Annotated in this window: 38 protein-coding genes, 1 tRNA gene and 1 other RNA gene; 26 read left to right on the top strand and 14 right to left on the bottom strand. The window is 67.2% G+C overall.

Features of this window, described 5'->3' with window-relative positions; genetic code table 11:
- The 3 genes from APM_RS03615 to APM_RS03605 all read left to right on the top strand — a co-directional run.
- The coding region (locus tag APM_RS03615) for a DUF58 domain-containing protein (protein ID WP_007421998.1) at window positions 1–704 on the top strand (704 nt) is incomplete at its 5' end.
- Window positions 701–3379, top strand: coding sequence for a DUF4159 domain-containing protein (locus APM_RS03610; RefSeq protein ID WP_007421997.1), 2679 nt, complete (start codon window positions 701–703; stop codon window positions 3377–3379). The genes APM_RS03615 and APM_RS03610, both read left to right, overlap by 4 nt.
- The gene (locus tag APM_RS03605; protein ID WP_007421996.1) at window positions 3376–5388 is read left to right on the top strand and encodes a hypothetical protein; all 2013 of its coding nucleotides are present in this window, start codon (window positions 3376–3378) and stop codon (window positions 5386–5388) included. The genes APM_RS03610 and APM_RS03605 overlap by 4 nt, the downstream gene beginning before the upstream one ends.
- Before the next feature lie 18 nt (window positions 5389–5406).
- Here the strand turns inward: APM_RS03605 and APM_RS03600 are convergent, their stop codons facing one another.
- From APM_RS03600 to nudC, 3 genes are all read right to left on the bottom strand, one after another.
- The gene (locus APM_RS03600) at window positions 5407–6336 is read right to left on the bottom strand and encodes a tartrate-resistant acid phosphatase type 5 family protein (protein WP_007421995.1); all 930 of its coding nucleotides are present in this window, start codon (window positions 6334–6336) and stop codon (window positions 5407–5409) included.
- Window positions 6337–6446: 110 nt separating this feature from the next.
- Window positions 6447–7046, bottom strand: coding sequence for an NAD(P)H:quinone oxidoreductase (gene wrbA, locus APM_RS03595; protein ID WP_007421994.1), 600 nt, complete (start codon window positions 7044–7046; stop codon window positions 6447–6449).
- A gap of 89 nt (window positions 7047–7135) precedes the next feature.
- Window positions 7136–8047 carry an NAD(+) diphosphatase gene (gene nudC, locus APM_RS03590; RefSeq protein WP_007421993.1) on the bottom strand — a complete coding sequence of 304 codons (912 nt, stop codon included), beginning with the start codon at window positions 8045–8047 and terminating at the stop codon, window positions 7136–7138.
- A 78-nt stretch (window positions 8048–8125) separates the two neighbouring features.
- Here nudC and ffs point away from each other — a divergent pair.
- From ffs to APM_RS03565, 6 genes are all read left to right on the top strand, one after another.
- Window positions 8126–8223: signal recognition particle sRNA small type (gene ffs / locus APM_RS20200), an RNA gene on the top strand.
- A 31-nt stretch (window positions 8224–8254) separates the two neighbouring features.
- Entirely contained in the window at window positions 8255–10099 is a 1845-nt protein-coding gene (locus APM_RS03585; protein ID WP_007421992.1) for a DNA polymerase III subunit gamma/tau, read from the top strand.
- Complete coding sequence (locus APM_RS03580) at window positions 10099–10422, top strand: YbaB/EbfC family nucleoid-associated protein (RefSeq protein ID WP_007421991.1); 324 nt, start codon at window positions 10099–10101, stop codon at window positions 10420–10422. Before APM_RS03585 ends, APM_RS03580 begins: the two co-directional genes overlap by 1 nt.
- Window positions 10423–10447: 25 nt before the next feature.
- Entirely contained in the window at window positions 10448–11038 is a 591-nt protein-coding gene (gene recR / locus APM_RS03575; RefSeq protein WP_007421990.1) for a recombination mediator RecR, read from the top strand.
- Complete coding sequence (locus tag APM_RS03570; protein ID WP_013640480.1) at window positions 11035–12141, top strand: OpgC domain-containing protein; 1107 nt, start codon at window positions 11035–11037, stop codon at window positions 12139–12141. Before recR ends, APM_RS03570 begins: the two co-directional genes overlap by 4 nt.
- A complete protein-coding gene (locus tag APM_RS03565; RefSeq protein ID WP_012039739.1) occupies window positions 12119–12835 on the top strand; it encodes an SGNH/GDSL hydrolase family protein in 717 nt (238 codons plus the stop codon). Before APM_RS03570 ends, APM_RS03565 begins: the two co-directional genes overlap by 23 nt.
- 3 nt (window positions 12836–12838) lie before the next feature.
- Here the strand turns inward: APM_RS03565 and APM_RS03560 are convergent, their stop codons facing one another.
- From APM_RS03560 to secD, 3 genes are all read right to left on the bottom strand, one after another.
- Window positions 12839–13309 carry a DUF3775 domain-containing protein gene (locus APM_RS03560; protein WP_007421987.1) on the bottom strand — a complete coding sequence of 157 codons (471 nt, stop codon included), beginning with the start codon at window positions 13307–13309 and terminating at the stop codon, window positions 12839–12841.
- 79 nt (window positions 13310–13388) lie between these two features.
- Window positions 13389–14369, bottom strand: coding sequence for a protein translocase subunit SecF (gene secF, locus APM_RS03555; RefSeq protein WP_007421986.1), 981 nt, complete (start codon window positions 14367–14369; stop codon window positions 13389–13391).
- 10 nt (window positions 14370–14379) lie between these two features.
- The gene (gene secD / locus APM_RS03550; RefSeq protein ID WP_007421985.1) at window positions 14380–15960 is read right to left on the bottom strand and encodes a protein translocase subunit SecD; all 1581 of its coding nucleotides are present in this window, start codon (window positions 15958–15960) and stop codon (window positions 14380–14382) included.
- Window positions 15961–16051: 91 nt separating this feature from the next.
- Between secD and APM_RS03545 the strand changes: the two genes are divergently transcribed.
- The 8 genes from APM_RS03545 (at window position 16052) to APM_RS03510 (ending at window position 22367) form a co-directional block, all read left to right on the top strand.
- Entirely contained in the window at window positions 16052–17032 is a 981-nt protein-coding gene (locus tag APM_RS03545) for a Gfo/Idh/MocA family protein (RefSeq protein WP_007421984.1), read from the top strand.
- A gap of 54 nt (window positions 17033–17086) precedes the next feature.
- Window positions 17087–17935: a septum site-determining protein MinC gene (gene minC / locus APM_RS03540; RefSeq protein ID WP_138919154.1), complete on the top strand. Its 849-nt coding sequence runs from the start codon at window positions 17087–17089 to the stop codon at window positions 17933–17935.
- A gap of 10 nt (window positions 17936–17945) precedes the next feature.
- Complete coding sequence (gene minD / locus APM_RS03535) at window positions 17946–18761, top strand: septum site-determining protein MinD (protein ID WP_007421982.1); 816 nt, start codon at window positions 17946–17948, stop codon at window positions 18759–18761.
- The gene (minE, locus tag APM_RS03530) at window positions 18758–19021 is read left to right on the top strand and encodes a cell division topological specificity factor MinE (RefSeq protein WP_007421981.1); all 264 of its coding nucleotides are present in this window, start codon (window positions 18758–18760) and stop codon (window positions 19019–19021) included. Before minD ends, minE begins: the two co-directional genes overlap by 4 nt.
- 93 nt (window positions 19022–19114) lie before the next feature.
- Window positions 19115–19190: transfer RNA gene (locus APM_RS03525), tRNA-Phe, on the top strand.
- A 59-nt stretch (window positions 19191–19249) separates the two neighbouring features.
- Window positions 19250–19828 carry a DUF4337 domain-containing protein gene (locus APM_RS03520; RefSeq protein ID WP_231295250.1) on the top strand — a complete coding sequence of 193 codons (579 nt, stop codon included), beginning with the start codon at window positions 19250–19252 and terminating at the stop codon, window positions 19826–19828.
- 443 nt (window positions 19829–20271) lie between these two features.
- The gene (locus APM_RS03515; protein WP_007421979.1) at window positions 20272–20541 is read left to right on the top strand and encodes an HU family DNA-binding protein; all 270 of its coding nucleotides are present in this window, start codon (window positions 20272–20274) and stop codon (window positions 20539–20541) included.
- 335 nt (window positions 20542–20876) lie between these two features.
- Window positions 20877–22367, top strand: a complete 1491-nt coding sequence (locus APM_RS03510) for a Hint domain-containing protein (RefSeq protein ID WP_007421978.1) — start codon at window positions 20877–20879, stop codon at window positions 22365–22367.
- Here APM_RS03510 and APM_RS03505 read toward each other — a convergent pair whose 3' ends face one another.
- Window positions 22368–24032 carry an NAD+ synthase gene (locus tag APM_RS03505; RefSeq protein ID WP_192826783.1) on the bottom strand — a complete coding sequence of 555 codons (1665 nt, stop codon included), beginning with the start codon at window positions 24030–24032 and terminating at the stop codon, window positions 22368–22370.
- A gap of 171 nt (window positions 24033–24203) precedes the next feature.
- Here APM_RS03505 and APM_RS03500 point away from each other — a divergent pair, with 171 nt between their 5' ends.
- Window positions 24204–24530, top strand: a complete 327-nt coding sequence (locus tag APM_RS03500; protein WP_007421976.1) for a hypothetical protein — start codon at window positions 24204–24206, stop codon at window positions 24528–24530.
- 90 nt (window positions 24531–24620) lie between these two features.
- Window positions 24621–24968: a YidB family protein gene (locus APM_RS03495; protein WP_007421975.1), complete on the top strand. Its 348-nt coding sequence runs from the start codon at window positions 24621–24623 to the stop codon at window positions 24966–24968.
- Between the two features lie 21 nt (window positions 24969–24989).
- Here APM_RS03495 and APM_RS03490 read toward each other — a convergent pair whose 3' ends face one another.
- Genes APM_RS03490 through gorA form a run of 3 tightly spaced genes read right to left on the bottom strand, consistent with a single transcriptional unit; the run spans window position 24990 to window position 28982 of the window.
- Window positions 24990–26141 (bottom strand): nicotinate phosphoribosyltransferase, encoded by a 1152-nt coding sequence (locus APM_RS03490; protein ID WP_007421974.1) that lies wholly within the window; start codon window positions 26139–26141, stop codon window positions 24990–24992.
- A complete protein-coding gene (locus APM_RS03485; protein ID WP_007421973.1) occupies window positions 26142–27548 on the bottom strand; it encodes a class II 3-deoxy-7-phosphoheptulonate synthase in 1407 nt (468 codons plus the stop codon).
- 48 nt (window positions 27549–27596) lie between these two features.
- The gene (gene gorA, locus APM_RS03480) at window positions 27597–28982 is read right to left on the bottom strand and encodes a glutathione-disulfide reductase (RefSeq protein WP_007421972.1); all 1386 of its coding nucleotides are present in this window, start codon (window positions 28980–28982) and stop codon (window positions 27597–27599) included.
- A 216-nt stretch (window positions 28983–29198) separates the two neighbouring features.
- Here gorA and APM_RS03475 point away from each other — a divergent pair, with 216 nt between their 5' ends.
- Window positions 29199–31010: a cation:proton antiporter gene (locus tag APM_RS03475; protein WP_007421971.1), complete on the top strand. Its 1812-nt coding sequence runs from the start codon at window positions 29199–29201 to the stop codon at window positions 31008–31010.
- 6 nt (window positions 31011–31016) lie between these two features.
- Here the strand turns inward: APM_RS03475 and APM_RS03470 are convergent, their stop codons facing one another.
- A complete protein-coding gene (locus APM_RS03470) occupies window positions 31017–31367 on the bottom strand; it encodes a hypothetical protein (RefSeq protein WP_007421970.1) in 351 nt (116 codons plus the stop codon).
- A 16-nt stretch (window positions 31368–31383) separates the two neighbouring features.
- Window positions 31384–32634: a molybdopterin-dependent oxidoreductase gene (locus tag APM_RS03465; RefSeq protein ID WP_007421969.1), complete on the bottom strand. Its 1251-nt coding sequence runs from the start codon at window positions 32632–32634 to the stop codon at window positions 31384–31386.
- A gap of 181 nt (window positions 32635–32815) precedes the next feature.
- Between APM_RS03465 and APM_RS03460 the strand changes: the two genes are divergently transcribed.
- Window positions 32816–33484 carry a glutathione S-transferase family protein gene (locus APM_RS03460; protein ID WP_007421968.1) on the top strand — a complete coding sequence of 223 codons (669 nt, stop codon included), beginning with the start codon at window positions 32816–32818 and terminating at the stop codon, window positions 33482–33484.
- Between the two features lie 21 nt (window positions 33485–33505).
- On the opposite strand, the gene APM_RS03455 is transcribed toward APM_RS03460, so the two are convergent.
- Window positions 33506–34363, bottom strand: a complete 858-nt coding sequence (locus tag APM_RS03455; RefSeq protein WP_007421967.1) for an NUDIX hydrolase family protein — start codon at window positions 34361–34363, stop codon at window positions 33506–33508.
- A 34-nt stretch (window positions 34364–34397) separates the two neighbouring features.
- On the opposite strand from APM_RS03455, the gene APM_RS03450 reads away from it, so the two are divergent.
- The 5 genes from APM_RS03450 to APM_RS03430 all read left to right on the top strand — a co-directional run bounded on the left by APM_RS03450 (window position 34398) and on the right by APM_RS03430 (window position 39910).
- A complete protein-coding gene (locus tag APM_RS03450) occupies window positions 34398–36269 on the top strand; it encodes an ABC transporter ATP-binding protein/permease (RefSeq protein WP_007421966.1) in 1872 nt (623 codons plus the stop codon).
- 48 nt (window positions 36270–36317) lie between these two features.
- A complete protein-coding gene (locus APM_RS03445) occupies window positions 36318–36557 on the top strand; it encodes a hypothetical protein (protein ID WP_007421965.1) in 240 nt (79 codons plus the stop codon).
- Between the two features lie 164 nt (window positions 36558–36721).
- Window positions 36722–37831, top strand: coding sequence for a sugar ABC transporter substrate-binding protein (locus APM_RS03440; protein WP_007421964.1), 1110 nt, complete (start codon window positions 36722–36724; stop codon window positions 37829–37831).
- A 64-nt stretch (window positions 37832–37895) separates the two neighbouring features.
- Window positions 37896–38705, top strand: coding sequence for an ATP-binding cassette domain-containing protein (locus tag APM_RS03435; RefSeq protein WP_007421963.1), 810 nt, complete (start codon window positions 37896–37898; stop codon window positions 38703–38705).
- Complete coding sequence (locus APM_RS03430) at window positions 38702–39910, top strand: sugar ABC transporter permease (protein WP_007421962.1); 1209 nt, start codon at window positions 38702–38704, stop codon at window positions 39908–39910. The genes APM_RS03435 and APM_RS03430 overlap by 4 nt, the downstream gene beginning before the upstream one ends.
- Here APM_RS03430 and APM_RS03425 read toward each other — a convergent pair.
- Window positions 39907–40854 (bottom strand): FAD-dependent oxidoreductase (locus APM_RS03425; RefSeq protein ID WP_007421961.1); only part of this gene is annotated, 948 nt, incomplete at its 5' end. The genes APM_RS03430 and APM_RS03425 overlap by 4 nt on opposite strands.

Below are 40854 nucleotides of genomic sequence, written 5' to 3'. Positions count from 1 at the left end.
AGTTCTGGCAATATCGCGAACTCCACGAGGCCGACTCCGCCCGCAGCATCGACTGGCGGCGCAGCGCACGCGGCGAACGGCTGTATGTCCGCGAGCGGGAGTGGGAAACCATCGAAACGCTGATGCTGGATATCGCCGATCATCCCGGCATGGCGTTCCACTCCGCCGGCGCGAGCGAACCGAAATTCGACCGCGCGCTGGTGCTCGGTCTCGCCCTGGCCGCGCTCGCGCTCGATGGCGGCGAACGCGTCGCTGCCTGGCGCCGCACGGCACCGCTTGGCGGACCCGGGGCGCTTGAACGCCTCGCTGCCGGCTTTCTGCTGCCGAAGACAGTCGCGCCCGGCCCCGGCCGCCTTGCGCTGATCGGAGACTTCCTCGACCCTCCGGAGGAGGTCGCGGCCGCGCTGTCGGCCATGGGGGCCAGTCTGCGGGGTGGCGTCCTGCTTCAGGTGCTTGATCCCGCCGAATGCGATTTTCCGTTCCGCGGTCGTGTGCTGTTCGAGGATCCGGCGGGAGGGCGTCCGGAAGATGTCGCTTCTGCCGAGGATGTTGCCGTCGCCTATCGCGCGCGCCTGGCCGCGCAACGTGCCGCCGTCGTCCGTGCCGCCGAAACGGCGCGGCTGCGCCCGTTGTTCCACCGCACCGACACTCCTGCCGGCCCGGCGCTCGCCGCCCTGCGGTCTGCGCTTGAACCGGCGCGATGATCGGCCCGGTCAGTTTCGCTGCTCCTGCCGTCCTCGCCGGGTTACTGCTGCTCCCGGGACTATATTTCATCCTTCGTGCGACCCCGCCGGCGCCGCGCCGGCAGCTGTTTCCGGCGATCCGACTGCTGCGCGACATCCCGCCCACCGCCCGGAGCCCGGCGCGCATGCCGCTCTGGCTGCTGCTTCTGCGACTGGTTGCGGCTGCCGCAATCATCATCGGCTTCGCCGGCCCGCAGATCGTACCGCCTCCAATCCTTGGCGGCGCAGGCCCGGTTCTGCTGGCGATCGACAATGGCTGGGCCAGCGCGGCCGACTTTCCGGCGCGGCAGGAGGCGGCGCGGCGCATCGTCGATCAATCGGGCCGGCGCGGCGTGATCGTGCTGCCGACGGCACGAGATGCCGCGGGGCATCTGCCTCGCGCCAGCGCCCTGCTGGACCGCTCCGCCGCGCTGGCCGCGATCGGCGGGCTTCGTCCCGAGGCCTGGCCGACGGACCGTGCCGCCGCTGCGGCCGCTGTCCGCGCGGTGCGGCGCGCGCATCCTGATCTTACCGCCGTATACGTCGCCGACGGTCTGGCCGCGCAAGGCCTTCGCGGTTTTGTTGCCGCACTCCGCCCGGCGCGAATCGTTGCCGCATCGCCCGCGCGGCTTCGACTGCTGGAGCCGCCGGGCCTCTTGCCGGACGGATCTCTCCTTGCCCGGGTCGGCGTCGTGCCGCAGGCGGCAGCGGTCTCGGTTCCCGTCCTCGCCGAAGACGGCGCAGGGAGCGCGCTCGCCCGCGTGGACATAAAGGTGCAACCTGGAACGTCTGAAGGTGCAGCCCGGATCGACCTGCCGGTTGCACTTCAGGCGCGGGTGAGGCGCCTCGTCATTCCCGGCATTGCCGGGCCAGCGGCGGTCGCCCTGCTGGACGGCGCGTCGAAGGGGCTGCTGGTCGGGCTTGTGGCGGGCGGCGCGGCCGATGCCGAGCAGCGCTTCACCGGCGCACTCTATTACGTGCGCCGGGCTCTCCCCAATGGAACGAAAGTGGTCGCCGGATCGTTCAGCAGTGTGGAGGGGGCTGATCCCGGCGCGCTCATCCTGGCGGATGTGAACCTGCATCCGCGCGAGATCGCGTGGCTGCGGCGCTTCATGTCGGCGGGCGGGGTCGTCATCCGCTTTGCCGGGCCGCTCACCGCATCAAGGCCCGATTCGCTGAATCCAGATGCGCTTCTGCCCGGCGTTCGCGACCTGGCGGGTGCCCTGGCCGGCGGACACCCGGAGGCCATCGCGTCCTTCGCGCCGGATTCGCCGCTGGCAGGAATGGCCTTGCCGCGCGATGCGCGCGTCCGCCGCCAGAGCCTCGCGGACCCGGCGCGGCTCGATCCGGCAACCGTCTGGGCCAGTCTGGCCGATGGCACGCCGATCATACTCGGCAGGCGCGAAGGGCGCGGTGCCTTGGTCGATGTGTTGACGGCCGCCAATCCGGGCTGGTCGGACCTGCCGCTTGCTGCCGATTTTCCCGCGCTGATTCGCCGCCTGGTCCGTCTCGGGGCGGGTCGTGTGCCGAAATCCGGTCAACTCACGCCGGTTCGCGTGCTTGACGGCGAAGGCCGGCTGGTGCCGCCCGGCGCAGCCGCGCGGCCGCTGGATGCGGCGAAACTGGGCAACATCATGGTTTCGCCCGCTCATCCGCCAGGATTGTGGGGCAATGCCCGCGGTTCGGCGGCGCTCGATCTCGGCGGTCATGTGCCGGCACTCGCCGCGGCCTCGTGGCCTGCACTGGTGCCGGTGACCGGGCTCGATGCCTTGCCGCGAGCGCGCCGCTTCGGCCCCGACCTGCTGGCCGCCGCGATGGCCCTGCTGCTCGTCGACATGGTGGCGACGCTGCTGCTCCGTGGCGCCCTTCAGCTGCGTGTTCTGGCGGGCGCGGCCGGGCTTTGCATGCTTGTCCCGGCGCCGCATGCGCGCGCGGCGCCACCGGCGGCGGCGCTGACCGCATCGCTCGCCTATGTCCGCACCGGCGATCCGGCAACCGACGCCATCGTGCGTGCCGGACTGACGGCGCTCTCCACCCAGGTGAACGAGGAGACCGCCGCCGTGCTCGGCACACCGCAGGGCGTGGTGCCGGGGCAGGGCAATCTCAATCTCTATCCGCTGCTCTATTGGATGGTGACGTCTGCGACCCGTCCGCCCGATCCGGCTGCCTGTGCGGCGCTCGACGCGTTCATGCGCGGCGGTGGCCTGCTGGTGATCGACACCGATGGCGGCAACCCCGGAAGCGCCGGTTCGGGTGCCGGGTTCGACCCGGGCGCCGGCGCCGCACTGCGCCGGGCGACGGCCTGTCTCTCCCTGCCGCCCCTCAGGCCGCTGACCGACCGTGACACCCTGGCGCACACCTTCTTTCTCACGCGCAGTTTTCCCGGCCGTTTCGACGGAGCGCCGGTCTACATTGCCGCGCCAGGCGGCCGCGACGCCGACGGCGTGAGCCCGGTGGTGATCGGCGCGAATGACTGGGCCGGTGCCTGGGCACTCGACCAGGCCGGCAATCCCTTGCAGGCTCTTCTGCCCGGAACCCCCGGCCAGCGCGACAAGGCCGGCAGGTTCGGCGTCAATCTGGTGATGTATGCGCTGACCGGCACCTATAAGGCGGATCAGTTGCAGATCCCCGCCATTCTCCGAAGACTCGGCGAATGACGATACCCGTCGTCTTTGCGCCGCTGGTGCCTTGGCCTCTGATTGCGGGACTGGCCGCGATTGCGCTCGCGTTCGGCGGCATCGGCCTGCTTCGCCGGGCGCGCGGCGCCTGGCTGCGACTCGCCGGCCTTCTCTTCCTGCTTGCCGTGCTGGCCGGACCGCGCTGGCAGGTGCGCACGACCGCGCCCTTGCCGGACACGATCGTGGTCATTCGCGACCGCTCACCCTCGATGGCGATCGGGCGGCGCGCGGCGCTTGCCGCTGCCGCCTATCGGCATCTTGCTGCCACGGTGCCGAAAGGTGTCACCCTCCGCACCGTTGCCGTCGCCGGCGACGGGCATGATGGAACGCCGCTTTTCTCCGCGCTGAAGGCGGCGCTCTCCGGAATTCCGCCCGGGGAACTCGCGGGCATCGTCGCCATCACCGATGGCGAAGCCACCGACGCACCGCCGAGCCGACTGCCCGACGGCGTGCCTGTCTCGGCATTGATCCCCGCCGCGCCGGGCCAGACGGATCGGGCGCTGCGCCTGATTTCAGCACCGCGCTACGGGCTGGTCGGCCACAAGGTGACGCTGCGTTTCGTCGTCCGGGACCATGGCGTCGAGGATCGCGGCACCGCGGTTCCGGTCGGCATCTCGGTCGATGGGCACACGGTCCATGTGGTCAGCGCACGGGTGGGACAGACGGAGACAGTGCCGCTCGATGTCTCGCATGCCGGGCGCGCGGTCGTTGCGGTGTCGGCGGCGCCGCTGGCGGGTGAGGTGTCCCGCACCAATGACCAGGCGGTGTTCCATCTCGATGGCGTGCGGCGGCGGCTGACGGTGCTGCTGATCGCCGGCCGGCCCAATCCGGGGCTGCGGGCCTGGCGGCTGCTGCTGAAATCCGATCCCGCCGTGCGGCTGGTGAATTTCACCATCCTCCGCCTGCCCGACGAGCCGATGCCGGCGCCGCTGCGGGACATGGCGCTGATTCCCTTTCCGGTGGACCAGTTGTTCGACCGGGATATCGGAAAGTTCGACCTGATCATTCTCGACCAGTTCGCGAATGATGATCTGTTGCTGCCGCCCTATCTCGCGAATATCGCGCGCCATGTCCGCGCCGGCGGCGCGCTGCTGGTCGAGGCCGGGCCGGAATTCGAAGGGAACCGGTCGATCGCCGATTCGCCGCTCGGGCCGATCCTCCCGGTGCGCCCCTATGGTGCCGGCACGGTGACTGGCGCCTTCACGCCCCAGCTCACGCGTGCAGGGCTGCGCGACCCGGTGACCGCCCGTTTCGCGCGTGATTCACTCGGTCCCTGGTATCGCTATGAAACGGTGCAGCGGCGCCGCGGCGTGACGCTGCTTCGCGTGCCGGGCGTGGCGGCGCCGCTGCTCGTTCTTGCGCATGAGGGCAAGGGGCGGGTCGCAATGCTGCTTTCCGATCAATTCTGGCTTTGGGCACGCGGCGCGCTGGCGGGCGATGCGGCGATGCGCGGGCCGGCGGCGGCGCTGCTTGGTCGCACGGTCCACTGGCTGCTCGGCGATCCGTCACTTGCGGCGCGTCAGTTGCATGCGTCCATTGCGGCGGGGCGGCTGAGCATACGCCGGATCGGGCCGGATGGCCCCCCAGGTTCGGTGACGGTGACGGCGCCGGACGGCCGGACCATGACCATCGCGCTGCACCGCACTGCGCCCGGGAGGTTTGCGGCCTCCCTGTCGGCCGGCGGGCCCGGTGTGTGGCGGGTTGCCGGCGGCGGCCGCACCGCCTATGCCGCCGCCGCAGACGAGGATCCGGCAGAGCAGCGGGATCTGGCCGCGAGCAGCCGGATTTTCGCGCCGCTCGCGCGCCGCAGCGGCGGGCGGATCGTCTGGCTCGCACATGACCCGGCGCCAGGCTGGCAGGGGCTCTACCGGCGACGCCATGCCAGCATCGTGACCGGTGAGCGTGATGTGAAACTGCCACCGGCAATTCCGGGCGTGCTTCTTGGACTTCTGCTGATTGTCGCCGGCTGGTGGCGCGAGCGCGCGTGAGCCGGCGGCGCGACGACCTCAGGCCGAGATGGACTTCGCGAAACGCGTCTTGCCGTCCATGTCGATGAAGGCGAACGCAATCGCCTCGCGTGTGACTGACGTCGTCAGGAAGCCATGTGCGCCAAGGCAGAATCCCGCGCGGCTCGGCGTGCCGGGATCGTAGATTTCCGATCCGACGCCGTTGGTCACGTAGGAAACTCCGCCCATCTCGACATATTGCATCGAGTGGTCATGGCCGTTGATGTAGAGCTTCACGCCATGGCGGCGCAGGACCGGTTCGAGTGCCGCGATCAGGTCGGGCTGGTCGTGGCCGGGTCCGCCAAGGGCGGTGTAGAGCGGATGATGCCCCACCACGATCTTCCAGCGGGCGGCCGATCGACCGAGCGCATCATCGAGCCAGGCGCGCTGGGCGTGCGGGTCCTGCCCGGAAATATCGGTGACTGTGCCAACATATTTCCGGATGAAGGGCGAGGTATCGAGGAAGAAGATCTCCGCCTCGCCGCCGCCGGGCAGCGTTTCGGTGTGGGTGTAGTAGCGGGCCGGCAACTGCCAGCGCTTCGAGCGTTTCGAATATTCGATCTGCGCGGGCACGTTGCCGCGATAATCATGGTTGCCGAGGATTACTTTCCACGGGCGCTGCAGCGAGGCCTGATCGTAGACGTCCTCGAAGCTGGTTTTCCACTGCGGATCGTTGACGGATTTCACACCGGATTCATAAAAATTGTCGCCAAGCGAAAGGATGAAGCGCGGCGAATCGGCGGCGGCCCGATCAGCCATGGCCTGGGCGACGTTGCGCTGATGATGCGCGCCGTCGCGGCCCCAGTCACCGATCGAGAGGAAGCGAAATGCATCGGCCGTTCCGGCATGCGCGGCCGGCGCGGCGGCAAGCAGGGAGGCGGCCGTGAGTTCGGCGCCGGTGCCCAGAAAACCGCGGCGGGATATTGTCATGCGGGACCTCCATCGATCAATTCGGCCCCCGTCTACCCCGCTGTCTCGGTGAAGTCATATGACAAGACGGGGACAAAGGGCGGCCCTTGCGGCGCCGCCCGTTCGTCCGTTTAGCCGGCGAGCTTTGCGGCGATCCCGGCGACATGCTTGCCCTGCGCGCGGGCAATGGCGAGTTCGTTGGCGCTCGGCTGGCGGGAACCGTCGGCGCCGGCCAGTGTGGTTGCGCCATACGGCGTGCCGCCGGTGATCTCGTTCATGTTGGTCAGCTCCGGGTTGGAATACGGAACGCCGACCACGATCATGCCGTGATGGAACAGCGTGGTATGGAACGAGGTGATGGTGGTTTCCTGGCCGCCATGCTGCGTGCCGGTCGAGGCGAAGACCGAGCCGACCTTGCCGATCAGCGCGCCCTTGGCCCAGAGGCCGCCGGTCTGGTCGAGGAAATTGCGCATCTGGCCGCACATGTTGCCAAAGCGCGTGGGCGTGCCGAAAATGATCGCGTCGTAGTCGGCGAGTTCCGCCGGCGTTGCGACCGCCGCGTCCTGGTCGGTCTTTGCGTGGATCGCCTTCGCGGTGTCTTCCGGCATGGTCTCCGGCACGCGCTTCAGCGTCACCTCCGCTCCGGCGGCCTTCGCCCCTTCCGCCACGGCCTTGGCCATCGTCTCAACATGGCCCCAGGTGCTGTAGTAGAGCACAAGAACTTTCGCCATTTCGACTCTCCGTCAGGTTGTGATGCGCCCGCTATACGACGCAATTCGTTCGATATCAAACGTTATCTGATGACAATTCGGTGTCTGGTTCAATGCTCCTCGGCAATCCAGTCCTCGATCAGCTTGCGCGCGATCGAATCCCGTGGTGGCAGGTTGAAGCCCGCTTCGCGGCGGTTCGCGAGATCCGCGCGGGTGAACCACGCGGCGGCGCGCATTTCCTCGGCGTCGAGCGTGATCGCCTCGCTCACCGCTTCGGCACGGAAACCCAGCATCAGTGAGGCCGGAAACGGCCAGGGCTGGCTGCCGGTATAGGAAACCGTTCCCACGTGAACGCCGACCTCTTCAAGGGTTTCGCGGCGCACCGCATCTTCGAGACTTTCGCCCGGTTCGACGAAGCCGGCGAGGGTCGAGAACATGTTCCGCTCGGGCGGAAATTTCTGTGACTGGCCGAGCAGCACGCGGTCGCCTTTCGCAACCAGCATGATCACCGCGGGGTCGGTGCGCGGGAAATGCTCGGTGCCGCATTGCGCGCAGCGCATGGTGTGGCCGCCGCGTTCGGGAGCGCAGGCGCCGCCGCAGACGCCGCAGAATTTGTGGCGGGATTGCCAGTAGAGCAGGCCGCGCGCTGTGGCGAGCAGCCCGGCCTCCTCGGCCGGCAGCGTCGCGGTCAGCCCGCGCAGTTCGAGAAACGCGCCGCGCGGACGGTGCAAAGCATCGAGCGGCGCGTCATGTGCCGAAAGATCGACGGCGAAGACCGGGCTGCCGTTCATCAGCCCGAGAAAGACGCCTTCCCCCGCGTCCTCGCGCGGCGGGGCATCGAGCACGGCGCGGGGTTCCGGTTCGGGAGCGATCAGCAGCTTGCCGCGCCAGTAGGCGACGAAGCCGGCGCCCGTATCGGCGCGGGCCGCGGCCAGCCAGTCGGCATCGGTGCGGCGGTGGCTGGCGCGGTCGAGCCGGGCGGAGCTGTAGAGCAGGGCGGAAGGGAGCGGAATATCGTGCATGGCGGGAAGGTGGCACCGGTCCACGGTGCCGGCAAGCCGGCCTTGCAAAGAGGCTTCAAAGGATAGATATGGAAAGCGGGAGGCCGGTCGCGGACGGGCGCCTCGCCAACCCGGTCAGGGCCGGAAGGCAGCAGCCGCAACGAGTTTCCGCACGGGTCGCGGTTCCGGTCTCCCACCTCTCAATCCAGCCCAGCTCATCGGAGGCGCATGGCCGGTCTGTTCGACGACGACGAGACGGACGATCAGCCCAGGTCCGAGCCGCCGCCGCCGGGACCGTCGCTGTTCGGCGACGACGAATTGCCCGAGGCCGCCGCCCCGGTCCATGCCGAGTCCTACCGCGTCCTCGCCCGCAAATACCGCCCGACCACCTTCGACGACCTGATCGGCCAGGACGGGCTGGTCCGCACCCTGCGCAACGCCTTCGCGATGAACCGCATCGCCCACGCCTTCATGCTCACCGGCGTGCGCGGTGTGGGCAAGACGACGACGGCGCGGATTCTCGCCCGCGCGCTGAACTGCACCGGGGTGGACGGGCAGGGCGGTCCCACGCCCGATCCCTGCGGCGTGTGCGACAACTGCGTCGCGATCCTCGCCGACCGCCACCCCGACGTGGTGGAGATGGACGCGGCCTCGAACACCGGGGTCGACGACGTGCGCGAGATCATCGAGGCGACGCGCTTCCGCCCGATGATCGCCCGCACCAAGGTGTTCATCGTCGACGAGGTCCACATGCTCTCGCGCAACGCGTTCAACGCGCTGCTCAAGACGCTGGAGGAACCGCCGCCGCACGTGAAATTCGTGTTCGCCACCACGGAAATCCGCAAGGTGCCGATCACCGTGCTCTCGCGCTGCCAGCGTTTCGACCTCAAGCGGGTGCCGGTCGATGTGCTGGCCGCGCATTTTGCCCGCATCGCGGAGAAGGAGGCGGTCGCGGTCGAAGGTGGCGCGCTCGACGCCGTCGCGCGCGCCGCCGACGGGTCGGTGCGCGACGGGCTCTCCCTGCTCGACCAGGCGATCGCCCGGGCCGATGAGGGGGCACCGGTCACGGCCGAACTGGTGGCCGATATGCTCGGCCTGGCCGATCGCGGCATGGTCTTCGATCTGCTGGAGGCCGTCGCCGCCGGCGATCCGGCCGGTGCGCTCGGCGTGATGGACCGCGCGCATGAAGCCGGCGCCGATCCGGTATTGGTGATGCAGGATCTGCTCGGCCTCGCCCATACGCTCTCGCGCCTGAAGGCGATCCCGGCCCTGGCCGAGGGCAGCGAATTGCCCGAGCTCGACCGCGCCCGCGGCGCGCCGCTGGCCGCGCGGCTTTCGGTGCCGTTTCTCGGCCGCCTCTGGCAGATGCTGCTCAAGGGCGTCGCCGAGGTGGAGCAGGCGACCGACCGGCGCGCCGCCGCCGACATGATCCTGATCCGCCTCTGCTACGTGTCCGACCTGCCGCCACCCGGCGAACTGGTTCGGCGCCTGTCTGGCGAGGGGACGGTGGCCCGCGGCAATGCCGCGCCCGCGTCCGCGCCCGGCCCGGCCCCAAGGGCGGTGGTGAACGGCGCCCCGGTCGCGCCGGCCGAGACCGCCCCGGCAACGGCCCCGCGCCTTGCCCGGTTCGAGGACGTGATTGCCCTGGCCGGCGAGAAACGGGACGCCTTGCTCTATGCCCATCTCCGCCACGATGCCCGGCTGGTGCGGTTCGCGCCGCCGGTGATCGAACTGAACCTTACCCCCGAGGCGCCTCGCGATCTTTCGTCCCGCCTCGCCAGGTTTCTCGAGGCGGAAACCGGACGGCGATGGACCATCGCCCTGTCCCGCGCCGCCGGCGCACCGAGCATGGTCGAGGCCGAAACCACGGCACGCGAGACGGCGCGCAACGAGGCACTCGACCATCCGCTGGTCAGGGCCATCTTCGAGACGTTTCCTGGGGCGAAGATCGCGAGCGTCGAGGTCGACGCGCCGCCCGCCCTTGCGGAGCCGCCCGTGATGGATGATGACCGCTTCGACGATGTCCCGCCGATTTCCGACGACGATATCGCCGATGCCATGGAGATCGACTGATGAAGAACCTCGCCGGCCTGATGAAGCAGGCCCAGCAGATGCAGCAGAACATGCAGGAGATGCAGGCGCGTCTCGAAGCCATGGAGATCCGGGGCGAGGCCGGCGCCGGCCTGGTGAAGGTCACGCTGTCCGGCAAGGGGGAGATGAAGGGGATCGAGATCGATCCCAAGCTGATCGACCCGAACGATGCCGAGATGCTTCAGGACCTGATCGTCGCCGCCCATCGCGACGCCAAGTCGCGGCTGGAAACCCTCGCTGCCGAGGAAATGCAGAAAGTGACGGGCGGGATTTCGCTGCCGCCCGGCATGAAGCTGCCGTTCTGAGGCTGCATAGGCGGATATTCCTGCGATGATGGGCCCGGAGATCGAGCGGCTGGTCGGGCTGATGGCGCGGCTGCCGGGTCTCGGGCCGCGTTCGGCGCGGCGCATCGTGCTGCGGCTGATGGCCGAGCGCGAGCAGCGCCTGCTGCCGCTGATCGCGGCCCTTGATGCCGCTTGCCAGCGCGTCGCCGTCTGCCCGACCTGCGGCGGACTGGATTCCCAACAACCCTGCATGATCTGCGCCGATGCCGCCCGCGAACCGCTGATCTGCGTGGTCGAGACGGTGGCCGATCAATGGGCGCTGGAACGCGCGGCAGTCTATCGCGGCCGCTATCATGTCCTCGGCGGCCTGTTGTCGGCCATTGCCGGCCATGGCCCCGAAGATCTCGGCATCGACCGACTCGTCGCCCGGCTCGACGGATCGGTGCGCGAGGTGATTCTCGCCCTGCCGGCCACCGTCGATGGCCAGGCCACCGCGCATTATCTCACCGAACGGCTCGCGACCTGTGGCGTGAGCGTTACCCGGCTTGCCCAGGGCGTTCCCGTCGGCGGCAGTATCGAGATCCTCGACGAGGGCACACTCGCCCTCGCGCTTTCCGCCCGCCGCGCTGCCGGATGATGCAACTCGTCCGCGACGGGCGCGACCTCAGGGTCGATTTCTTCCGCGGCATCGCGCTGTTCTGCATCTTTCTCGACCATATCCCGCACGACACGCTGGCCCGCTTCACCGTGCGCAACCTCGCACTGAACGACGCGACGGAAATCTTCATCCTGCTTGCCGGCTTTGCCGCCGCCCTTGTCTATGGCCGCAAGATGGATCGCGCGGGGCCACTTTCCGCCTCGGCCGACATGCTCAAGCGCGCCTGGACGCTCTATATCGCGCATATTTTCCTCTTCGTGCTGTTCGCAGCGCAGGTTGCGCTTGCGGCCATCTGGTTCGCGCGGCCGCAATACATTTCCGGGGTGGGAATCGATCATCTGGTTGCGAAGCCGCTTTCGGCGATCATCGAGGCCGTGCCGCTGCTCTACCAGCCGGCCTATCTGAATGTCCTGCCGCTCTATGTCGCCATCATGGGCGGCATCGCGCCGTTGCTCTTCATGCTGCGCTTTCCGCGCGCACTGCTCGTGCTCAGTTTCGCGCTCTATGCCGGCGCACGGATCTATGGCTGGAACCTGCCGACCCACAGTGGCCACGGCTGGTACTTCAACCCGTTCACCTGGCAGTTGCTCTTCGTCCTCGGCATGCTGTTCTCGCGCTATGGCAAGCCGGATTTGCCCGTTCTCGCGACCGATGCGGTTGCGGTCGTGCTGCTGCTGATCGGCTTCGCGATCCTGCTGACCACATGGATCGAGCCGTCCCTCGCGAAGCACATCCCGCCACTGCTCAAGCCATTCGTGAGCAATATCGACAAGACCGGCCTGCATCCGTACCGGCTGGCCTCCATTCTCTCGCTTGCCTGGCTCGCCTCCCGCCATGTCCGCGCCGAAGGACGGTTTCTGAGCAGTCGCCTCGCCCGCGTCTTCGTCCTGATCGGCCAGTACGGCCTGCCAACCTATTGCGCGAGTATCCTGCTCTCCTATGCCGGGCGCATCGTGATGGACACCGATGACGGCTGGGCGATGCAGATCGTCGTCAATCTCGCCGGTCTCGCCGCGCTGCTCGGCGTCGCCGCGATCGCCGCCTGGTACAGGGTGAAAGATGCCAAACCGTCTGTTTCCTAGTCTCCTGCTGCTTTTCGCATTGGCCGGGACGGCGGCGGCCGCGCCGTCCTGCCCGACCGTGCCGGTGCAATATCTGCGTCTGCCGCATCTGCGGGCCGCGATCCACCAGGGCCAGCCGGTCGTGATCGCGGCGATCGGTTCGTCATCCACCTGGGGTGCGATGGCGCACGACATCGGCGATTCCTATCCCGCGATGTTGCAGGACGACCTTGGCGACCGGTTGCCGGACGCGGAGATCAGCGTGATCAATCGCGGCATCAGCGGCGAGGACGCGCTGCGCGAGGACCGCCGGATGGAGCGCGATGTGCTTGCCCTGAGGCCCGTGCTGGTCATCTGGCAGGTCGGCGCCAATGCGGCGATGCGCGGCGAATCGCCGGACCGGTTCACCGCTCTGGTGGAGCAGGGATTGCGCAGACTTCGCGCAGCCAATCTCGATGTGGTGCTGATGGATAACCAGCGGTCGCGCCGCCTGTTGCACTCGCCCGACAATGCGCGGATCAACGCCGCCCTTGCTCATCTGGCCCGGCGCTACCGGGTGGGCCTGTTCTCGCGCGATGTGCTCATGCGCGCTTGGGCGCGCGCCGGCGCCGATCCCTCCGGTTTCCTCGCCGCCGATGGCATGCACATGAACGATCGGGGCTATGCCTGCACCGCGGCGGCGCTGGCCGATTCGATCGTCGCTGCGGTGAAATAGCGTTCAGGCGTCCGGTTCGAGAGCCTCGGGCGCATAGCCGAGCGCGTTCAGCCCTTCCTCAAGCATGTCGCCGAGGCCGGTTTCGCCGAGCAGGTCATCAGCAAGGTTGCCGTTGATCTGCTCCGCCGCCTGGGCGCGGGCGTCGGCCCACTCCTCCCTGCCGAAATCACCGCGGCCGACAAGAAAGAGAGCCAGCAGGTCGGTCGCGGCCTCGTCGGACAGAAGGTCGATGGCCTCCCGCAACTCCGTCTCGCTTTCATCGCCGGCCTGCTCGTCGAGCATGTCGGTCTCCTCCTCGGGCGGAGGCGTGCCCGCTTCGGGCTCTTCCTCCGGCTCGACCGGCGGCAAATGGGCCTCGACGGCGCGTGCCTTGAGGATAATGAAGGCGACATGCTCGGGCGGGATTTCGAGCGGAACCGGCTCGGGTTCCTCGGTGTCGATCACGCGTTTCCTGTCACGATCCGGATCGGCCATGGCGGGGTCTCCTCATCGGTGCGACTCCGGATCTGTGCATTGCGCCTTCGGGTTTGAAGTCCTCCGGAAGGCGAGTCTCTCAGCGCGAGGCGCGGGCCGTGTCCTTCGCGACGGTCGGATCGTCGGCGACTTTCGGGTTGCCCCGGCGCAACCGGTGCTCGCCGAGCAGCAGCAGGATCGGCGCCGCGATATAGATCGACGACGAGGTGCCGACGACGATGCCGAACAGCATCACCCAGGCGAAGCCGGAGAGCGAGGCGCCGCCGAACAGGGCAAGCGGCAGGGCGGCGAGGAACACCGTGCTGGATGTGCCGAGCGTGCGGTTGAGGGTTTCGTTGATCGACAGGTCGATCAGCTCGCGCAGCGGCATGGTCTTGTATTTGCGCAGGTTTTCCCGCATCCGGTCATACACAACCACCTTGTCGTTAGTCGAATAGCCGATCACGGTCAGGATCGCGGCGATGGTGACCAGGTCGAAGGGCAGGCGGGTGATGACCATGAAGCCGATCGTCTTGGTCACGTCGAGGATCAGCGTCGCCACCGCGCCGACGGCGAACTGCCACTCGAAGCGGAACCAGATGTAGACCAGGATCATCAGGAAGCTGATCCCGAGCGCGATCAGCCCCTGTTGGAACAGCGTCGCCGAGACCGAGGCGCCGATCGCCTGGGTCGAGAGGATCTTCGCACCGGGCAGGTTCTGCTTCACCACTCCTTCCGCGGCGGCGAGGGATTTCTGCGTATCCTTTGCATTGTCCTGGGATTCGAGGCTGATCAGCACGCCCTTGTCGCCGCCGAAGCTCTGCAGGGAGGCGCCGGGCAGATGCACCGCCGCGAGTTCCGCCCGCAGCCTGGTGAAATCCGGCTTCTGCGGCGTTGCCACCTGAATGACGACGCCGCCGCGGAAATCGAGGCCAAGATTGAGGCCGGGATGAAAGAACAGGATCACCGACGCGGTCGAGAGAATGGCCGAGACCGCGAGGCCGATGAACCGTCCCTTCATGAACTGGATGCGCGTGCCGTCCGGCACCAGGCGGAAGGCGGGGCGGGTGAGGAATTTCATGGCGCGGGCCTCAGAGAACCGGCAGTGCGGCGGGACGGCGCGCGACATACCAGCGCGCCGTGATCAGCCGGACCAGCACGGTCGACGTGAACAGGGTTGTGATGATGCCGACACAGATGGTCACCGCGAAGCCGCGCACCGGCGGCGATCCGAAGATGAACAGCATGATGTGGGCCAGCAGCGTCGTCACGTTACTGTCGATGATGGTACCGTAGGCGCGCTTGTAGCCGGCCTCCAGCGCCGCGAGCGGCTTGCGGCCGAGCTTGACCTCCTCGCGCACGCGCTCGTTGATCAGCACGTTCGAGTCCACCGCCATGCCGAGCGTCAGCAGGATGCCCGCCATGCCCGGCAGCGTCAGCGTCGCCCCCATGAGCGACAGCACGGCGATCAACAGCAGCAGATTGACCACGAGGGCGATGTTCGCGAACCAGCCGAACAGGCCATAGAAACTCGCCATGAAGGTGATGACCAGCACGAAGCCCACCGCCAGCGAGACGATGCCGGCGCGGATCGCGTCGGCGCCGAGTTCCGGCCCGACGCTCTGCTGCTCGACCACCTTGAGCGGGGCGGGCAGGGCCCCGGCGCGCAGCAACAGCGCGAGGTCGGATGCGCTCTTGGCCGTGAAGCTGCCCGAAATCTGTCCCCGCCCGCCGACGATCGGCGTGCGGATCACCGGCGCCTCGATGATCTTGCGATCGAGCTCGATGGCGAACAGCTTGCCGACGTTATGGGTCGTGATGTCGGCGAATTTGCGGGCGCCGACACTGTTGAAGGTGAAGTTCACCACCCATTGCCCGCTCTGCGGGTCCTGCCCGGCCTGGGCGTTGGTCAGGTCCGCGCCGTCGACCGCGACGCGCGAGCGGATCGCGAGCTTCCGGCCGCTGCCATCGCTCATCGGCAGGATCTCGACGCCAGGCGGCGGTGTCTTGGTCTCCGGGTTCACGTCCTCCGCGACCATGTGGAAGGTCATGTGAGCGGTCTTGCCGAGCAGTTTCTTGATCTGGTTCGGGTCGGACACGCCGGGCAACTGGATGACGATCTGGTCTGCGCCCTGCCGCGCGATCTGCGGGTCCACCACGCCGCTGCCGTCGATGCGGCGGCCGATGATGGTGATCGACTGGGCGATGGCCTGCGTCTGCTTGGCGATCAGTGCCGGGCGCGAGAGGGTCAGCGTTGCGGCTCCGGCATCCGACACCTTCACGTCCAGATCCGGCGCGCCGCCGGCCGCCGCCACCGGCGAGACCAGCTTCGCGAGGATCTGCCGCACCTTCGGCGCCTCGCCCGGCTTGACGAGATTGAACTGGACCCGCCGCGCTGCAACGTCCCCGCCGAGATCGGTATAGCCGATATCGGCCTGGAGCAGGGCGTGGCGCACCTCGTCGGTCAGGTTCGCAAGCTGCTCCTTCACGACGGCGTTCATGTCGATCTGCATCAGCAGGTAGGATCCGCCGCGCAGGTCGAGGCCGAGATGGATCTGTGGCCAGGGAATGCCCGGCACCGGCCGCTTGATCAGGTTCGGCAGCGTGAGCAGCACGCCGATCGCGCAGAACAGCACGATCAGGGTGGTTTTCAGGCGCGTGAAATAAAGCATGACAGGCGAAGGGCTCCCAACGGCAAGGCATGGGTGGTATGGCGGCCTCGGCTTGCGGGTGCAAGCCCGCTGCGGTCGGGAACGGAAAGTGATGCAGAAACTCGGGGTTGGTGTGATCGGGGTCGGCCATTTCGGCCGCTACCATGCGTTGAAGACGGCCGCTTCCGAGCGGGCCGATCTGGTCGGCGTGTCCGATCCCGATGCGGGCCGTGCCGCGGCGGTGGCGGCGGAAGCCGGTTGTGTCGTCCGCCCGCTCGACGAACTGATCGCGACGTCCGACGCGGTGATCGTCGCCGCTCCGGCCGACTCCCATTTCGCCCTGGCCCGGCGCGCGCTCGAGGCCGGGCGTCATGTTCTCGTCGAAAAGCCGATTGCCGCGACGGTGGAAGAAGCGGAAATCCTCGGGCGCCTCGCGTGTGAGCGCGGCCTCGTGCTCCAGGTCGGGCATCTCGAGCGGTTTTCCGCCGCCCACGGCGCGGTCGCCGCGCGGATGGGCAAGCCTCTTTATATCGAGGCCGTGCGCATCGCCCCGTTCAAGCCGCGCGGCACCGACGTATCGGTGATCCTCGACCTGATGATCCACGATCTTGACCTCATTCTCGCCCTGGTAGCCCAGCCGATCGAAAGCATCGATGCGGTCGGCGCGGCAGTCGCCAGCGCGCATGAGGATATCGCCAATGCACGGGTGCGCTTTGTGAACGGCTGTGTCGCCACCGTCACCGCGAGCCGAATTTCCCTCAAGACCGAGCGGCGGATGAGAATATTTTCCGAGGCGGGCTATCTCGCGGTGGATTTCGCGGCGCGCCGGCTGAGCCTTGTCGGGCGAGGGCAGGGCGGAGGTCCGCGGATGCCCGGTTTCGAGGAATTCGGCATCGAGCAGGCCGGCTGGGAAGACCATGATGCGCTGGCCGCCGAGCACGCCGCGTTCCATGCCGCGTGCCTGGACGGCGCACCGGTGCTGGTCGACGCCGAAGCCGGGCGTCGCGCGCTGGAGGCGGCGATCGGCGTTGGACGATCGATCGCGGAAAGCCGTGCGAGGGCCGAGGCATCGGGTCTGATCGGCGGGCACTGAAAAGAGGGGGGCAGCCACGCCGAGTCGCGGCCTGCCGGGCCATCTATCGGGCGCATGCGGGCCAACCGGAAAAATCCAGTCCTGTCCTTGATCGTTTCGCTGGCTTCTGGACTTTTCCAAAATCCCTTGTTGACGCGCCAAGCCGCGGCCCGCTACGTCGGTCACGTGTCTGAAACAGCCATTCCGCTTCCTGCGATTCGAATCCGTGGCCGTACCTTCATGGCCATGGTCGTCATGCCGGAATCGCCTTTCGGCGCCTGGCTCGATGCGCTCGACCGGCAGATCCAGCGCTCTGTCGGCTTTTTCGAGGGCCGCCCCGTTGTGGTCAATCTCGCCCTTCTTGCGACGACCGGCGATGATCTTCCCGCCGTTCTCAAGGCGCTCGAGGCGCGTGACCTGCGCATCATCGGCGTCGAGGGGGTGGAGATGGAGCGGCTGGCCGGAACGCCCTGGTTTGGCGTCAATCTCGCTCCGCCGGGTCGGGAAGGTCGTAGCGACCGTGCGATCGAGATTCCGGAACCCGAAGCCGCCATGGCGGTCGAGGCACCAGCCGCACCCCTTGTTCCTTCGGCCCGCCCGTCGCTGCTGATCGACCGCCCGGTCCGTTCCGGCCAGTCGATCGTCTTCGAGGATGGCGACATCACGGTGATCGGCCCTGTTGCCTCGGGCGCCGAACTTATTGCCGGCGGGTCGATCCATGTTTACGGCACGCTCCGCGGCCGTGCCGTCGCCGGTCTCGCGAACGGTCACGAGGCGCGGATCTTCTGCTCCCGCCTCGCAGCCGAACTGCTCGCGATCGACGGTCTCTACCGCACGGCGGATCACTGGGGCACCGGCCTGCAGGGGCGGGCGGTGCAGGTCTGGCTGGATGACAAGGAGCTGCGCCTCGCAGCATTGGGATAGGAATTCATTCATGGCGAAGGTTCTCGTAGTCACATCGGGCAAGGGCGGCGTCGGCAAGACGACCTCTTCGGCCTCGCTGGGCGCAGCTCTCGCCCAGGCTGGGCAGAATGTCGTGGTGGTCGATTTCGATGTCGGCTTGCGCAATCTGGATCTGGTCATGGGTGCCGAGCGTCGTGTCGTGTTCGACCTGGTCAACGTCGTGCAGGGCGATGCGAAACTCGCGCAGGCGCTGATCCGCGACAAGCGGGTCGACACGCTGTCGCTCCTGCCCGCGTCGCAGACCCGCGACAAGGATGCGCTGACGCCTGAAGGCGTCGAACGGGTGATTGGCGAGCTGCGCGAGAAGTTCGACTGGATCATCTGCGACAGCCCCGCCGGCATCGAGCGTGGCGCCACGCTCGCGATGCGCCACGCCGACGTCGCCGTGGTGGTGACCAACCCCGAGGTGTCCTCGGTGCGCGACTCCGACCGGATCATCGGCCTGCTGGATTCGAAAACCGTGCGGGCCGAGGCGGGCGAAACGATCGAGAAGCACCTCCTGCTCACCCGCTACGACGCCGGCCGCGCCGCCCGTGGCGAGATGCTGAAGGTCGAGGATATCCTGGAAATCCTCGCGATCCCTCTGATCGGCATCATCCCTGACAGCGAGGACGTGCTGCGCGCCTCGAATGTCGGCTGTCCCGTCACGTTGCACAGTCCAACATCCGCGCCCGCCCGCGCCTATATCGATTCGGCCCGGCGGCTGATGGGCGAGACGATCGAAATTACCGCACCGGTCGAAAAGAAGACCTTGATGAGCCGTCTGTTCGGCAGGAAGGTCGCATGAACCTGTTCAATTTTTTCACCCGCTCGCGCAGCACCGCTCCGGTTGCGCGCGAGCGGCTGCAACTCCTGCTCGCCCATGAACGCGCGCTCTCCGGCCAATCCGATCTCGCCGTGGTGCTGCAGGAAGAAATTCTTGCCGTGATCGCCAAGCACGTATCGATCGACCGCGAGAAGGTGAACGTCAAGCTGGGCCGCGATGGCACGGTGTCCACGCTCGAGATCGACATCGAGATGCCGGAGGCGGCCCTCGTAAAGAACTGAGCGCGCGCGGCAGCCATCGCCGGTTATTGCAGGGTGATGACTTGATGCGCGCGCCGGCTTCGGCTAAACCCCGCGTCGCGCTGATTGCGCCGTGCCCAGGTAGCTCAGTTGGTAGAGCATGCGACTGAAAATCGCAGTGTCGGTGGTTCGATTCCGCCCCTGGGCACCACTGCCCCCAATGTCCCAGACCGATGATTGGCGCTTTACCCTGACACCGATGGCGGCGTGATGGACGGTATTGAAACGGCGACGGACAGTCTCGAACGCCACAAGCATTTGCGCGAACACCCCGAAAACCGTCACGCCCGGCGCATGGCGCTGCTGATCGGCATTCTCGCCGCCGCTCTCGCTATTTGCGAGATGGGCGAGAAATCGGCGCAGAACGACTATATCTCGAAGCAGATTGCCGTGAACGACACTTGGTCCTTTTACCAGGCCAAGGCGATCAAGGCCGATATCGCACGTTCGCAGGCGCAGTTGCTCAAGGCGTTTGCCACCCAGGACAACGACCCTGCAACAGCCCGCGCGGCGCAGGCGGCCGAAGCAAGGGCAGACAAGGAAGCCTCCGATCCGCAAGGCCGCGAAGGAAAGGCACAACTGCGCGCGCAGGCGCTGCGCCAGACCGAGGCGCGCGACCATCAGCTTGAGCGTTACCACCTTCTTGAAATCGTCGTGGGTCTGCTGCAGATCGCGATCGTCCTGGCATCGGTTTCCGTCGTTACCGACGTCCTCACGTTCGGTCTTGCCTCTGCTGCGTTGGGAAGCCTGTCGTTTTTAGCCGGTTTGGTGGTGATGGCGTTCGTCTAGGCCTCATCATCCGGCGTAATGGGGTTGACCGGCCAGGGGATACATGCCGTTCCTATCAGGCCAGCATCGCCATCCATCCGATCCAGTAGGGTCTGAAGATGCCAAGCGGACCTGGCCTGTGAATTCGTAGGCGAATATCAAGGATCAGCGACCGGCAATGCATCGATATCCCGATGCCCTCGCCACTTGGATTGGCCAATCTCGCTCGATTGAACGGATTTTCTTGCCGATTGATGAACAATCGGCTGCGGTGTCGTCGCAACTTCGCCACGAGCGCGCAAATTGGCAGTCAACGCATTTTCGTATGTTGAATAATACGGCGAATCGCTACAAGATTCGCCGCCGATCGATTCGTTGTTGGTCGATTCGTCAATTTATCCAACCTGCCGGAAACGCCGGCATCGGCCCGAAAGCCGATCTTAGACAGGAAAGAGGCTTCGACCATGTCGAAAGCGTTTATCGCCGAGGTCATTCAGGGCTCCGCCGAAATCACGGGCGTGGCCGCCAACCGCGCCGCGACGGACCTGATGGAAGCAATCGTCAAGGAACTGAAAAAGAACGGGAAGTTCACGCTGCCGAGCTTCGGCACGTTTACCGTCCGCAAGACCAAGGCGCGCAAGGGTGTGAACCCCCGCACCGGCGAGGAAATCAAGGTCAAAGCAGGTAAGACTGTGCGATTCAAGGCATCGCCGTCGCTCAAGAAGATGGTCTGACCCTTCAACTCCGGGGTCCGGTTTCTGCGTATTGTGACCGGAGCAATCCGCCGAGCGGGTCGCTCCGGTTGTGTTTCATGCTTTCACCCTGCGGCATTTGTCTCGCTACCCGGGAGATCGAAATAAGAAAGAAAGTTTTGTAACGAAAATGTTTTGCGTTGCCATCTTCAAATAACCGATAATAAATTTGATCAAATTTCAGAAATCATATACGATACTATCAAGTATAAAAAAAAAGATAAAACTGAAAATTTTTCAAATTTTGAACTTACCCGGATTTTTATGCCTGTTATGGGCCAGGCACGACGTTCCGGTGGGAGAAGAAGATGAGCAGGATGACGAAGCCGGGCGGAAAGGCTCCGGAACCGGCACGGTCCGCGGCAGTGCGCAATCGCGATCCCGAAGCCAGGACGTTTGGTATCCTGGATCTCCAGTTCACATCCGTTGATCCGATCACGATCAGCGGCACTATCGGCGGAACCGCCGATGTCGAATATGCCGATGAACTCCTTCTGTCGGTCCTGACGCCCATTGCCATGCCGCGCATCGATTCCGATCCGCCCGATGATCCGGACGAGTCGTTCGATATCGAGCAAAATGACCTTCACGATCACGCGGAAGACCAGGTCAGCACGGTTGCACCGTTGCAGCAGACGGACATGCACGGCACGACCGGCCTTGTCGATCTGACGCGTTTCGCCGCGGAGGCTGCCTCACCGCAAGCCGCGATGTCCCCCTTCGATCTGGCGCCCAGAGGCGTTGCGGACCAGACGGCCGCTTCCGCCGGGTCTGCGGATCTCGCGCCGCAGCCGGCCAGTGACAGGAATGCCGGCGTCACCACCTCGGTTTGTTTCCTCGAAGGAACCAGGATCTTCGGCCTGAATGGCGACATCCCGGTTGAAACCATGAACCGTGGCGATCGGCTGATCACCAAATCCGGAGCCATGCGGCCGGTGCGCTGGGTCGGACGCCGGACGATCGACAGCCAGCGCCATCCCCGGCCCGAAACAGTCTGGCCCGTGCGGATCGAGCGCGGCGCAATCGACGATGGTCTGCCCGAGCGGACACTCTATCTCTCACCCGATCATGCGATCTATCTCGATGGTTGCCTCGTGCCTGCCAAGGCGCTGGTGAACGGCCGCTCGATCGTCCAGGAGCAGCGCCGCAACTTCACCTATTATCACATCGAACTCGAGACCCACGACATCCTGCTCGCGGAAGGACTGCCCACCGAGTCCTATCTCGACACGGGCAATCGCCGCTTCTTCGAAAGCGACGATGATGCGATGACCCTTCATCCCGATTTCGCACAGACGATGCGCGAAACCCGCAGTTGTGCGCCCTTTGTCGAATCGGGGCCGATGCTGGCCGCGATCCGGGCGCGCATCGATGCGCGGCTGCCCGCTGCCGAGATAACGACCGATCCCGGCCTGCGCGTGCTCGCGAACGGGCGTTTCCTGCCCGTCTCGTCACTCGATCCGACGACCTATGCCGTGCAACTGCCTGCGTCGCCGACCGATCTGCGGCTGATGTCGAATGTCGTCGTCCCCGCCGAACTCCATCCGGACGCCGAGGATCGCCGTCGCCTCGGTCTCGACGTCGTCCAGCTGCTGATAATGAACGAGGGGCGGATGGTTCATGTGCCGCTCGAGAGCGAAATGCTGGGGGAAGGCTGGTACGCGCTGGAGTCCGGGCATCGCTGGACCAATGGCGATGCCGTCATCCCGGCTTCACTGACGGCCGGCGCCAAGACGCTGCTGGTGCGCCTCGCCGGGCAGACGAGCTACCCGGTTGCCGGCGCCATTGCCGCCGGGGTCGGATCCTGATCAGCCGACCAGGCGGGTGAATCCGTTGGTGATCGGATAGCGACGGTCGCGGCCGAAGGCGCGCGCGGTAATCTTCACGCCGGGTGGCGCCTGGCGCCGCTTGTATTCAGCACGGTCGAGCAGCTTCCACACGCGTGCCACGGTCGCCCGATCATGCCCGGCCGCGACCAGTTCCTCGATCGATTTCTCGCCCTCAACCAGTCCTTCCAGCACGGCGTCGAGCACGTCGTAGGGCGGCAGGCTATCCTGGTCGGTCTGGTTCTCCCGCAGCTCTGCCGAGGGCGGTTTGGTGATCACGCGTTCGGGCATCACTGCTCCGGCCGGCCCCAGCGCGTCCGCCGGGCGATTGGCGTTGCGCCAGTGCGACAGCGCGAAGACCGTCGTCTTGTAGACATCCTTCAACACCGAATAGCCGCCGCACATGTCGCCGTAGAGAGTCGCGTAACCCACCGACATTTCCGACTTGTTGCCGGTGGTCAGCACCATGTGGCCAAGCTTGTTGGACAGCGCCATCAGGATCAGTCCGCGCGCGCGGGACTGGATGTTCTCCTCGGTGATATCCGGTGTCCGGCCCTCGTAGAGCGGTTCCAGCACGGCGGCGAAAGCCTCGGTGGCGCCGCCGATCGGCACCGTGTCGCAGCGGATGCCGAGCAGATCCGCGCAGGCGGCGGCATCCTCGAGGCTGTGCGCGCTGGTATAGCGGCTCGGCATCATCACCGCGCGCACCCGCGCCGGCCCGAGCGCATCCACCGCGACCGCCGCCGAAAGCGCGCTGTCGATCCCGCCCGAGAGGCCGAGAATGACGCCGGGAAACCCGTTCTTGTTCACATAATCGGCCAGTCCCATCACCATTGCCCGGTAGACCAGGTCGAGCCGCTCAGGCTCGGGCGGCAGAACGTGCGGTTCCGCGACCAGGCCCGTGGTTGTCCGCTTCCAGACGAGCGTCTCGATCGCCGCACGGAAATGCGGCATCCGCAGCGCCAGCGAGCGGTCGGCATTCAGCGCGAAGGATGCGCCGTCGAAAACGATCTCGTCCTGCCCGCCCGTCATCGCCGCGAAGACGAAGGGCAGGCCGGTCTCCACCACGCGATTGAGCGCGAGTTGCAACCGCACGCCCAGCTTGCCGTCCTCGAACGGCGAGCCGTTGATCGAGACGAGCAGTTCCGCGCCGGTCTCCGCCAGGGTTTCCGACACGGCCGGCAGCCACCAATCCTCGCAGATCATCACCCCGAGGCGAAACCCGCGGAACATCACCGGGCCGGGGGCCGGGCCGGGCGCGAAGACCCGCTTTTCGTCGAATACGCCGTAATTCGGCAACTCGTGCTTGGCCCGCCGGGCGATGATCCGTCCGCCATCAAGCACGAAAGCCGCATTATGCAGCGCGCCTTCCGCCCTCCAGGGCAGCCCGACGATGACGCCCGGCCCGCCATCCGCGGTATCGGCGGCGAGTTCGGCGGCAGCCGCTTCACAGGCGGCAACGAAGGCTGGCTTCAGCACGAGATCTTCCGGCGGATAGCCGGCGATGCCGAGTTCCGGCGTGACCAGCAGGTCGGCGCCACGGCGCGCGGCTTCGGCGCGGGCCGCGCGGATCGCCGCGAGATTGCGGTCGATCGCGCCGACATGAAGGTCGAGCTGGGCGATGGCGAGCGTGAGTGTGTCGGTCATGCCGGCTAGATAGGCGGTTTTGGTGCCGTCGTCACCGCGTGCCGGATTATGACGGATTGTTACGAACCTGCCATCATTTGGCCTCAACGTCTGGTTACCGCCCTCTCACGGCCTGGCGGACCGAATCGCCAGGCCGCAAGACAAGCCAACCTCTTATTGGAGAGATCTCCCATGACCATCGGCACGATCCTGCGCGCGACAATTCCCGCGCTCGCGCTCGCCTTCACCATGAGCGCCGCCGGCACCGCCCAGGCCGCCACCAAGAAGGCGCCGGACAGCAAGGCGAAGACGCATCATGTCGCCCACGCCGCCGCCCTGCCGGGCTACAAGACGCTCGGCGCGGCGAAGGCCGCCTGCCACGGGACGGTGGTTTGGCACGCGACGGGCAGCAAGGTCTTCCATGGCGAAAAGTCGAAGTATTTCGGCAAGACCAAGCGCGGTGCCTATGTGTGCGAGAAGGTGGCTCTCGAACATCATCTGCACGCCAGCAAATACTGAGTCCCTGACCACGATCCCGACAGGGATTGCTTGATTCGCGGCCGGAACGTGTGCAACGTTTCCGGCCGTATTTGGTTAGGGAGATTTCAAATGGGTCTGTTCAACGGAATTTCCGGTCTGATCAGCGGCCTTGCCGAGGGGCAGCCGGCCGGCTCCCTGGCGGAGGCGCTGGAGGGCAGTGGCATCAGTCTGTCCGATCTCACGCAAACACTCCGGCAAAGCGATCTCGGCCCGCATGTCGCTTCCTGGCTCGGTGCGGGAGAGAACCTGCCGGTCAGCGTCGAAGATGTGCGGCAGGCACTCGGTGACCCGCTGGTGGAAAGGATCGCGGCGCAATTCGGGATCGATACGTCGGCGGCGGCTCAACTTCTCGCGCAGCACCTTCCCGCCGCGGTCAGCCAGGCTGCGCCCGGTGACGAAACGACAGACGACGAGTGAGAGACGTCCGAGCTCGCCGCGTCAGGCCCGCTCGCGCAGCAGGAATTCGCGGCCGAGCTTGACCCGCGGCTCGCCGTCATAGGCGACGACATCCGCCGTTGCGTAAGTCTCGCTCCATGTCTCGGGAATGAAGCTCCCTGTCCCGACGACGTCGACGGGCACATGCGCATCCGCCATCACGCTGCACTTCTCGACACCGAAGCCGGACGAGGCGACGATTTTCACCCGCACGAAACCCGCATCGTCCAGCACCTCGCGCAGCCGCCAGATCGCGGCGGCGGACACCCCGGTGCCGATCAGGTAGCGCAATTCGCTATGGCTGCGGTAACGGCGGATCGCGCCGGGCGCGTGCCGCTCCATCACCGCGTAGCTCTCCTGCGGGTCAAGCCCTTCGAGAAAGCGGCCGCCATGGGTGTCGAGCCGGATCGACAGCCGGCCCGCATCGGCCAGCTCGGGAAACCGCCGGCAGACGGCAAGCGCATCGGTCACTTCCCGGCCGAAATAATCGGTCAGCACCGTGAGGTCGGATTCGGGAAAGGTCTCGTGGAACATCTCGGCCGCGCGCACGGTGCTGCCGGCATACCCGATCAGCGCATGCGGCATGGTCCCATAGCCATGCGGCGCACCGAAATAATGCGCGGTCTCGTCAGTGGCGTTGCCGATGAAGCCGCGCGCGCCCTCGGCCCGCGCCGCCCGCGAACCGACCGACGCCGCATAGGCCATCATCTCTTCCATCTCGGCGCCCGCGCAGTGGCGGGATTCCATCGCGAGAAAGGCGGCTTTCGGCAGGGCGGCGCACATCTGATAGGCATTGTGCGCGGCCACACAGGCCGGGCCGAGCTTCTGCAGCAGGATCGTCTCGAGATCCACCAGGGCCACGAAACTGCCGGTCACATAGGCAATCGGCTCGCCTGCGCCTACCCAGGATCCCTCGGGCCGGGCGAGTTCGACCTCGACATGCTCGCCGCGCGCCTCCATCACCTCGTCGAGCCAGCGCAGCATCAGCATCGGCGCGGAGACAACGGGGCGGCGCATGAACAGGGCGTAGGTGACCCGCGCATCGCCGAACCGGGCGACGATCGCCCTGGTCCGGTTGAAATAGGCATCGGTCCGCGCCGCGATCCCGGCGTCGAGATCGGGGCGCGGGACCGCCCGGCGTGCGGCGCGGGTCATTTACTCGGCGGCGATCGCGGTGCCGCGGGGCGCGCGACGGGTCTTCAGTTCCGCCGCGATCAGGAAGGCGAGTTCGAGCGACTGCTCGGCATTCAGCCGCGGGTCGCAGAACGTCTCGTAGCGGGCCCCGAGATCGGCCTCGGAAAGCTGCCGCGCGCCGCCGACGCACTCGGTCACGTCCTGCCCGGTCATCTCGACATGCACGCCGCTCGGCGTGGTTCCCTCGGCCTCGTGAATGTCGAAGAAGCCGCGCACTTCCGACAGGATCGCATCGAACCGGCGGGTCTTCACCTTGCCGGATGTCGTGATCGTGTTGCCGTGCATCGGGTCGCACAGCCAGGCCACATTGCGGCCCTCCCGCTTTGTCGCCCGCACCAGTTTCGGCAGCTTGGCGGCGATCTGCTCCGCGCCCATCCGCGCGATCAGCGTCAGCCGCCCGGCCTCGTTCGCCGGATCGAGGCGCTCGATCAGGCGCAGCATGTCGTCCTCGTCCATGCTCGGGCCGACCTTCATGCCGATGGGGTTCTTCACGCCGCGCATGAACTCGACATGCGCGCCGTCGAGCTGGCGGGTGCGGTCGCCGATCCAGAGGAAATGCGCCGAGCAGGCGTAATGATCGCCTGTCGTCGAATCGACGCGCGTCAGCGCCTGCTCGTAGGGCAGCAGCAGCGCTTCGTGGCTCGTGTAGAACTCGGTCTCGTGGATCTGCGGGGTCGACTGGCTGGTCATGCCGCAGGCGGCCATGAACTGCAGCGTCTCGTCGATCCGTGCCGCGAGGTCGCGGTAGCGCTCGGCGAGCGGCGAGCGGCGCACGAAATCCAGGTTCCAACGATGCACCTGGTGCAGGTCGGCGTAGCCGCCCGAGGCGAAGGCGCGCAGCAGGTTGAGCGTGCCGGCCGACTGGAAATAGCCGAACTCCATCCGCGCCGGATCGGGAATGCGGGCTTCGGCGGTGAAATCCGGCCCGTTGATGATGTCGCCGCGGTAGGAGGGCAGGGTGACGCCGTCGATCGTCTCGCTGTCCGAACTGCGCGGCTTGGCAAACTGGCCGGCCATGCGGCCGAGCTTTACCACCGGCACCGACCCGCCGAAGGTCAGCACCACCGCCATCTGCAGCAGCACGCGGAACGTGTCGCGGATGACGTTGGCGGTGAAGTCGCCGAAGCTCTCGGCGCAGTCGCCGCCCTGCAGGATGAACGCCTTGCCTTCCGTCGCCAGCGCGAGCGAGGCCTTCAGGCGCCGCGCCTCGCCGGCGAAGACGAGCGGCGGATAGCCATGCAGGCGGGCCTCCATCGCAGCGAGCTTCGCCGCGTCGGGATAGGTCGGCACCTGCTTGATCGGCTTCGCCCGCCAGGATTCCGGGCTCCAGCCCGCCGGATCATGCATCGTCGTGTCAGCGTCGTTCATGGCGATCTCCTTGGAGAAGGGCCTATAAGCCAAAACCGGGCGGGCGCGCTACTCCGCCGCCCGCGGCTTCGCCGATTCGCCGCCGCGGTTCACCCGTCGTGTCTCCGTCCGCAGGGTTACGAATTCCTCCGCCGCAGTCGGGTGGATGCCGATCGTGCGGTCGAAATCCGCCTTGGTCGCCCCGGCAGTGATGGCCACGGCAAGCCCCTGCATGATCTCGGCGGCGTCCTCGCCCAGCATATGCGCGCCGATGACCTGGTCGGTCTCCGCGTCGACGATCAGCTTCATCATCGTTTTCCGCGCGCGTCCGCTGAGCGTGTGACGCATGGGCGTGAACCGCGCGACGAACACTTTCGCGCCGTCGGGTGCCGCGTCCTCCGTCACGCCGACGGTGGCGAGCGGCGGGATCGAGAAGACCGCACTCGCCACATTGGCGAGGGAGATGCGGCGCGGCCGGTTGCCGAACAGCGTGTCCGCCAGGGCGTGGCCCTCGGCGGTGGCGACCGGGGTGAGGTTCAGCCGGTCGGTCACGTCGCCGAGCGCGAAGATGTGCGGGACATTGGTGCGATAATCCTCGTCGATCGGGATCGCGCCGCCGGGCCCGGCCGTCACGCCGGCCTTGTCCAGCCCGAGGCCCGCCACGTTCGGTGCCCTTCCGGTGGCGAAAAACACGCAATCCGCCTCGATCATGTGCCCGTTCGACAGATGCAGGCGCCGCCGCGCGCCCGCCGCCTCGATCCGCACGGGCTCGACGCCGTGATGCACGCCAATCCCGTTCGCCGCCAGCGCCTCCGCCAGCCCCGCCCGCAGGTCGGGGTCAAACCCGCGCAGCGGCAGCGGCTGGCGGTAGACGATGTCCACCTTCGAGCCGAGGCCGGCAAGGATTCCGGCGAATTCCACAGCAATATAGCCGCCGCCGACCATCACGACATGCTCCGGCCGCGCCGGCAGGTGGAAGGCGTCGTCCGAGACGATCGCGAGGTCCGCGCCGGGAATGGCGGGCCGGAGCGGCTGGCCGCCGGTCGCGATCGCGATCCGGTCGGCGGTGACGTGCTGCTCGCCCACCATCAGCGTATGCGGGCCGAGAAACCGCGCCCGCGCATTGAAGATCGTGGCGCCGGCCCGCTCCAGCAGTCCCGTATAGGCGCCGTTCAGCCGGCCGATCTCGCGGTCCTTGGCGGCGATGAAACCGGGCCAGTCATGCGCGACGGCGCGCATGTCCCAGCCGAAGCCGCGCGCATCGGCGGCGCCAAGTCCGTACTCCGCCGCCATCACCATCAGCTTCTTTGGCACGCAGCCGATATTCACGCAGGTGCCGCCCCAGTGCCGGTCCTCGGCGATGCCGACGCGCGCGCCATGCCCCGCCGCGATCCGCGCGAGCCGCACCCCCGCCGAGCCGCCGCCGATGACGAAAAGGTCGAAATCGTGGTTCATCCCGATCATCCTGTTCTCACGCCGCCTTACGTAAGGGTTTGTCGCACGATTGGCATGGGATGGAAACGGAATGGCCGCCCTGTCGCGATCGGGCCGGTTGGCGGGCGCGCCGGCCGGTGGCAGGGTCATTCCGCCGGTCCGCTTCCGCGCGCCGGTACTGCCTGACCATCCGCGGCCCACAATCCACGCTCATGCCTGTTTCGGGGAACCGGCCCAATGATCATCACCCTCGTCGCACTGCTCGCGGCCACGGTCGTCACGGTGCCGCTGGCGCGTCGCCTCGGGGTCGGCAGCATCGTGGGCTATCTGTTCGCCGGGCTCATCATCGGTCCGGCCGGCCTGCGCCTCGTCACCGGCATCTCCGAAATCCGCAGCGTGTCGGAGCTCGGGGTGACCATGCTGCTGTTCCTGATCGGGCTGGAGATTCGCCCGCACCGGCTCTGGATCCTGCGCAAGACCATCCTAGGCCTCGGTTTCGGTCACATGATCCCGAGCGCCGCCATTCTGGCCGTCCTTGCCCATTTCGCCGGACTCGGCTGGCCGGCGGCGACGGTGGTCGGCCTCGGCCTGTCGCTCTCCTCCACCGCCATCGTCCTGCCGATGCTGAACGAGCGCAACCTGCTCAGCGCCGCCTCCGGCCGCGATGCCTTCGCCGTCCTGCTGTTCCAGGATATGGCCTTCATCCCCCTGGTCGCCCTGGTGCCGCTGCTCGTCGGCAATACGCTGGCGAGCCATCTCGCCGCCGGCGCGGCCCCGGCGGATGTCGCCGCGCATTTCGCCCACAATGTCCCCTGGCTCGCGGTCGGGCGGGCGGTGCTGGCGGTGGCGGCGATCCTGTTCGGCGGCATGGTCCTCGCCGACCGCGTCTTCCGCCTGATCGGCGGTGCGCGCACCCCCGAGGTGTTCACCGCGATGACGCTGCTGATCGTCGTCGGCACGGCGGCTCTGGCCCACTGGGCCGGACTGTCGGCCTCGCTCGGCGCCTTCATGGCGGGCGCGCTGCTGTCGGATTCGGAGTTCCGTCACGCCATCCAGGCCGATATCGAGCCGTTCGAGGGCCTGCTGCTCGGCTTCTTCTTCATCTCGGTTGGCATGTCGGTCGATTTCTCGCTGTTTCATAGCGAACCGCTGCTGATCGTCGCTTCCGTGGCCGCGCTGCTTGTCGTGAAGACCGCGGTCGGGTTCGTGGTCGCCTTCGCGAAGCGCCGCAACGTGGCCACCGCGCTGCGCTTTGCCGCTGCATTGCCGGAAGGCAGCGAGTTCAGCTTTGTGGTCTTCGCCGCCGCCGTCGGTGCCGGGGTGCTGAACCGGGCCCAGTCTGGGCTGGCGACGCTCACTGTCGCCCTGTCGATGTTGGTGGTGCCGCTCGGTTTCGCCGGCATCGAGCGCTGGGTCATGCCGCGCATCGCCCGCCGGCAGACGCCGCCGACCACCCCGATCGAGGAGGGCGCCGTCGTCCCGGTGCTGATCTGCGGCTTCGGCCGGGTCGGCCAGATCGTCGGCCGGCTGCTCTCGGTGCGACGGATTCCCTTCGTCGCCCTCGACCAGAACGCCGAACATGTCGCCTTCGTCCGCCGCTTCGGCGCGCGGGCCTATTTCGGCGATCCGGCCCGGCTCACCGTCCTGCGCGCCGCCGGCGCGGGCAATGCGAAGCTGCTGGTCATCGCACTCGACGATCCCGATGCGGCGCTCCGGGTGGCCGACCTCGCGCGCCGCCACCTGCCGCACCTGACCATCCTGGCGCGGGCGCGGAACCGCCGCCATGCCCAGTTGCTGATGGATCGCGGCGTCGAGCACATCGTGCGCGAAACCTTTGCATCGAGCCTCGAACTCGGCGAACGCGCGCTGCGCGAACTCGGCATTCCTGCCGAGGAGGCGGCGCGCACCATCTTCACGTTCCGGCAGCGGGACGAGGCGCTGCTCACCGAAACCCTCGGCTTTGCCGGCGACCCGTCGCGCGTGGTCGCCAGCATCGAGCAGAGCGTCGCCGAACTGCAGTCCCTCTTCGAGGCCGATCGCGGCGGCTGAGTTGGGCTATTTCATCGCCTTCTGCCGGGCCACCAGCGCGTCGACGATCTTCGGGATGTCGGCCTCCGCGTAGGGCGCGCCGAACGCTTTCTTCATCTTCGTCACCTCCACTGTCCAGGTCGATGCGGAAAGCTTCGGTTGCCGCTCAACGAATCCCGCCGAGTGGCAGGTGACGCAGTGCTGGTTCAGGATTTCCGCGCCCGTGCCCTGGAAATAGCCACCCGGAGAAGGAACGTTGACCGAGAGCGGCCCCAGCGTCGGTCCGGGTGCAGCCGCCAGTGCAATGGTGCCGCAGACGGTCGCCGCCGCGAGCGCAACAAGAGCGGCGCGCGCGGAATATGTGCTGATGATCTTCATGGCTTGCCGTCCTTTCTCAGGCGACCGTGACGTCGACATGTTCGATGGCGTTGTAGAGGAACCCGCCCGGATTCCAGCCTGCCTTCGCGGGCTGCACGTGCCCTGCCGCGTTGGTGGCCCGGACCATCAGCCGATAGGCCCCCGGCTTGGGGAAGCGCACCGGAATTTGCCAGTCCCGGAAGCCATAGGCACCATGGTTTTGCCCGAGCCTGGCCGGGCGCCAGCTCGCCCCGCCGTCGATCGACACGGCAACGGACTTCAGGGCGCTGCCGCCGCCGAAGGCAAAGCCGCGAACCACGACGGGTCTGCCGGCGGGCAGCCGCGCGCCGTTGGTGACGCTGCCGAAGAAGCTGCGCGGCTTCATCTCGTTGATCGGCACCATCTTGATCCCCGGCTCACCGGGTGTCATCGATCCGGTCGGCGTGTCAGGGATCTTGTAGGCGGTTGCCATCCAGAAATCGGTCGAGGGGTGATCCATCACCTCGATCTCGGTGAGCATCTTCACCCAATAGGTCGAATACCATCCCGGCACGATGAGGCGGACCGGGTAGCCATTGAGCAGCGGCAGATTCGCGCCGTTCATCTGGAAGGCGATCATCACCTCGCCGTCATTGGCGCGTGACAGCGGAATGGCCTTCTCGAATCTGACATCCGCCGGATACAGCCCGCCGCCCTGCTCGAGGCTGCGGAACGCAACATGCGTCGCCCCGGCCTTCACTCCGGCGCGGGCCAGCAGATGCCTGAGCGGCACGCCGGTCCACATTGCATTGTACATGGCGCCATGCGCCCATTGCGCGCCGGGCACCCGCGGTTCGATGAAGCCCCGGCTGTTGCCCGAGCACTGGTTCACCGCAGCGATCTTGCGGATCGGAAAGCCGTGCATCAGCTCGTCGAGCGTGATCTCGACCGGCTTGTTGACGAGGCCCGAAACCCTGATCCGGTATTTCGCCGTGTCGATGCTTTCCGGGAAGTCGGCCATGTGCCAGCGCACGAAGGCGCGGTCGTTCGGTGTGAACAGGTTGTCCCGGAACACCTCGAACGGCGTTTCCAGCAGCGGCGCGCGGGTCCGCTGCAGGATCATCTCGCCTTTTTGCGGAAACGTTCCCGCCGGCACGATGGGCCGCTCGCCATTGGCGAAGGGCAGGGTGACGGTCTGCGGCGCCGCCGCGCCGGCGCGCGAGGCAAGCGCAAGTCCGGCGATCGAGGCGGTGCCCAGCAGGGTCGCACGACGCGTGGCGCCGCCCTCGCTGGAAAAGCTTTGTTTCATGGCGTGTCTCCAAATATCGTTTCTTGAGCCCAACGGGTGTGTCCGTCAGCCTTTTAAGTGTAACGGAATTGTGATATTCTCGAAAGTGAATAAATGTGATGACATGCTACGGACGGTTGCGTGCGGTGCACGGCGCCGCCGCGTCTTGCACGCCGGTGCCGTCCTGCGATAACGCCGGTTCATGCGCATTCTACATCACCTCCCGCTCTCGCCCTTTGCCCGCAAGGTCAGGCTCGTGCTGGCCGAAAAGCGGCTGCCCTTCGAACTCAAGCTCGAACGGACATGGGAGCGCCGCCCGGAATACCTCGCGATGAACCCGGCCGGCACGGTGCCGACCCTGGTCGAGGAGAACGGGCTGGTGGTGCCCCATTCCAACGCCATCTGCGAATATCTCGACGAGGCTTACCCGGACATTTCCCTGATCGGCCGCACGCTGGCCGAGCGCGCCGAGATCCGCGCCGTCACCGCCTGGTTCGACGAGCGCTTCGCCACCGAAGTGTCGCGCAACCTGCTCTACGAGAAGGTGATGAAGCCGGCGGCCAAGCGCGGCGCCCCCGACCCCTCGCGCATCCGCGACGGCTATGCGGCGTTACGCGCCCATCTCGGCCATATCGGCTTTCTCGCCGAGCGGCGGAAATATCTTGCTGGCGCCAATCTCTCGCTGGCCGATTTCGCCGCCGCGGCGCATCTCTCGGCCCTCGATTTCATTGGCGATATCGACTGGTCGGTGAATCCGGCCGCCCGCGAATGGTATGCGCGGATCAAGTCCCGCCCGGCCTTCCGCCCGCTGCTGAACGATCGTGTCTCCGGCTTCACGCCGCCGCCGCACTACGCCGACCTCGATTTCTGATCCCTGCCACCCGGCGGCGCGTCAATCCGCCGCCGCCGGCGGCTGGGCGGCGAGCGCCGCCCGCACCCGGTCGCTCGGATCGGCGAGCACGCCGTGGCGGAGCAGGAAATCGATGATCACGAGATTGACGTTGAACTTTACCTCATCGGTCCCGGCGACGATGCCGAGCATCTCCCGGGCCGGGACGAGGCTGAAGGATTCCACCTCGCCATCCGCCGCTTCGGGGCGGAACGACTCGTCCAGCTCGAGGTCGTAGCAGACCAGCAGGTCGCGCCGCAGCCCCTCCGGCCGCTCCATGTCATAGGCGATCCGCGCCACCGCCCGCGCTTGGGCGATCGTGCCGGCGGGAATGCTCGCCTCTTCGGCAGCTTCCTTCGCCAGCGTGTCGAACGCGCCCATTCCGGCAGAGACGCCGCCGCCGACCAGGTTGTCCAGCTTGCCGGGATCGAGCTTCTTCGTCGCGCTCCGCCGGCCGATCCACAGATGGGGCCCGTCCGCCCGCCGCACATAGCCGTTCAGATGCACGCCGACGCCGATGACTCCGAAGGCGGGCAGCGCCCCGCGGTCGAGCGTTGCGAGCACCGGTCCGTCGATCCGGCTGCGCACGTCGAACAACTCGCCCCGCGTGCGGAAGCCGTGCGCCGGGCCGAGCGGGGTCGCCACCGCGTTCAGCCGCGCGGCCTCTTCCGGCGGAATGCTCAGCCCGCCGGGATGGGGACGCGCATAGAACGCAAGGTCCGCGGCCAGGGCGGCGCCGACATAGCCGACCGGCTCGTCGCCGATATGGAGCGGAATCCGTCGCCCCGGCAGAACCGCCGTGCGGCACCGCGCGATACGTTCGAGCAGCGCGGCCGATACCTGCTCCTCAGTGCCGGCCATTTGCATTTCGTGAACTGCATGCCATCTGCCGGACATGGCCCGAACCGTCGACATTGCCAAGAGCGAAAGCAGTCTCGCCACCGTGCGCTCCCTGCTGCCCTATCTCTGGCCCAAGCGCGAGCCCGGATTGCGCGTCCGCGTCGTGCTCGCCTCCCTGTGCCTGGTCCTCGCCAAGGTCGCGACCGTCATCATCCCGATCCTCTATGCGCGGGCGGTGGACGTGCTGTCGGCCAAGGCCGGCCCGCTCGCCGTGCCGGCGGCGCTGATCGTCGCCTACGCGCTGGTGCGCATCGCCTCGTCCGGCTTCGGCGAACTGCGCGACGCGCTCTTCGCCGCCGTGCAGCAGCGCGCGGCGCGGGTGATCAGCCGCGAGACCTTCGAGCATCTGCACAACCTCTCGATGCGCTTTCATCTCGACCGGCAGACCGGCGGGCTCTCGCGCATCATCCTGCGCGGCACCACCGGCATCCAGACGGTGCTGCGCCTTGCCGTGTTCAACGTGGTGCCGACGCTGATCGAACTGCTGCTGACGGTCGGCATCCTCTGGCACATGTTCAACTGGATCTATGCCGCGATCACGCTGGTCGCGGTCGGCGGCTATCTCGGCTTCACCTTCGGCTTCACCTCCTGGCGCATAAAGTTCCGCCGCCAGATGAACGAGACCGACAACGCCGCCCAGACCAAGGCGATAGACAGCCTGCTGAATTTCGAGACGGTGAAGTATTTCGGCAACGAGGCGCATGAAAGCGTGCGCTTCGACGCGAGCCTCGCCGCCTACGAGACGGCGGCGGTCCGCTCGCAGGTCACGCTCAACGCGCTCAATCTCGGCCAGGCCGCGATCATCGCCGTCGGCCTTGCCGTGCTGATGCTGATGGCGGCGAACGGCGTCGTCGCCGGGCGGCTGAATGTCGGCCAGTTCGTGCTGGTGAACACCTACCTGATCCAGCTCTACCAGCCGCTCAACTTCGTCGGCTTCGTCTATCGCGAGCTGAAGCAGGGCCTGGTCGACATGGAGCAGATGTTTTCACTCCTCCGCACCCCGCAGGAGATCTCCGACCGGGCGGATGCGAAAACCCTGCCGGCGCGGGGTGCTCCCGTGCCGGTCGAGTTCGTGGATGTCCGCTTCGGCTACAGCCCCGATCGGGAGATCCTGCACGGCATCTCCTTCCGCGCCGAACCCGGCCGCAAGATCGCCCTGGTCGGGCCGACGGGGTCGGGCAAGTCGACCATTTCGCGGCTGCTCTTCCGCTTCTACGACGTGAGCGAGGGCGCCGTGCTTGTCGATGGCATCGACGTGCGCGACCTGACACAGGCGAGCCTGCGCGCCGCGATCGGCGTCGTGCCGCAGGACACCGTGCTGTTCAACGACAGCATCCGCTACAACATCGCCTATGGCCGTCCCGGCGCGTCGGATGCCGAGGTCGAGCGCGCGGCCCGCCTCGCCCAGATCCACGATTTCATCATGTCGCTGCCGCAGGGCTATGCGACCACGGTGGGCGAGCGCGGCCTCAAGCTCTCGGGCGGCGAGAAGCAGCGCGTCGCCATCGCCCGCACCATTCTCAAGGATCCCCGCCTGCTGATTCTCGACGAGGCGACCAGCGCCCTCGACACGGCGACGGAGCAGGATATCGGCGCGGCGCTGCGGCAGGTCGCGCGCGACCGCACCACGCTGGTGATCGCCCATCGCCTGTCCACGGTGATCGACGCCGACGAGATCCTCGTCCTGCGCGACGGCAACATCGTCGAGCGCGGCACCCATGCCTCGCTGCTCGCCGCCGGCGGCATCTACGCCGCGATGTGGGCCGCGCAGTCCGAGCAGATCGAGGCGGCCTCGGCCGAACAGGACCTCGCCACCGGCCCGCGCACCCGCGAGCTTCCCCTCCGCCCCGCGACGACTCCGGCCTGAGGGGCCGGCCGCCGCCATAACGATTTCATGACGCAAGGGAATGATCAGATGCACCAACAAGCAACCGAGGCGCAGATCCTCGAGGCCGGCCAGATCATCGACCAGCTGGTTCATCATATGGTCGAGAAGGAGATCCCGACCATCGCCATCGCCTCGGCCCTGCTCGGCGGCGCGCTGAACCTGCTGAGCGCCTCGCTGCCCGACGAGGCCATCCTGCGGATCCTCGACAATGCGATGGAAAGCGTGCGTTCCGGCGCGCTGCGCGAGATCGACGAACCCAAGCAATAGGGCCCCGCCGGCCGAGCGTCCGCGACAAGTCTGCATTTCCCGCTTGACAATGGTTCGGGCTTCACGATAGCAACCGATTTACTACAAGGGTCAAATTAATTGGAGCTCCGCGGTTCGGCGGAGGACCGGAATTCGATCCATCATTTCTTGGAAGAGGAAACACCATGAAAATCGCGTTCCCGACGATTATTGCCGCGTCCGCGCTGGCGGTTGGCGCCTTCGGCCTGACGGCCGCGCACGCCCAGTCGGTCACCCAGCCTTCCGTGCACCAGATCAGCAGCAAGAAGACGACGATCGCCTTCCTGCTGCCCGAGAACTCCTCGCCGCGCTATGAGCAGGTCGACCGTCCGTGGTTCATCAAGATGGCGCATGCGGCCGATCCGAACGCCAAGCTGATCGTCAGCAACGCCAATTCGAGCCCCGACACCCAGCTCAACCAGGCCGAATCCGCGATCTCGAACGGTGCGGACGTTCTCGTCGTCGATCCGGTCGACGGCAAGGCCGGTGCCGCGATCGTCAACTACGCCGCGCGCAACCACGTCAAGGTCATTTCCTACGACCGTCTGATCCAGGATTCGAAGCCCGATTACTACGTCTCGTTCGACAACACGAAGGTCGGCGAGCTGCAGGGCGAGTATATCGCCAAGCACACCAAGCCCGGCGGCAGCGTGATGATGATCAACGGCGCGCCGACCGATCCGAACGCGTTCGACTTCCGCAAGGGCGCGATGAACGTGCTCGGCCCGCTCTTCAAATCCGGCAAGCTGCACCTCGCCTACTCGGTGATGACGCCGGACTGGAGCCCGCAGAACGCGTTCGAGGAAAGCCAGCAGGCGCTCACCCGGCTGCACAACAAGGTCAACGCCGTCCTCGCCGCGAATGACGGCACCGCCTCCGGCGTGATCCGCGCGCTCCAGGCGGTCGGCCTCGCCGGCAAGGTGCCGGTGACCGGCCAGGATGCGACCAATGGCGGCCTGACCTTCATCCTCGAAGGCCTGCAGTCGATGACCGTGTTCAAATACGTCCCCGAGGAAGCCGCCGCGGCGGCGGAACTCGCGGTGGCGGTGGCGACCGACACGAAGCCGCCGGCCGGCCTGCTGAACGGCAAGACCAACAACAAGATGATCGACGTCCCGTCGGTCCTGCTGAAGCCGCTCGTGGTCACCAAGGCGAATATCGCCGGCTCGGTGATCAAGTCGGGCTATACCACCTGGAAGGCGATCTGTGTGGGCCCCGCGGCCCAGGGCAAGATCTGCAAGGCCCACGGCGCCTGATCCGGGACCATTGACGGCGCGGCGGACGCCCCGCGCGTCCGCCGTTTGCTTGGGAGGACGAGAGATGAGTGCGGCAATCGCGGCTGAACCCGCCGCAGCACCCCTGCTTGAGGTGCGCGGCCTGCAAAAGCGCTACGGCGCCGTGGTCGCCCTGCGCGACGTGAACTTCACCGTCCGCCGCGGCGAGGTGACCGCCCTGCTTGGCGACAACGGTGCGGGCAAATCCACGACCATCAAGGCGATCGCCGGCGTCGCGCCGATCGACGAGGGAGAAATCCTGCTCGAGGGAAGGCCGGTCTCGATCCGCCACCCGTCCGAGGCGACGGCGCTGGGCATCCAGACCGTGTATCAGGATCTCGCCCTCTGCGACAATCTTGGCATCTGCGCCAATCTCTATCTCGGCCGCGAACTCGTCAGCACGCCGACCGCGCTCGGCCCGCATGTGCTGCGCGATGTCGACATGGAACTCGAAGCGCGGCGGGTGCTGAAGACGCTGCGGATCAACCTGCCCGCGCTCGATACGCCGGTGGCCTCGCTCTCCGGCGGGCAGCGCCAGGCGGTCGCCATCGCCCGCGCCGTGCTGTGGGATTCGAAGCTCGTCATCATGGACGAACCCACCGCCGCCCTCGGCGTCGCCCAGACGGCGGAGGTGCTCCGCCTGGTGCGCGACCTCGCCGAGCAGGGCTATGGCGTCATTCTCATCACCCACAACATGCAGAACGTCTTCCAGGTGGCGGACAACATCGCCGTGCTGCGCCTCGGCGCCACGGTGATGGAAGCCCGCAAGAGCGACGTGACGCCGGAGCAGGTGGTCGGCGCCATCACCGGCACGCTCGCCATTCCCGGGACCGGCGCGGCAGGAGCCATGGCATGAGCAGCGTGCAGCATCCGGAGCAGAAATCCGAGCAGAAATCCCCGTTCAGGCGCTGGCTGACCGGGGTCGCGCAATCGACCGATCTCGGCATGCTGCCGGTGATCGCGGCACTCATCGTCATCTGGATCGTCTTCGAGACGCTGAACGCCAACTTCCTGACCCCGCGCAACCTCTCCAATCTCGCGGCCCAGATCGTCGTCACCGGCACGCTGGCGCTGGCCGAAATCTACATCATCCTGCTCGGCATGATCGACCTGTCGATCGGCTGGAACTCGGTTCTCGCCGCGTCGGTGTTCTCGCTGGCCACGGTGTTCTTTCACCTGCCGGTCGGCGTCGGCATCGTGCTTGGAATCGCGCTGGCGACCGGCCTTGGTTTCCTCCAGGGCATGGTGGTCTCGCGGATCGGCGTGCCGAGCTTCGTCGTCACCCTCGGCGGCGGCATGATCGCCGAGGGCCTGACGCTCGCGATCCTGACGCCGCATGGCGGATCGGTGCCGCTGGCGGACAATTTCACCACCGCGATCGGCACGCTCAATCTCGATCCGCTGTGGTCGTGGGTGCTGAGCCTGCTGCTGTTCGGCGCCTATGCCGCGGTCACGCTGAACGGCATCCGCAAGCGCACGGCGAGCGGCCACGAGGGCGGGTTCGCCGCGACGATGCGGCTGGTCGGCGTCGCCATCATGCTGTTCGGCGCGGTGTTCATGCTGAACGCCTATCGCGGCGTGCCGTTCCTGCTCATGATCTTCCTGATCGCGCTGTTCGCCTCGGCCTTCGTCACCAAGTCCACCCGCTTCGGCCGGCATCTCTACGCGGTCGGCGGCAATGCCGAGGCGGCGCGCCGCGCCGGCATCTCGGTGAAGGGGATTCAGCTCGCCGTCTTCATCATCGCCGGCTTCCTTGTCGGCCTCGCCGGCTATCTCGATGCGGCACGCCTCGGCGTCGCCTCCGCCTCGGTCGGCAATGGCGACATCATGCTCAACGCCGTCGCCGCGGCGGTGATCGGCGGCACCTCGCTGTTCGGCGGGCGCGGCAGCGTCTATGGCGCGCTGTTCGGCGCACTGGTGATCGCGAGTGTCAGCAACGGCATGAACCTGCTCGGCGCCGCCTCATCGGTGCGCTTCATCGTCGAGGGGCTGATCCTGCTGGCTGCGATCACCATCGACACCATCCTCCGCCTCCGGCGGATGCGCAGCGGCCGGGCCTAACGCCCGGCTGCCACGCCAGCCGCGGGAAGGCCGCCGCCATGTTGCGCATTCATGGCGGCGGCTGCCTCGGCGGCGGCCAGCGCGCCCTCGAGATAGCCGCCGAATTCGGGCGCGCTCTCCGATCCCGAAAGCAGGACGCGGCCGCGCCACGGCGCGGGCAGGGCGAGCGGCGCATAGGCCGGATGCCCGGCCAGCGGCGGGGCGTCGGCCGGAGTCGCGGTCAGCTCGTCGGTCGACCAGTCCTGGATCAGCAGCGCGCGCGGTGATCCGGCCGCCGGGCCGAACAGCGATGCGAGCTGGGCGTGCACCGCATCCTCCAGCCTTGCCCGGCGCGCCGCCCGCATCGCGGCCGGCCAGGCGAAGAAGCCGAACAGCGCCGCCTCGCCCGCGGCACCGGGCAGGCTGGCATCGTGAATCTCGCCCAGCGGCCCGCACCGGCTGAAGGCCCCGCCCGACAGGCCGGAAGCGCGCCAGACCGGCGCGTCGTAGATCGCCAGCGCCTTGGCGTGCCCGGCCATCCAGGTCGGCACCGCCTCGAACTGCCGCAGCGAAGCGGCGGGCAGGGCGGGCGCAAAGCCGATCGTCGCCGCCAGTCGCGGCGGCAGCGCCAGCGCCACGCGCCGCGCCCGCAGCGCTGCCGCCCCGGTCTCGACGCCGACCGCATCCGACTCCAGGACCAGCCGCTCGACCCGGGTGCCGAGCCGGATCGTGCCGGGGGCGAGGCGGGCGGCGAATCCTTCGGCGAGGGCGGCGATCCCGCCCTCGACCCGCATGCTCGGCGGCTCCTGCGCGAAGCCGTGGGGCAGGCGCTGGGCCGTCCCGTCGCTGTCCTGGAACACGAAGCCGCCTTCATCCGCCTGGCGGTAGAGCCGGAGGCCGAGTGCAGCGGCGGCCCGCGCCACGCGCGGCTGCATGGCCGGCCAGATCCAGGCCGGGCCGAGATC

It is taken from the genome of Acidiphilium sp. PM (genome assembly GCF_000219295.1).
GTDB lineage: Bacteria > Pseudomonadota > Alphaproteobacteria > Acetobacterales > Acetobacteraceae > Acidiphilium > Acidiphilium multivorum.
Note: the sequence above shows the minus strand (reverse complement) of the source record. Positions and strands in the feature narration are given on the sequence as shown.

Coding starts and splice junctions, on each gene's coding strand:
- recR (WP_007421990.1), top strand. CDS start 10,448: ATGATGGGCCCGGAGATCGAGCGGCTGGTCGGGCTGATGGCGCGGCTG.
- APM_RS03490 (WP_007421974.1), bottom strand. CDS start 26,141: ATGACCCGCGCCGCACGCCGGGCGGTCCCGCGCCCCGATCTCGACGCC.
- APM_RS03565 (WP_012039739.1), top strand. CDS start 12,119: ATGCCAAACCGTCTGTTTCCTAGTCTCCTGCTGCTTTTCGCATTGGCC.
- APM_RS03580 (WP_007421991.1), top strand. CDS start 10,099: ATGAAGAACCTCGCCGGCCTGATGAAGCAGGCCCAGCAGATGCAGCAG.
- minD (WP_007421982.1), top strand. CDS start 17,946: ATGGCGAAGGTTCTCGTAGTCACATCGGGCAAGGGCGGCGTCGGCAAG.
- APM_RS03450 (WP_007421966.1), top strand. CDS start 34,398: ATGGCCCGAACCGTCGACATTGCCAAGAGCGAAAGCAGTCTCGCCACC.
- secD (WP_007421985.1), bottom strand. CDS start 15,960: ATGCTTTATTTCACGCGCCTGAAAACCACCCTGATCGTGCTGTTCTGC.
- APM_RS03600 (WP_007421995.1), bottom strand. CDS start 6,336: ATGACAATATCCCGCCGCGGTTTTCTGGGCACCGGCGCCGAACTCACG.
- APM_RS03435 (WP_007421963.1), top strand. CDS start 37,896: ATGAGTGCGGCAATCGCGGCTGAACCCGCCGCAGCACCCCTGCTTGAG.
- APM_RS03585 (WP_007421992.1), top strand. CDS start 8,255: ATGGCCGGTCTGTTCGACGACGACGAGACGGACGATCAGCCCAGGTCC.
- APM_RS03605 (WP_007421996.1), top strand. CDS start 3,376: ATGACGATACCCGTCGTCTTTGCGCCGCTGGTGCCTTGGCCTCTGATT.
- APM_RS03500 (WP_007421976.1), top strand. CDS start 24,204: ATGACCATCGGCACGATCCTGCGCGCGACAATTCCCGCGCTCGCGCTC.
- APM_RS03430 (WP_007421962.1), top strand. CDS start 38,702: ATGAGCAGCGTGCAGCATCCGGAGCAGAAATCCGAGCAGAAATCCCCG.
- gorA (WP_007421972.1), bottom strand. CDS start 28,982: ATGAACCACGATTTCGACCTTTTCGTCATCGGCGGCGGCTCGGCGGGG.
- nudC (WP_007421993.1), bottom strand. CDS start 8,047: ATGCACGATATTCCGCTCCCTTCCGCCCTGCTCTACAGCTCCGCCCGG.
- APM_RS03470 (WP_007421970.1), bottom strand. CDS start 31,367: ATGAAGATCATCAGCACATATTCCGCGCGCGCCGCTCTTGTTGCGCTC.
- APM_RS03505 (WP_192826783.1), bottom strand. CDS start 24,032: ATGACCGACACACTCACGCTCGCCATCGCCCAGCTCGACCTTCATGTC.
- APM_RS03520 (WP_231295250.1), top strand. CDS start 19,250: ATGGACGGTATTGAAACGGCGACGGACAGTCTCGAACGCCACAAGCAT.
- APM_RS03440 (WP_007421964.1), top strand. CDS start 36,722: ATGAAAATCGCGTTCCCGACGATTATTGCCGCGTCCGCGCTGGCGGTT.
- APM_RS03475 (WP_007421971.1), top strand. CDS start 29,199: ATGATCATCACCCTCGTCGCACTGCTCGCGGCCACGGTCGTCACGGTG.
- APM_RS03495 (WP_007421975.1), top strand. CDS start 24,621: ATGGGTCTGTTCAACGGAATTTCCGGTCTGATCAGCGGCCTTGCCGAG.
- APM_RS03460 (WP_007421968.1), top strand. CDS start 32,816: ATGCGCATTCTACATCACCTCCCGCTCTCGCCCTTTGCCCGCAAGGTC.
- APM_RS03570 (WP_013640480.1), top strand. CDS start 11,035: ATGATGCAACTCGTCCGCGACGGGCGCGACCTCAGGGTCGATTTCTTC.
- APM_RS03610 (WP_007421997.1), top strand. CDS start 701: ATGATCGGCCCGGTCAGTTTCGCTGCTCCTGCCGTCCTCGCCGGGTTA.
- minE (WP_007421981.1), top strand. CDS start 18,758: ATGAACCTGTTCAATTTTTTCACCCGCTCGCGCAGCACCGCTCCGGTT.
- APM_RS03485 (WP_007421973.1), bottom strand. CDS start 27,548: ATGAACGACGCTGACACGACGATGCATGATCCGGCGGGCTGGAGCCCG.
- APM_RS03445 (WP_007421965.1), top strand. CDS start 36,318: ATGCACCAACAAGCAACCGAGGCGCAGATCCTCGAGGCCGGCCAGATC.
- APM_RS03455 (WP_007421967.1), bottom strand. CDS start 34,363: ATGGCCGGCACTGAGGAGCAGGTATCGGCCGCGCTGCTCGAACGTATC.
- APM_RS03545 (WP_007421984.1), top strand. CDS start 16,052: ATGCAGAAACTCGGGGTTGGTGTGATCGGGGTCGGCCATTTCGGCCGC.
- wrbA (WP_007421994.1), bottom strand. CDS start 7,046: ATGGCGAAAGTTCTTGTGCTCTACTACAGCACCTGGGGCCATGTTGAG.
- APM_RS03465 (WP_007421969.1), bottom strand. CDS start 32,634: ATGAAACAAAGCTTTTCCAGCGAGGGCGGCGCCACGCGTCGTGCGACC.
- APM_RS03560 (WP_007421987.1), bottom strand. CDS start 13,309: ATGGCCGATCCGGATCGTGACAGGAAACGCGTGATCGACACCGAGGAA.
- APM_RS03515 (WP_007421979.1), top strand. CDS start 20,272: ATGTCGAAAGCGTTTATCGCCGAGGTCATTCAGGGCTCCGCCGAAATC.
- secF (WP_007421986.1), bottom strand. CDS start 14,369: ATGAAATTCCTCACCCGCCCCGCCTTCCGCCTGGTGCCGGACGGCACG.
- APM_RS03510 (WP_007421978.1), top strand. CDS start 20,877: ATGACGAAGCCGGGCGGAAAGGCTCCGGAACCGGCACGGTCCGCGGCA.
- minC (WP_138919154.1), top strand. CDS start 17,087: ATGCGGGCCAACCGGAAAAATCCAGTCCTGTCCTTGATCGTTTCGCTG.